The organism is Neorhizobium vignae, assembly GCF_000732195.1.
GTDB classification, from domain to species: domain Bacteria; phylum Pseudomonadota; class Alphaproteobacteria; order Rhizobiales; family Rhizobiaceae; genus Neorhizobium; species Neorhizobium vignae.
Map to the genome: position 1 here is coordinate 1 of NZ_JNNU01000028.1, position 55,758 is coordinate 55,758.

Sequence of the window (55,758 nt, forward strand, 5' to 3'; positions counted from 1 at the left end):
AAGCACCGCACTCGAAATGCGGCGTGCCTGCGAGGGCACCGTGGGTTCGAATCCCACCCTCTCCGCCACTATGAACCTGGGTTGCCAGGGTTACAGTCGTTTCAGCAGCTCTGTCTTTTTCGCCGCGAATTCGTCGTCTGAAAGTATTCCCTTCGAATGCAGGCCAGCAAGTCGTTCAATCTTGCTGATGATATCGTCTGGATCGAAGCCAGCCGGCGAGGAGCGAATATTTGAGCTCGGAGCCGCTATCGATGGAATACCGACGCTCGGGCTCTGGTCTGACGGGGTTTTCTGTTCTTCGTTCGGCGCCGGTGTGTCGTCAGCGGACGATACGATCTCCAGTTCCGATACGCGCACGAGCCCGTGCTGTGAGGTGAAGGTCAAAGACTGGTCGCCGCTCTGCTGCTGCGAAAAACCGCCGATGTTATGGTCTCTTGTATCGTAGACCGTGATCTGCCCGTTTACATCGATGGCCAGGCGGCGGCTGGCCGGGAAGAAGGCATAGCGAATGTTATTCTGCGCGCCCGTCGACGAGGGCTGGCCGAGATGTTGAGGCCACGAACTGCCATGCGAACTCGACTGGTAAAAGAAGCTGTTTCCGTCTCCCTGGCTCTGAGATTGATAGGGCCGATCTACCTTCGGGCCGGAGAGTTCCCCAGAGCGGATGTAAGCGGCGATCTCCGAGCAAAGCATGTCCACCCGGTGCTTCAACCCGTTGTTGAACATGTCACCGATCATGATCATGCCACCGCTTGACCATTGCCCCATGCCGCCAAGCTCGACGTGGTTGAACTGCGCCTGACTGGCATGCCCGGCGATCAAGGCCATCGCAAGATGCTCGACCACACCAGGGCTGAACCCGTGCCGCTGGGACAGGCTTTCGATAATACTCTGTTCCTGGATATCTCTCATAACAAGCTGCACTCGATTGGCCGGGCTTCATCTATGACATTTGCATGGCCTTGAGGATACCCATGGCGATCGTATCGCGACTGTCCGAAACCGTCGGGTGCATTGGCAGGCACAGGTGCGGTGGCGTTGCGCGGCCCCACGATACTAGCCTCCGGAAGCCATGCTTTTGCCGTGTCGGTGCGCGTGGGGCACCCGCGTGAACGATTGAGGCAGCGGAAGATCGATGGCGAACCTGATTCCGATGCCCGATTGGAGAAGCTGTCATCGGACAGAAGTTTCCCCTGCGTGCAAGACAGCCATTCGATCGGCGGCGCTGGCGAACGACGCGCCGCGGGAGCGGGTGAGCCCGATCAGGTCGGGAGTTCCCGCAAGTCTGCCCCGGCACCAATACCGATCTTTTTCCACGACCGTCTCGATGGGCATGGCATCCGTCTTGGCGATACCGTGAGCCGTCTCTCGCGAGACCATTGACGGAATGTTGATCTGGTGAAATTTTCCGCCCGTATTACAGCTGGAAGCGAATATGCCGGGCGAGGAACCTTTTGCGGGTGCCGGCATTCATCTTTTTCGGCCGGAAGACGAGGCGGGACATGCGATCAGTGAGGATGACCGAAGATCTGTGGCAGCACCTGCTTTCGCTTCGCGAAGGGTCATTGCGCCCGGTGGCGCTCTCCGCCGATGTCGATGGTTCCGGTCTCTCGCTCTATGGGCCGATCGCAATCCGCGGCGAGCCTCTGGTTCTAGCCCAGGTTGGCCAGTCTCTGGATGGCCGCGTCGCAACGCCGACCGGCGATGCCCAGGATGTGTCGGGCTGCGACGGCATTGCCCATCTGCACCGGTGCCGGGCGCTGGTGGACGCGGTAATCGTCGGGGTCGGGACGGTCGTTGCCGACAATCCCAGCCTTTCGGTTCGTGCCGTCAGCGGTAACAGCCCGGTGCGCGTCGTGGTGGATTGCAACGGCCGCATGCCGGAGCGGGCCAAGATGCTGCATGACGGGGGCACGCCGGTGCTCGTTCTGCAGGCCGACGACATTCCGCGCCGCAACCTCCGGCACACGATCATCAAGCTGCCGCGCCAGGCGGATGGGGGGCTCGCGCCGCGGGATATTCTTGAGGCGCTCGCCGAACGTGGCCTCACCACGGTGCTCGTCGAAGGAGGAGCCACCACCATTTCCCGCTTTGTCGATGCCCAGATGATCGACCGGCTGCATATCTCGATCGCGCCGATCATCATCGGTTCGGGTCCCGCCGGCATCCGCCTTTCGCCGATCGACCGCCTGTCGGAAGCCCGCCGCCCGGAGGTCCAGGTCTACAATATCGGCACGGACATCGTATTCGACTGCAATTTCCGCATTGAAGCGCAGCAGGCGGCCATCTCAGCAGGTTGCGAGGATGTCCTGATGGCCGACCTCGCATAGGCTGCCTTCGCGATCGACCATGTTCCGCCGGAAATCGGCCCAGTCGCGGATTTCGTTCTCGTCGAGCTGGCCGTATTCATAGACCGCGCGTACCACTCCGTCGAGGAACAGACGCTGCAGCTCGCGCTGCTCTGCAGCCATCGTCCATGGGCTTTCGGCGGTCCTCACCGTATAACCGCTCTCCCCCAGGCAATCGGCCAGCGTCTCCCAGGCCCGCGGTCCCAGCGAAAATCCAAAACCCTTGTCGCTCAGCTGATGGGCGTTGAAGCTTGCAAGCACGGCCTCGTCCAGCGGATGCGGCTTGGACCAGCGCATCCGGCCGTCATAGTTGAGCGCCGCGTAGAGACTGATACCTCTCTCCGCGACATGGGCGACGAAACGGCGAATGAACTGCTCCGAACAGAGGTCGAAGAGCGCAGACGCGGTCACGAGACTGACTTCGGCGAGCGGCAGCGCTTCGAGCTCGTTGAGATCCCCCTGAATGAGGTCGACAGCATCCCCATGCAAGCGGCGTGCTTCGTCCAGCAGCCGGTGGTCGTGGTCGAAAAGCCGAAAGTGAGCCGGCTTTCGAAGCCTGGAGGAGAGCACGCGGAAGGTCGAGCCGGTGCCGCAGCCGATATCGAGCACGGTTGGGGCCGAGAGGCTTTCGAGGGATTGTACAGCCGCTGCCAGCAAGTCCGCGTCACGTGCGAGAACATCCACGGGCTCGCGCAGCGCCAGCCAGTCCCTGTCGAAGCCGCTCATCGAACCGTTCCCAGAAAACCCGAGATGGTGACGGCGGTGTCCCGCCAGGAGGGAAGCGCGGCACCCGCGACCGCTGCGGCGTCGGCCATGGAAATGCGGGTTTCCGGCTCTTTCAGCAGACGTCGCAGAGCGGCCGCGAAAGCGTCCGGGTCGTCCGGTGGAACGAGAAAGCCGGCGCTTTCGGGCACGACGTCCGGCACGGCCCCCGCCGCACAGCCGACGATCGGCAATCCTTGCGCGAGCGCCTCGGCAAACACCATGCCATAACCTTCATAACGGCTCGCCAGCGCAAAGACGTCGGCCTTGGCGAATTCGGAGCGTGTGTCGTCGATCTGGCCGGCGAGTTCGATGCGGTTACCGAGCCCGGATTTGGCGATCTGGCGTTCGAGCTGCGCCGCAGTGCCGGGATCGAGCATCTTGCTGCCGACGATGCGGCAGGTCCATGGCAGACCGCGCAGCTTCTCGAGCGAGGAAATCAGTATGTCGTGGCCCTTGCGGTGGGTCAGCGTGCCGACGCTGAGGATCAGAGGCGGATCGCCGCCACCAGCAGCCAGCGGTGCCGGATCCATGCCCGGGATGGCGACCGTGATCTTTTCCGCAGGGACGGCGTAATTGGCGGCCAGTTCGGCAGCGGTGGAATGCGATGTAACAATAACACCGCGGGTGTGCGCCAGAGCCGCCTTCTCCCGGGCGGCCGCGGCGTCTTGCTGCTTGCCGTCGAGCCCCGTCTCCAGCGCCAGCGGGTGGTGCACGAGCGCCATGATTTTCAGGCGTTTCGCTTGGCGGCCCGCCCATTCGTCCATCGCGCCGAAGGCCAACCCGTCGATCAGGACGAGACTGTCATCGGCGAGCCCGGAAAGCCTCCCTTCGGCATCGTCGAGCTGCTTTGCATCCGGGTTCGGAAAACCGTCGCCGAGGGAGATCAGTTCGACATTCCAGCCGAGGTCGCGCAGGGCCGCGACGACACGGCGATCATAGCCGTAACCGCCCGTGCGGGTTTCGAGCTCGCCCGGATAGGCGAAGACAAGATCGCGGCTCACAGCTCGGCCTCGAACCAGCCGCGGGCGGTGTGCGATTCGTGCAGCATGACCCGCAGTTTGCGGATGCGGCCACCACCCCCGCCGAGCCGGCCGTTCCGGACGGCATCGGCGATGCGGTCGAATATGTGCTTGGCGAGGAATTCCGTCGTCGTCACCTTGCCGGCGAAAATCTCCAGCGTGTCGAGGTTCTGGTAGTTGAGCGGCGCCAGCACTTCCTTCAGTACGTCGGTCGCTAGCCCGATATCCACGGCAAGGCCGTTGTCGTCCAGATCGCCGGTGAAGAAGGCGGCATCGACCACGAAGGTTGCCCCATGCATGCCCTGGGCGGGGCCGAAGACCGGGCGGGCAAGACTATGCGCGATCATGATGTGATCGCGGACTTCGACGGCGAACATGCGGGATTTCCTTCAATACTTGATGCGATGACAGAGCGTGGCAGCCGAGCCGATGATCCCGGCATAATCGGCGGCGATGGTCTCGAACGGTGTTTCGCCCGAAATCAGGTGGTCGAGCCGGTCGTCGGCGAGAAGCTGGAGCGCCTTGCCCATGCGTCGCCTGGTGTCCCAGCGGGCCCGTCGTCCGGGCGGCAGGGAGGCTACCTGTGAACTGACGATGGAAAGACGCTTGGCATGAAAAGCTTGCCCAAGCGGGATCTCCACATGCTTTTCTCCATACCAGCTTGCTTCGATAATCCGGGCTTCGAAACCTGCATGATCGAGCGCCGTTGCCAGAGCCTCGGCCGAAGCGGAAGCATTGACCAGCACGTCGCAATCATGTGGCACATGACCGGCAGACGAAAATCGAAGACCGAGAGCCTCGGCAGTTCCGGCGCGCGCCGGCTCGATATCGGAAATCACCACTTCGGTGCCGATGATCCGTGAGGCTAGGTAGGCGACCAGAAGGCCAACGACGCCGGCGCCGAAAACGACCACGCGGTCGCCCGGCTGGATGCCTGCGTCCCAGGTGATATTGAGTGCGGTTTCCATATTGGCAGCCAGCACTGCGCGGCGCGGGGGTAAGCTGTCGACAAGTGGGTGGGTGGCGGAAACCGGCACGCGAAAACGGTCCTGATGGGGATGCAGGCAGAAGACCGCTTTGCCGACGAGCCCTTCAGGTCCTTCTTCGACCACGCCGACGGCGGCATAGCCGTATTTCACGGGGAAGGGGAATTGGCCGGCCTGGTGCGGGGCACGCATGCGCTCATATTCGCTTTCCGGCACCTGTCCGGCAAAAACGAGCGATTCGGTACCACGGCTGATGCCGCTATAGAGCGTTCGAACGACAACCTCGCCCTCGCAGGCCGTCGGCCGCTTCTCCTGCCGAAGCGCGCAACGGCCCGTCTCCTCGATCCAGAGTGCTCTTCCGTCCTTCTGCGTTGCCGCATTCGGAACTGTCTCACGCCTTGTCACGCCTCACACCTTTCACGCCTTAACAATCCAGACCTAGAGGCTTCGACGATGACGGCAAGGGAGCCGTCCGGCGAGAGGGGGATATGGCCATCACGTTTATTTGACGGCGGTTTTGCGGATCCGGCATTTGCTGCCCACCGTATTCTTCTCCATGTAGTGCCTGTGAGGAGAGTGTCATGATTATTTCATATCATCCCTTGGACGAGGAAGGCACGTCCAATGGCTGACTGGATGAATGCCGGGCCGCTGGATCGCCAGGCGGCACGCAGGGCTCACCGCTTGCTCTCCCTGGATGCCTATGCCGTAACCATGACCGTCGCCGCCGCGCTGGTTGCGGTCATGCATTTCCTTGGCGACTGGCTCGGCATCGATACGGCCGCGGCCTGCTGCGCCTTCATCATCTATGCGGCGATTTCCGCCGTAGCGCTCGGCAATCTGCGCGCGCATGGGCATGGGCGTTTCGGCGCGGCCAATATCGTGACGACAATCCGCGCCGCACTCACGTCGGTTCTAGGCGGGATGGTGCTGGCATCGCCGCAGTTCGGCGTGGGCTTCGATCAGGGCGCCCTGTGGATGCTCGGCTTCCTGGTCGCTTTCGCGATGGTCCTGGATGGTGTCGACGGCTTCCTCGCACGGCAGGCAGGCACGTCTTCCCGGTTCGGCGCGCGATTCGACATGGAGATCGACGCGCTGCTGATCCTCTTCCTGTCGCTCGCGGCAGTGCTGCTCGGCAAGGCGGGACTTTGGATCCTGCTGATCGGCCTGATGCGCTATGCCTATGTCGGGGCTCAGGCGGTCTTTCCGGCGCTGAGGGGCGAACTGCCGCATTCGATGCGCCGCAAGGCGATCTGCGTCGTTCAGGGCGTGGCGCTGTGCCTGATGTTGTTTCCGGTCGTTACCTCGCCGGTCTCCACCCTGCTTGCGGCTGCGGCCCTCGCTTTGCTCACCTATTCCTTCGCCGTCGATGTGATCTTCCTGGTGAGCGCGAGCAGGAGCCATCATGCCGCGGCCTGATTTTTCCGCTTCCCTGGGCCTGACACGCTCGCTGCTGATCTATTACGGCCAGCCCTGGCGGCGCTCTTCGCTGAAGCGTTTCTATGCAGGCCTCGTCCGCAAAGGCGATCTCGTATTCGATATCGGTGCGCATGCCGGCAGCCGCAGCCGGACGCTTCTGTCGCTTGGCACCAGGATCGTTGCGCTGGAGCCGCAGCCTTTGTTTGCCGATTTTATTGCCAGATCCTTCGCGGGCGAAGAGTTGACGCTGCTGCGCAAGGCGGTCGGCAAGGAGCCCGGCAGCGTCGATCTGCATATTTCCAGCCGCCATCCGACCGTGACCAGCATATCCTCGTCCTGGATCTCGAAAGTCGAAAAGACTTCCGGGTTCCGCAACGTCACCTGGGACCGTGTCGAGCGCGTGGAGATGACGACGCTCGATGTGCTGATCGGAGAATACGGCGTGCCGGCCTTCTGCAAGATCGACGTGGAGGGCGCCGAGGCGGATATCATCGCCGGGCTGCATCATCCCATCCCGCTGATCGCCTTCGAATATATTCCGGCGACGATGGAAATCGCCGAGGAAGCCATCGGCCATCTGCGGAAACTCGGCCCCTATCGCTTCAACCGGGTCGAGGGGGAGCGGCATCGGTTCGTCCATGACGAATGGATGACCGCCGATGCGATGCTGGCCGAGATTGCGGGCCTTGCCGGCCAGACGTCGTCCGGCGATATCTACGCGCGGCTGGAGGCCTGACGCCTCAACGGTTCCGTCTGCTGAAAAGCGCCGCCAAGATGAACACCAGGCCGGGTGCGGCGCCGACAAGCGCCAGAATGCCGTAGAGGATGCTGGCTGTGACGCCGTCGGACGCCGCATACCCGAAAAGCGGCCAGAGGCCTGCTGCCGCGGCCTCCCTGGCGCCCCAGCCGGCAATCGTGGCGGGGATCAGCATCATCAGCAGACAGAGCGGAATGGCAGTGACAGCCGCGAGTGCCGGTAAGGGTGCGCCGACGGCGGCCGAGGCAAGCATGAACATTGCGATATAGCTTGCGACGATGACGAGGCTGAACAGCGTCTGCACGATCCACGCCCGGTCCCGCAGGAAGACCTGCGCCAGCGCTGCCTTCAACGCCGTAAGCCGGGGCTTAACACGACGCGGCGGGAAGCGGAGCAGCAGCAGGAACGCGATGGCGAGGCCCGCGGCGGCGACCGCGAAACCGGAGAGAAGATGGCGCACGTCCTCCGGGATCGCTGCCCCGCCCAGAAGCGGCCAGAGCATCACGCCGAAGGTTGCTATGACGAAAAATATCCCCTGCCCGGCAACCCGCTCGAACAGCACGGCCTGCACCGGCACCTTCCCGCCGTCACCATGAGCCCGGTTGCGGACGGCGCGAACCGCATCGCCTGCCACTCCGCCCGGCAGAAGCTGGTTGACCAGCGTTCCGAGATAATAGTCGCCTATCGCTTTCCCGACGCCCAGGTGCTGGCCAAGCCGGGCTGCCGTGAACCGCCAGCGGAGCGCCGAGAGTACGATCTGCACCTGCACGAGGATGAGGCCGGCGGTTATATAGGTCGGATCGGCCGACGCCAGGCTTGCGGCAATCCGTTGCGGCTCGAAGCGCAGGATCACGGCAATGAGAAGTGCGAAGGCCGCAGATAAGCCTATAGGTTTCAGAAAACGCATAGGCCGAAGGGTTTGCAGGAACAGCGCATGAACGAATTTCGGCCTTTTCGCCAGAGTGACGCCGCCAGAATAGGGCATATCGCGCAGCGCAAGGCAAATGGATCGCCATTTCTGAGGATCACGATTGCGCTGGCGATCGTTGCGGCCATCCTGGCTGCTCCTTCCCATTTCACCGACGTCTCCGAGTTCAGATTTCCGCTGGAGATGGCGGCGGTTGCGTTGCTGGCTTCGGTGCTGGCAGGTCCAGGCTTTTCCCTCCTGCGGTGGGCGGTCACCGTGCTGCTGGCGGCAATGCTGTTCCTGAAACTCGCGGACATAGGCACCGGTATCGCCTTCCCGCGACCGTTCAATCCCTATCTCGATCTCAAGATCCTCACCGACGGATGGAATCTCCTAAGCGGTTCCGTCGGGATCAAGGAGGCGGTCGGGATCATCTGTGCGGGCCTTCTTGCATGGCTGGTTGTCGCCGCCGTCCTCTATTGGTCGTTGGGCGGTTTCCGGCGCCTTCCGCGGGGAGTTCGGCGCAAGTCCGCTCTCGTTTCCGGTGCGGTTCTGCTGATCGGCGTGGCGGCGCTTGCGGTCCAAAATGCCGATCGCCGCACCCTCGGCGTCCAGGCCGATGCCGCTTCCTATTTCGTCAATCGCGTCACCATGGTCAAGGAGTCGATTGCCGATCTCGCCCGGTTCGAGGACGAACTGAAGCAGGATCCGGTCACCGCCGGGCCGCATTTCTCGGCGCTTGCCGGCACCGACGTCGTGCTGATCTTCATCGAATCCTACGGCCGCAGCGTGATCGAAGATCCGCGTTATGCGGCGCGCATCGGCAGCCGGCTGACCTTGGTGGAGAAGGAGATCGAGGCCGCAGGCCTGCAGGCACGCAGCGGCTGGCTCACCTCACCGACCGTCGGCGGCATCAGCTGGCTGGCGCATGGCACGCTGCTCTCCGGTCTCTGGGTCAACAATCAGGGACGCTACGACCGGATGATTACCAGCGAGCGGACGACCCTCAACAACCTCTTCCGTAGCTCCGGCTGGCGTACAACGGCGGTCATGCCGGCGATCACGCTCGACTGGCCGGAAGCCGGTTATTTCGGCTACGACAGCATTCATGCCGCCGCGGGACTCGGATATCGCGGAAAGCCCTTCAATTGGGTGACGATGCCGGATCAGTTCACGCTCGAGGCGTTCGAGAGGTTGGAGCGGCAGGCCCGTGACAAGCCCGGCCACAAACCGGTCATGGCGGAAATGGCGCTGATCTCCAGCCATGCCCCCTGGACGCCTATCCCGTCGCTGGTCCCCTGGGATAAGGTCGGCGACGGTGCCGTCTTCAATGCGCAGGCGGAAAGCGGCGACCCGCCTTCGGTCGTCTGGGCCGATCCCAACCGCGTCCGGGCGCAATACCTCACCTCGATCGATTACACGCTCGAAACGCTCGGCTCCTATATGGCGCGTTACGGCAGGAACACGCTGTTCATCCTGCTCGGCGATCACCAGCCGGCGTCGATCGCTACCGGCGAAGGCGCCTCGCGCGACGTGCCGATGCATATCGTCACCGGCAATCCGAACCTCCTGAAGCGGCTTGATGGATGGCGCTGGCAGAAGGGGATGATCCCGCAGCCGTCCACCGCGGTCTACCGCATGGACGAATTCCGCCGGAAGCTGGTTGAGAGCTTCGATTGATCGACCGCACCCGGCCGAACTGTCTCATCAGGAATGGCTGCCGAGATAACTTTCCATCAGCGCCGGATTGACCGCCATTTCGCTTGCCGGGCCGGAAAGGCGGACTTCGCCCAGTTCGACCAGGTAACCCTCGTCGGCAATTTCGAGCGCGGCGCGGGCATTCTGTTCGACGAGCAGGATGGAGACGCCGGTCTTTCGCAATTCCGAGACGATGTTGAGGATGTCGATGACGATCTTCGGCGCGAGACCCAGGCTCGGTTCGTCGAGCAGCAACAGGCGCGGCCGGCTCATCAGGGCCCGGGCAAGCGCCAGCATCTGCCGTTCGCCGCCGGAAAGCGTGCCGGCAAGCTGCTTGCGCCGTTCGGCCAGGCGGGGGAAGCGTGTGTAGACGTCCTCGCGCGTCTCGGCGCGCTCCGTGGTGCTGCGCAGGAAGCCGCCGAGCTCGATATTGTCTTCGACCGACATGGTGGAGAACAGTTCGCGCTTTTCCGGCACGAGGCAGAGGCCGGTGGCGACGCGGCCTTCGACCGAGCGCGGCACTGGGGCACCGTCGTAGATGATCGTGCCGGAGGAGGGGACGATGCCCATGATGGCGTTGAGCAGCGTCGACTTGCCGGCGCCGTTCGCACCGATCACGGTGACGATGCTGCCGGGCTTCATGCTCATCGATATGCCGTGCAGCACCTCGGCTCGGCCGTAGGAGACGTGAAGGTCGGAGAGTTCGAGCAGGTTTCCGCTCATGCGACACCTCCCAGATATGCGGCGACGACCGCCGGATGTTTGCGCACGTCGGCCGGCTTGCCTTCGGCGATCAGGGTCCCGAAATCGAGCACCACGAGATGGTCGACGAGGCCCATGACGAAACCCATGTCATGTTCGACGAGGAGCACGCTGACGCCCTCCTCACGCAGCTTCTTCAAGAGGTTGGCGAGCTCCTGTTTTTCACCGTGACGCAGGCCCGCCGCGGGTTCGTCGAGCAGCAGCACGGCGGGATCGGCAGACAGGGCGCGGGCAATTTCGAGGATGCGGATCTGGCCGAGCGCCAGATCACCGGCCGGCCGGTCGCGATAGGCGCCGAGCCCGACGCGTTCGAGCTGGACGGCGGCTTCGGCAAGCAACGTCGCCTCCTGCCTGCGCTCCAGCCGCAGGAAACTCCTGAAGACGCCGGCCGAGCCGCGCAGATGCGCGCCGAGCGCGACATTTTCCAATACCGACATGTCCGGCAAGATCTTTGCGTGCTGGAAGGTGCGGGCGATACCGTGTTTGGCGACTTCGCGCGGGCTGTCGCCGGTCATCGGCTGGCCTTTGTAGGAAACCGATCCGCTTGTCAGCGAGGCAATGCCGGTGATGAGGTTGAAGGTCGTGCTCTTGCCGGCGCCGTTCGGACCGATCAGGCCGACGACCTGGCCAGCGCGCACTTCGAAACTGACATCGTTGACCGCGACCAGCCCGCCAAAGGCTTTTCGCGCCTTTTCCACCTTGATCAGCGACGAGCCGGCCGGCGCGAGCGTGCGTTTGGCAAGCTTGTCGTCGGAAGCGGGCAGAGGCCGCGCGGCGCGCTTCGGCAGGAGCTTCAATACGAATGGCCAGAGACCGTCCCGGGCGAGCTGCAGGGTCACCACCAGCAGGATGCCGAAAACCACCATTTCGAAGTTGGCGGTCGTGCCGACCAGATCCGGCAGGAAACGCTGCAGCAGTTCCTTCAGGATCAGCACGATGCTGGCACCGAAGATCGCCCCCCAGACATGGCCGGAGCCGCCGACCACGGCCATCAGCAGATATTCTATGCCCATGCTGAGCCCGAACGGCGTCGGGTTCACCGAGCGCTGCATATGGGCGTAGAGCCAGCCGGAAAGTGCGGCAACCACGCCGGCAAACACGAAGACGGTGAGCTTGGCGCGCACGATGTTGACGCCGAACGCTTCCGCCGCCTGGCCGCCGCCGCGCAGTGCCCGGATGCCACGACCGATCCGCGAGTCGAGCAGGTTTTTCGCGCCGAGGGCGACCGCAATCACGAAAAACCAGATGAGGTAATAGATCGCCCCGTCGCTCATGAAGCGATAGCCGGCGAATTCAACCGGCGGGATGCCGGAGATGCCGTCGTAACGGCCGAGGAGGTCGATCTTGCCGAACAGATAATAAAGCGCCAGGCCCCAGGCGATCGTGCCGAGCGGCAGGAAATGGCCGGAAAGGCGCACGGTGATGAGGCCGAGCGGCAGGGCGGTCGCCGCGCCGACGATCAGCGACAACGGCAGGGTCAGCCAGGGCGAAAAGCCGTAGTTCGTGCTCAGCACGGCCGTCGTATAGGCGCCGAAACCGCAGAAGGCGGCCTGGCCGAACGAGGTGAGACCGCCGACGCCGGTCAAGAGCACGAGGCCGATCGTCACCAGCGACGCGAGGCCGATATTGTTGAGGATCGTCAGCCAGAAGGGCGGCACCGGCAGGAGGGGAATGATCGCCAGGAAAACGATGCCGGCGAGGCCGGGAAGCAAGCGTTCGATCTTCATGGCTCACTCCTCCTCGTGGAAGCCGCCGCTCAGCGACAGCCAGATCAGAACGGGAATGATGAGCCCGAAGACGATGACTTCCTTGTAGCTGCTGGCGAAGAAGGAAGAGAAGGATTCGACCAGGCCGACGCCGATCGCGGCGATCGCGGTGATCGGGAAGCTCGCAAGCCCGCCGATGATCGCCGCCACGAAGCCCTTGAGTCCGATCAGGAAGCCGGTGTCGTAATAGATCGTGGTGATCGGGCCGATCAACACCCCGGAAACGGCCCCGATGGCGGCTGCCAGCGTGAAGGCGGTGACGCCGGTCAGATGGGTGCGGACGCCGACCAGCCGTGCGCCGAGCCGGTTGACGGCGGTCGCACGCAGCGCCTTGCCGAGCAGGGTTCGCTCGAAGAACATGTAGAGGCCGACGATGATCGCGATCGTCGCTCCGTAGATGCAGAGGCTCTGGGCGCTCACCATCAAGGCTCCGATCGTGTAGTTGTCGTCGGCGAGCGGTTCGGCGCGCAGGCCTTCCGCGCCGAAGAAGACGAGGCCAAGCCCCATCATGGCGAGATGCACGCCAACCGAGGCGATCAACAGGACAAGCACGGACGCATCTGCAAGCGGCCGGTAGGCGATCCGGTAGACGTAGACGCCCATGGGCGTGATGATCAGAATGGTGAGCAGGGCCTTCGCAACGGACGGAAGGTCGAGCGGCGCAAGCACGATGGTGATGCCGTAGATCACGCCGGGAAGCACCAGGTTGAGCGCGAGGCTGCGCACAAAGGTGCCGACATCGGTGCCGCGGCGCATGCTCCAGAGGTCGAACAGGAAGGCAACCGCGCCGAAACAGACGAGAAGCGAGGTGGTGGCGGGCACCTTCCCGCCGTCGAGAAGCGCTAGCGTCAGCGCGCCATAGGCGACGAATTCGCCCTGGGGGATGAAGATCACCCGCGTGACCGAAAAGAGCAGGACCAGCGCCAGGCCGAGGAGCGCATAGATCGCGCCATTGGTGACACCATCCTGGATCAGGAAGGTCGCAATCATCGCGTCCAAGGAATTTCCCCCGATAACAGAAAAGACGCTGCAAAAAGGCCCGGCGCGGACGCCGGACCTCGTTTATTCGGCGTATTACTTGGTGATCTCGAACTTGCCGTTCTTGGCTGTGAGCAGCACGACGGCTCGGTCGTCGAGGCCGAGATGATCATCGGCCTTGAAGTTGAAGACGCCCTGGCTTGCCGGGAACGGGCCGCCGGTCTCGATGGCGTCACGGAGAGCAGCGCGGAATTCCGGCGTGCCGGGCTTTGCCTTCTTGAGCGCGACCGGGATGGCCTTCTTGAGGATGGCCATGGCATCGTTGATATGCGGGCCGAACTGGGTGCGGGTGCCGGGGCCGAACTTCTTTTCGTAGGCCGTCACATAGGCCATGCCTTCCGCCTTGGTTTCTGCGGTATCGGGCAGGGCTTCCGGCGCCATGGCCGGGCCGGAGGCGAAGATCGTGTTGTCGGCAGCCTTGCCGGCGATGCGCAGGAAGTCGAAGGTCACGGCGCCATGGGTCTGGTAGATCTTGCCGGCGAAGCCACGTTCGCGCAGGCCGATCTGCGGCAGCGCGGCACCGGTACCGGAGGCGCCGACGAAGACGGCATCCGGACGCGCGGCCACGAGTTTCAGCACCTGGCCGGAAACGGAGGTGTCGGGACGGGCGTAACGCTCTTCGGCGATGACCTTCAAGCCGTATTGTTCACCGATCGCCTTGAATTGGCCCATCCACAGGTCGCCATAGCTATCGGAGAAGCCGATATAACCGACCGTCTTGACGCCATCGGCCTTCATCTTGGCAAACAGGTTCCTGGCGATCAGGCCGGCATCCTGCGGCATCACAAAGGTCCACTTGCCTTTGGAAATAGTCGGCGGAACCGGTGAGCAGGAGAGGTGCGGGGTACTGGTTTCACCGGCAACACCGGCAACAGCGATCGAAGCGGGCGTCAGCGCGGAACCGACGATGACATCGACCTTGTCGTCGTTGACGAAGCGGCGGGCATTGGTGGTGGCAACCGAGGGGTCGCCGGCATCATCGAGAACGATGACCTTGAGCTTTTCGCCGCCCACTTCGGTCGGCCACAATTCGACGGAGTTCTTCAGCGGAATACCGAGCGCCGCACCCGGGCCGGTCGACGATATGGTCACGCCGATCGTCACGTCAGCCAGTGCAGAGCTTGCAAACAAGGACAAGGACAGGACGGCAACAGGCGCCATTCCAGCAAAAAACCGGTTCTTCATAGGATCCTCCCAGGACAAAAGCGGGCGATCTCCTCCCGCCCTGTCATTTGTTTACATGGAGATTGTTTCTTTGTAAACAATTCTGATAACGGTTATGTAAAGCTTACGAAGGCCGGTTCGAATGCGGCCGGGGTCCCAAGCCTTACCCGGCATCGCCCCCCAGCAGCCGCGCCAAACCGGCTTTGCCGTTCAACTCCACCATCTCACGGGCCAATCTGGCGCGACGTTCGATCAGTTCGAGCATCTCCATGAATGCTGCGGTCTTTTCAGGCGGCAGATCACCGAACATGTGTTTTTCCAGGGCATCGATGTCGGCCACCATCTTTTCGTAGACGGCCGTTCCTGCTGCCGTCAGCTGGATCTGGGCCCATCGCGCATCGCGTGCGTCGGCGCGGCGGTCGATCAGGTCGCGATCGACGAGTTCGCGGATCGCGCGCGACACCATCGCCTTGTCGATGGTCGTGAGCTTGCCGATTTCCATCGGCGAGATCGATCGATAGGTGCCGATCGCGGACACGACACGCCAGATATTCAGCTTGAAACCGTTGGCCTCGCACAGCAGGCTGACGAGCTTCATCATTTCCGCATTGCTGCGCGCCAGACGGTAAGGCACGACCTCGGAGAGCTTTCGGGTGGACGCGCGCCGTTCTTCCGTCATCCGCTCAGGTCACCAGAGCCCGCTGTCTATATTCGGCTGTGTCCCACAGGCGGTTAGTCATGATGTCTTCGAGGATATCCACCGCGCCCAGTACCTCGCGCTCGCCGATATAGAGCGGTGTGAAGCCGAAGCGCATGGCGTTCGGAGCGCGGAAATCGCCGATCACGCCGCGCGCGATCAGGGCCTGCATGATCGCGTAACCCTCCTCGTGCAGGAAGGAGATCTGGCTGCCGCGCCTCGTCCCATCGCGAGGTGAACCGAGTTTCAGCATCGGGCAGCGCTTTTCGACTTCCGCGACGAACAGATCGCAGAGTTTTATCGACTGGTGGCGGAGGTCCGCCATGTCGACGCCTTCCCAGGCATCGAGCGCTGCGTCGAGCGCCGCAAGCCCGATGATCGGCGGCGTGCCGACCCGCATGCGGTCGATGCCGCCGCCCGGACGATAGCCGAGATCGAAGGCGAATGGCTGTTCGTGTCCCAGCCAGCCGGAGAGCGCCGGCCGCACCTTGTCCGCATGACGGGGCGCGACATAGATGAAGGCCGGAGCGCCGGGCCCTCCGTTCAGGTACTTGTAGGTGCAGCCGACCGCGAAATCCGCGTCCGCGCCGGAAAGATCGACAGGCAGGGCACCGGCCGTATGGGCGAGATCCCAGACGGTGATCGCGCCTGCGGCATGAGCCTTTTCGGTCAGCACCTTCATGTCGTGCAGCCGCCCGGTGCGATAATCCACCTCGGTCAGCATGACCACGGCGACGGTCTCGTCGATCGCAGCTTCAACCTCTTCCGGCTCGACGATCTTCAGCTCAAGACCTTTGCCGAGCGAGCCGATCAGGCCCTGCGCCATGTAGAGGTCGGATGGAAAATTGCCGCTGTCGGACAATACGACCTTGCGTTCCGGCACAAGTTCCAATGCGGAAGCGAGCGCCTGATAGACCTTGATCGACAGCGTATCGCCCATGACGACCGTGCCTTCCGCCGCCCCGATCAGCTTGGCCACCCGGTCGCCGATCCGGCGTGGCATCGTCATCCAGCCGGCCTTGTTCCAGCCCTTGATCAGCAGATCGCCCCATTCGTCGGTTATCAATTTGGCGACGCGCTCTTTCGCGGCGAGCGGCAGCGGTCCGAGCGAATTGCCGTCGAGATAGATCACGCCTTCCGGCAGATAGAAGAGCGAGCGGGTCTTTTCGAAATCCGTCACCGGAACACCTTGCTGTTCGAAACCAATCGTTTGAGGGGAGCTTAGCTCCGAAGCAACGCAGACTAGAAGCTGGCATCTCGCGCGCAAGGCAGATTTACGGCTTTCGCGATTATTTCCGGGGCGAATCCAGTCTTGCCGGTGATCGATCGCAGCCGTAACCTTGGTTATCCGATCTCCGATGGCAAAGATTATGGGTGCTTCATGAGTGGTCTCACCGATCTTTCCGTCCTGCTGGCCAGTCTGGAGCCGGTCCTTCTCGAAGGCGAATTCGTCTATGCGACCGTTCCGCCCGAAAGGCTGCAGGAATACCTGGACCTGAAACCAATCGGGTTGTTTTTCGAGAAGGAAGGTCTGACGCTGATCCTGCCGAAAGAGACTGCCGAAAAGGCCGACCTTGTTGCGAGCGCGCCGCTTCGCTGCATCACCATGATGGTGCATTCCTCGCTGGAAGCGGTCGGCATGACCGCGGCGATGGCGGCAGCGCTGACCAAAGAAGGCATAAGCGCCAATGTCGTCGCGGCCTATTACCACGACCACATCTTTGTGCCGGCGGCGGACGCGGAACGGGCGGTTTTTGCGCTTAGAGCGCTTTCAACCGCTGCCGGTTAGCCGCGGGCAATCGCGTGAAAAAAGGCGCCGCTGACCAGGCCTCGCCGGCCGCCTGTCGGACCGATCGGCTTGCCGCCGCCATCGGCGATCGTCGCAAAGGCGGCGTCGGTGCCCGGCGAGACCACGCTGGCATAGTGGAATTCATGGCCACGGATCGTATCGCCCCTTCGGCCGATCGGGCTGTCCTCAGAGAGTTCCGCCTGGCGGTAACCGAGGTTCATCTTGCGTTTGGCGAAACTGGTGCGGTGGGAGAGCAGCCCGGTCATGACGTGTGTCACGCCATCGGCGTCCTCCAGCGTTTCGCCGAGAACCATGTAGCCGCCGCACTCGCCGTGGACGGGTTTCGTTTCCGCAAATCGGGTAAGGCCGGACTTGAATTTTTCGGCGTTCGCAAGTTTTCCCGCGTGCAGTTCGGGGTATCCGCCCGGCAGCCAGCAGACGTCGCAGCCGGCCGGTGGTGCTTCATCGGCCAGTGGGGAGAAGGGAACAACCTCGGCACCGGCGGAACGCCATTCGCGCATCAAATGCGGATAGAGGAAGGTAAACGCGGCATCCTGCGCCAGGGCGATCCGCTGACCCGGCGGACGCAGTGATTTTTCCGTGGAGCCGCTGGGAATATTGAAGGGTTTTGCGGCGGCATAGATCGCATCGAGGTCGAGCGAGGCTTCCATGGCGTCGGCCAGTCGTTCGATATGTGCGTCCATTTCCGGATGTTCGCTCGCCTGGACGAGGCCGAGATGCCGTTCGGGCAGGATAAGCGAGGGGTCGCGCAGGACGGTGCCGACAACGGGAATTCCGGCCGCCTGGATGGCATCGCCACAAAGCTTCTTGTGCCTTTCACTGCCGGCACGATTGAGGACGCAGGCCGCGATTTTCACGGTCGGATCATAGTGAGCAAAGCCGTAGGCGATTGCGCCGGCGGTTTGGGACTGGCCGGAAACGTCCAGCACCAGCAGCACGGGCAGATGGAACAGCCGGGCGAGATCCGAGGCGGCGCCGGAACGGTTCTCTTCGCTGACGATGCCGTCGAACAGGCCCATGGCGCTTTCGATCAGAAGCAGTTCCGCATCTTCCGCCTGCCCGCGCGCCAGATGCCGGAGCAGGTCCGGCGCCATTGCCCAGCTGTCGAGGTTGAGGCCCGGCCGATGCGTCGCCGCCTCGTGGAAACCGGGATCAATATAGTCCGGCCCTGTCTTGATGCCGCGCACCTTAAGGCCACGGCGGGCAAAGGCGCGCAGCAAGCCGATCGTGACGCTGGTCTTGCCGGAGCCGGAGCGCGGCGCACCGATGATGAGCGCGCGGGCGGTCATGGCTTGCCACCTGTCAGCACGGCCTGCATCGAAACGATCCGGCCGATGACGATCAGAGCGGGAGCGGCGAATTTCTGTCGCTCGACTTCCGCCTCGACGGTTGCGAGCGTTGCGGTCAGCGAGCGTTCGTCCGGCGTGGTTGCCGCCATCAGCACCGCGACCGGCGTTTCCGGCGATAGCCCGCCTTCGATCAGCAGCCTGGCGATGGTGCCGATCGTGCTGACGCCCATGTAGACGACGATCGGCTCGCCGGTTTTCGCCAGCGCCTTCCAGTCCAGGTCGCCGGGACTGCCGGCCGCATGGCCGGTGGCAAGGGTGATCGCGCGGCTCACTCCCCGCATCGTCGCGGGAATGTTGGCGGAAGCGAGAGCCGCGAGCGCGGAAGTCATGCCCGGCAGGATGCGGAATGGAATGTTTTCTCGGGCAAGCGCTTCCGCCTCCTCGCCGCCGCGTCCGAACACGAAGGGGTCGCCGCCCTTCAGCCGCAGCACGCGCCTTCCCTTGCGGGAGAGTTCGATCAGCAGGCCGGTAATATCGTCCTGGGCGACGGAGGGTTTGCCGCCGCGCTTTCCGACGAAGATAAGCTCGGCGGTCGTCGCGAGCGACAGCACGCCGTCGGAGACCAGCGCGTCATGGACGATCACGTCGGCCTTGCGAAGCGCATCGGCTACTTCCAGCGTCAGGTAACGCGGATGGCCGGGGCCGGCGCCGGCGAGCCAGACATGGCCGGGCTCGAAGACGGGTGCTGCGACGATGGTTTCGATGCTTTCATTCATATGCGGACCTTTGACCGGTGACGCTCGGCCCCGGTCGGGCTATAGAAACGGCCATGGAAGTGGATGGCAAGAACCTTCGTCGTGGCTGGACCACGGGAACCTGTGCGGCGGCGGCGAGCAAGGCGGCCTGTCTTGCTCTCATGTCCGGAAAATTCCCCGAGATGATCGAGGTGACGTTGCCCGGAGGGCAGACGCCATCCTTCGCGCTTGCCGTCGAAGAGACGGGCGAGGGATTTGCGAGAGCCGGGATCGTCAAGGATGCCGGCGATGACCCCGACGTCACGCACGGCGCGCTGATCAAGAGCACCGTGCGGCGCGGCGCGGCCGGCAGCGGCATCATTTTCAAGGCCGGCGAAGGCGTCGGCACCGTCACCCGTGCCGGCCTGCCCTTGCCCGTCGGCGAACCCGCCATCAATCCGGTGCCGCGCAAGATGATCGCCCAGGCAATCGCCGAGGTCGCCGGCGGTGAGACCGATTTCGAGGTGGAGATTTCCGTCGCCGATGGCGCGAAGATCGCCGAGAAGACGCTGAACGGCCGGCTCGGAATTTTGGGCGGCATCTCGATCCTCGGCACGACGGGGATCGTCATTCCCTTTTCCTGCTCGGCCTGGATCCACTCCATCTGGCGCGGCATCGATGTCGCGCGCGCCGCCGGCCTCACCCATGTGGCGGGCGCCACCGGCAACACGTCGGAAAAGGCGGTGCAGGCGCATCATGGATTGCACGAGATCGCGCTGATCGACATGGGGGATTTCGTCGGCGGCATGCTGAAATATCTGCGCGACCATCCGGTGCCGAAGGTGACGATCGCCGGTGGCGTCGCCAAGATGACCAAGCTCGCGCAGGGCATGCTCGACGTCCATTCCAAGCGCGGACTCGCCGATCTCGAGGCCCTGGCGAAGCTGGCGGGTGAAGCCGGGGCGAGCGACGAGCTTGCGGCGCAGATTGCCGCTGCGAACACCGTGTCGCAGGCATTCGCGCTCGCTGGCGAAAACGGCCTGGCATTGGGCGACCGGATCGCGGCGCTCGCCTGGAAGACCGCCGCCAAGGCGCTCAAGGATCCGCAGATCGCGCTGGAAATCCTGGTCTACGATCGCGAGGGCCGGTTGGTCGGCCGGACCGCGTTTACGCCGTCCGATCATTCGGAATCCTTATCGCCGGCCTGAGGCCAGCCGGGCCGGAAGCGGCGCACGTAATCGGCATTGTAGAGCTGGCTCTCGACGAAATCGGCAGCGCCCAGGCCCTTGCCGACGAAGATCAGCGCCGTGCGTTCGGCGGGTTCCGCCGCCAGCTTCGCTTCGATATCGGCAAGCGTGCCGCGGATGATCCTTTCTTCCGGCCAGGAGGCGCGCACAACGATTGCGACGGGGCAATCGGCGCCATAACACGGCGTCAGTTCCGCGACGATACGGTCGAGCGCGTGGATGGCGAGGTGGATCGCCAGCGTCGCGCCGGTCGCGCCGAAGGCCGCCAGCGTCTCGCCGTCCGGCATTTTCGAAGCGCGGCCGGAAACCCGGGTGAGGATCAGGCTCTGCGCCACTTCCGGAATGGTCAGCTCTCGCCGCAGAGCTGCAGCGGCGGCGGCAAAGGAGGGCACGCCGGGGGTCAACGTGTAGTCGATGCCATGCTTTTCCAGCCGGCGGATCTGTTCGGCAACCGCGCTCCAGACGGAAAGATCGCCGGAATGCAGCCGCGCGACATCCTTGCCGGCCTTGTGCGCGGCAACGTATTCTGCCTCGATCTCGTCGAGCGACAAAGAGCCGGTATCGACGATCCGTGCGTCCTTCGGGCAATAGTCGAGCAGTTCCTTCGGCATGATCGAGCCGGCATAAAGGCAGACCGGCGAGCGGGCGAGAATATCGCGGCCGCGCACGGTGATGAGGTCGGCGGCGCCCGGTCCGGCGCCGATGAAATGCACGGTCATGAATGGTCCTTCGAACGTGCCAGCGCGCAGGTGGCGCCATCGGCGATCAGGCGCGCGACAATCAGTTCCGAAGCCTCGCCGGCCGCCACCAGTGCTGCGGCTTCGGAAAGGCTTGGCGTCGCGGTTTGCGCAAGGCTGTGTTTCGAAACGGTTTTAGTGCGGGTTTCCGCCTGCTTCAGCGCCGCCTCATCAAGAATCTGCAAGGGCAAGCCCAGCCGTTCGGCGAGCTCGATCATTCCCGGCTCATGCCGCTTGATTTCGCCGGTCGCCAGCATGGAGACGGATTCACGCGGAATATTCGCCTCGACGCAGGCAGCCGTCAGCGCCGAAAGCAACGCTTCCGCCGATGTCCCTTTGCGGCAGCCGAGACCTGCGGCAATCATGGCTTCACTCCGGGTTTCGTCCAGCTCCATTGGGTAACCGGCATGGCCGGCTTCCAGCCCGACATGCTACCGATCGGGGCTGCGCGCGAAACCTCCATGCGGATCAGCTCACCGCCGAGTTTCGCATGCGCTGCCAGAAGGAGCGCCTCCATTTCGAGCGTCACGGCATTGGCGACCATCCGCCCGCCGGGCTTCAGCACATCCAGGGCCGTGTCGAAAACGCCGGGCTCGCTGCCGCCGCCGCCGATGAAGATCGCGTCCGGCTGCGGCAGATTGGCCAGAGCCACCGGCGCCTCGCCTTCGACGATGCGCAGGCCTGGCACGCCGAATGCCAAGGCGTTCCGCCCGATCCGTGCTGCCCGATTGGCGTTGGCTTCGATCGCAATGGCTTTCAGGGAAGGATCGGCCAGCATCCATTCGATGCCGATCGAACCGGAGCCGGCGCCGATATCCCACAGCAGTTCGCCGCGGTGCGGAGCCAGCGCCGAGAGCGTCAGCGCCCGGATTTCACGCTTGGTGATCTGCCCGTCATGTTCGAACAGCGTATCGTCCAACCCGACAGCGCGCGGAAGGATAAAGGCTCCCGCTTCAGCCTTTACCTCGATGGCGACGACATTCAGCACATCGATATCCGGTAGCGCGAACTCATCTGCCTGCTGCGAACGGATACGTTCCGCCGCGCCGCCCAGAGATTCCAGGACGGTTATCCGAGAAGGCCCGAAGCCGGTGCGGGACAAAAGCTCTGCCAGCGCCGCCGGCCCGTTCTCATCGGATGTCAGCGCGATGATCCGCCGACCCGGATGAAGCGACGGCCGAATGAGTTCGAGTGGCCGACCGTGCAATGACACCGTTTCGATGTCCTGCAGCGGCCAGCCAAGCCTTGAGGCGGCCAGAGAAAAGGCCGAGGGGGCAGGATAGGCGGTATATTCTTCAGGCGCGACATGGCGGGACAGCGTGACGCCGACGCCGAAGAAGAAGGGGTCGCCGGAGGCCAGCACGCAGACCTTCTGACCACGCAGCGCCACGACATCGCGCATCGCCGCGTCAAACGGGGTCGGCCACGGCCGGGCTTCGCCGGAGATCACGGAGGCTGCCAGTTCCAGATGTCGCCTGCCGCCGAAGACCACGGAAGCAGAAGCGATTGCCGCGCGGGCATTTTCGCCGAGGCCCGCAATCCCATCCTCGCCGATGCCGACGATGGACAGCCAGCGGCTTTGGTTTAAAGGTTTCCGAGCTGATTCAGGAGGCATCGTGCAACGTTCCATCCTCATTCTCGGCGGCACGGCGGAAGCCCGCGCGCTGGCCGGAAAGCTCGCCGGCGATCCACGGTTTACCGTCGAGCTGTCGCTTGCCGGCCGCACCCGCGCGCCGGCCGAGCAGCCCGTGCCAGTGCGTGTCGGCGGTTTCGGCGGCGCCGAGGGGCTCGCCGCTTACCTCAGGCAAAAAGACGTCTCGATCCTGATCGACGCGACGCATCCCTATGCGGCGCAGATTTCCAGCAATGCGGCCAAAGCTGCCGAGGTTTCCGGCATTCCGCTGGTCGCCTTGCGACGATCGCCCTGGCTGCGGCAGCCCGGTGATCGCTGGATCGAAGTCGATAGTGTCTCCGATGCGGTCTACGCCCTGGGAGCGTTCCCGCGAAAAGCTTTCCTGACGCTCGGACGGCAGGAGCTTCTGCCCTTCGAAGCCGCGCCGCAGCACGCCTATCTGGTCCGCAGCGTCGATCCGGTCGAACCGCCGCTTTCCGTTCCGAACGCGGTTTATCTGACCGCGCGCGGTCCCTTCGGGCAGGCGGACGAGTCCCGGCTTCTGAAGGATCATGGCATAGAGGTGATCGTCGCCAAGAACAGCGGCGGACCGGCGAGCTACGGCAAGATCGCTGCTGCGCGCGATCTCGGTATCGACGTCGTCCTGATCCGTCGTCCGGACCTGCCGGATGTGCCGTCCGTCGAGACCGTCGAGGAGATGGTCACCTGGCTTGATCATGCGCCGGTGCCCCTGAAATACCGCGGGGAATAGACGATCGGCCGCTGATTCTCCCGCTCGATCACCCGCGTTTCCGCGGTGCCCACGATCACGCAGGTCGCCATATCTGCCATATCGCTTCTTGCCTCTGACAACGGCACGACACGGATATCCTCATCCGGCCGGCCGGCCGCTCTGCCGAAGATCACGGGCACGGTGCCGGGCAGATGGACGCGCAGAATGTTAAAGGTCTCGCCGAGTAGATGCGGACGCGCCTTGCTGATCGGATTGTAGAAAGCCATCACGAAACCGGCCGTCGCCGCGGCGATCAGGCGTTTCTCGATCACATCCCAGGGCTTCAGATTGTTCGAAAGCGAGATGGCGCAGAAATCATGACCAAGCGGTGCGCCGGCCTTGGCCGCGACGGCCAGCATGGCGGTAATACCGGGAACGACCGAAAAATCGATTTCGCGCCAAGTGGCCGGGCCTTCGTCGATCGCCTCGCAGACCGCGGCAGCCATGGCGAACACGCCGGGGTCGCCGCCCGAGACGACACAGACCTTGCCTCCGCCCGCCGCCATTTCGAGCGCGGCGCGGGCGCGGGCCAGTTCCTCCCGGTTATCGGATGCGTGGCGCCGCTGGTCGGGGCGCAGATTCAAACGGTCGATATACGGAAAGTAGCCGAAAAAATCCTCAGCCGCAGTCACTGCGGCGGCGGCTTCCGGTGTCATCTGGTCCGGATTGCCGGGGCCGAGGCCGACGACGGTCAACGAACCCATTGTCATGGCCGCGTCTTCCAGCCGGGCACGAGGACAATCGAGAAATAGGGAGCCGGACTCTCGTCGCGCTCTTCCAGACGCTGCGCTGCGCCGTTCGCCATCGTGCCGCGCTCGACATAGAGCGCCCCGGACAGTTTGCCGACGGAGGCTAGCGCCCGGCGGATTTTTGGCAGGTTGCGGCCGACTTTCATGATCACCGCCCCGTCGGTATTTCCAAGCCGCTCCGCGAGCTTCTCCTCGGACAAGGTTCCCGGCAGCACGCTCAAAATATCGTCACCCTGGACGAGCGGCATCCCGGTCATCGACCAGCAGCCGGACATGGCTGTGACGCCGGCGACGACTTCCGCCTGGTAGCGGTTGGCGAGCCGCACATGCAGGTGCATGTAGGATCCGTAGAACAGCGGGTCGCCCTCGCTCAGCACGGCGACATTCTTGCCGGCATCGAGGAGCGTGGCGATGTCGTCTGCGGAGCGATCGAAGAAATCGGCGATCGGGCCGCGATAATCGGCCTCGTCCTTATGTGTCTCGACCGTGACCGGATAAACCAGCGGCAGTTCGAGCGTGCCCGGACGGATATGAGCCTCGACGATGGCGCGGCCGTTGCCGCTCGAGCCTCTCTTGCAGAAGAAGGCGATTACATCCGCTTCGTGGATGGCGCGTACCGCCTTCAGCGTCAGCAGTTCGGGGTCGCCGGGTCCGGTGCCGACGCCCGTGAGCTTGCCCTTGAGGAGTGCGGCGTTCACAGTCCTGCCCTCGCCAGCGCGTTGACGCAGGCAGCCGTCATCGCCGAGCCGCCCATGCGGCCGCGAACGATCGCGTAGGGAATGCCGAGCGTCGCTTCCATCAGCGCTTCCTTGGATTCCGCCGCACCGACGAAACCGACCGGCATGCCGATAATCGCGGCAGGACGCGGCGCACCGGCATCCAGCATTTCGAGCAGGCGGAACAGCGCGGTCGGCGCATTGCCGATCGCGACGACTGCGCCTTCCATCTCGTCCCAAAGATCCAGCGCGGCAGCCGAGCGGGTGTTGCCGATGGTCTTTGCCAGCTCGATCGTGCGGCCGTCGCGCAGCGTGCAGATCACCTGGTTGTGGGCCGGCAGGCGAGCGCGGGTAATGCCATGCGCCACCATCTCGGCATCGCAATAGATCGGCTTGCCGGCATGAAGCGCGCCGCGCGCCTGGGCCACGAAATCCTTGGAAAACCGGAAATGCTGAGCCGCCTCGACCAGTCCGCAGGCATGGATCATGCGCACCGCGATATCGGCCTGCTCTGACGAGAAGGGCGAGAGGTCCGCTTCCTCGCGGATGATGGCGAAGGATTTTTCGTAGATCGCGTCGCCTTCGCGGATGTAATCGTAACTGTTCATGGTCGTCCTGACATAACGGCTGCAGCAAGTCGGCGCGGTCCCAGACGGGCAAGGCAGGCTGCGGAATTTTCGCCGGCCTGCCGTTCGTTACGGACGAGTTCGGCGATGCGGCGAAGGGAGTTGTTGGTATCGGCAAAAGCGACCGAGGCAAAGGGCTCGTCGGACGCTTTTCCCTGGGCGATGAGCGAAAGACCGGCGGCCGTGCCGCAGAGTGCAAGCGCCGACGGCTGCGGATGGGCGCAGCCCTTGCGGCAGCCGGTCACGTGCAGCTTGAACGAACCGTCGAGCAGATCGCCACACTCTTCCGCCGTTTTGGCGGCGAGTTCCTGCGTGGCGATGGCCGCAGAATTGCAGGCCGGGCTTCCGGAGCAGGCGGCAATGGCCGAACGAGGATCGCTCGGCGAGGTGACGAAGCCGTTGCTGCCGGCAAAAACGGTCAGCGCTTTGCAGGCGGTTTGAGGGCCGAAAAACAGGAGCGAATGATCGAAGGCCGGTTTCAGCGACTGTATTCCCAGCCGCTCGGCCTCGTCGCAAAGGGCGATCAGGTCCTCGGCGTTTGCCTGACCGAAGGCCGGGCCGATACCTGCTGCAAAAAGGTAATCGGAAACGTGGAAGGTGCCGAAAGGGGAGGTAGGGCGGGTAGCAGTGTCGTTCTTCGCCAGTTCGACCGCGAGGTCGCGGCCCCGCGCCCTGGTCCCCATCACTGCAAGCTTGCGAAGCAGTTCCAGCGTCGCGGAGATTGCATCTGTTTCACGTAAAACATTGAAAATGCGGCCGGTTGCTTCCGTACCGCCCAGAAGCAATGTCCAGCGCGTGCCTTCCCCGGTGGAAACGGCAACGAGCCGGATATCGGCCAGTAGCTCCGAAAGCCGGAGCTGTCCGCCACCGTCAACTATCACCGACATCTTTGGAGCGAGGCCGACAATCTCGCGCGCGCCCTGGCGGATCGCCTCGGCGATCGGCCGCGGGTCGGCGATCTCGGTTCGGTCGATCCCGGCCAAGGGCGGAGTTTCGACGGCAAGTCCCTCGCGAAGCGGCAGGTTCAGTGCGCGGACATCGGCGTCGAGAAGGGGAGCAGAGGCCTCGCCCAGTCCCCGGATCTGAAGGTTGCCGCGGGCGGAAATATCGAGAACGCCGTTGCCGTGGCGCCGTGCCAGCCGGCAGAGTTCTGTCAGTTGGACCGGGGTGATCGCGTCGGTCAGCGCCACGCGGGCGAGAAGCCCGTCGCCGGTCATCATCGGGGCTGACAGGGCGGGGCAGGCGCCGCGGCGCATGTCCAGCGTGCTTCGATCGAGGGAGAGTGCCGTCATGCGACCTTCTCCCGGGTGAGCATTTCGAGCTCGGCATCCACGGCGTTGCGGCGGGGATGCCAGAGGCCGCGGCGAAGCGCGGAGCGGAACCGCTCGGCCATGAAGCGCGCGCCTTCGGGGTTCTGGCTCTGCAGGAACTCGCGGACCTTGTCGTCGCCGAGATAGGCGTCGTAGGTCGCCTCGATCAGCGATTGCGGGATGGCATGGGTGGTCTCGGCAAAACCGATAAGCCGGTCGACCGTCTCCACCAGTTCGGCGGCGCCGCGCGGGCCGTGGCGCATCTGGCCGGCGATGAAGCGCGGGTTGACGGCGCGGGCGCGCACCACGCGGGTTACCGCTTCGGAGATCGAGCGGGCGCGGGGTTTTTGCGGATCGGTCGTGTCGAGCGCGATTACATCCGCCTTGCCGCCGAGTGCCGCGACGGCCGCTGCAAAGCCTCCGATGAAGGCGACATCGGCCGAGCCGTCCAGCAGGTCGCGGCCGGGATCGTCGCCGGTATGGACGAGAAGATCGGCGGTCCCGATGCGGTTTGCGAACTGGCCGGGCACATGGCTGGCGTCTCCTTCGGCACCGCCAAAGGCATGGCTCGTGGCATCGAGATAGAGGCGGCCGAGCTCCTCGCGTTCCACCCAGGCGCCATCCGCAAGCTTTTCCTCGATGCCGGACCCGTAGGTGCCCGGTGCCGAGCCGAAGATGCGGGGCGGTACGTGTCCGAGCTTGCCTGCCTCTTCTGCAAGAGGGTTGTCGCCCGGCGCTTCCTCGCGAGCGGCGATGGCTCGCATCGCGGCATCGAGCAGGGCGATGAGAGCCGGAAACATGTCGCGGAACAGGCCCGAAATCCTCAGCGTCACATCGACGCGCGGGCGGCCAAGCGCTGCGGGCGGCAGGACTTCGATGCCAGTGACACGGCCGGTTGCCATGTCCTGAACCGGCCTTGCGCCCATCAGTGCCAGAACTTGGGCGACTTCTTCGCCGCCGCTGCGCAGGGAGGCACTGCCCCAGAGATCGAAGACGAGGCTTTCCGGCCAGTCGCCATGGTCCTGCAGATAACGCCGCAGGATTTCGTCGGCGGCACGTTTGCCGAGTTCGAAGGCAGTCGGCGTCGGCAGGGTGCGCGGGTCGCTGGCGAAAAGGTTGCGGCCGGTCGGCATCACGTCGCGGCGGCCGCGGGCGGGGGCACCGGACGGGCCCGGGCGGATGTGGTTGCCGTCCAGGGCGTCCAGCAGGGCCTGGCGTTCGGTTTCGGCGCTGCGGATCCGCAATGGGTCGTCATCGCCGGGCGCAGCCTGCCCGAAGACATGCTGGCCGTCCTTGATCGAAAAGTCCTTGAGGTCGCAGAGAAAGGCGTCGATACGGGTCAGCGCCGTATCCGGATCGTCATTGTTCGAAACGCCGGCCTCGCCCGCCAGGCCGGTATCGCGGGCGGTCTCGACGATCAGCTTGGCCAGCCGGTCGCGGCGGCGGCGATCGAGCCCGTCGGCCTGCGCATATTCATCGACCAGCAGTTCCAGCTTCTTCTGTTCGTCGGAAAGACCGGCACCGGCCAGGACCGGCGGCAGGTGGCCGATGGTGACGGCGGCGATCCGTCGTTTGGCGACCGCGGCCTCGCCCGGATTGGAAACGATGAAGGGATAGATGACCGGCAGGCCGCCGGTGACGATCTCGGGGAAGCAGTCCTTCGACAAAGCCACGGTGTTGCCCGGCAGCCATTCGAGCGTCCCGTGCGCACCGACATGGACGATCGCATGCGCACCAAGCGTCTCGCGCATCCATTGGCCGAAGGCGATCAGTGCGTGGCGCGGGGGAAGGTCCGGGCTATGATAATCGGTGCGGCGGTCGGCATTGCGGCCGCGATCGGGCGCGAGCGCGACGGTGATATTGCCGAAGCTTGCGGCGCGGAAACGGAAAGCGCCGTCTTCCATGTCTTCATCGGTTTCCGGAGCACCCCAAGCCGCCTCCGCCACAGGCACGGAGCTGTAGGCTGCGAGCATATGGGTAGCGGATTTTGCAATCATGTGATCGAGAAGGTCACGCGGCGTCTCAGGGATATCCGAAACATTGTAGCCGGCTAATGATAACTCGCGCATCATCCCGAGTACGGTTTGCGGCACGTCCAGACCGACCGCATATCCGGTGCGCCCCGATGCGCTCGGGTAGTCCGGCATCAGGATCACGATCTTGCGTTCGGCGCGCGGCGCGGCTTTCAAGCGAAGGAAGGCGGCAAGGCGGTCGGCGACCTGCTCGATCCGGTCCGGTTCCGGCCGGTTGACGAGGTTGGCGGAGCTTTCTCCTGCCTTGAAGGAGATCGCGCCGGCTAGAATACGTCCGTCAAGCTCGGGCAGGACGACATGCATGGCGAGGTCGGCGGGGTTGAGGCCGCGCCGGTTCTCCGCCCAGCCCTCGCGGCGGGTGGTGGCGACGACGATCTGGAACACCGGTACGCCGCTGCGGTCGAAGATCGTTTCGCCGTTCTCGTCCGTGCCGCTGGCAAAGGCGGTGGTCGAAAGGATCGCCGCGGGCTTGAGATCCGAGATCGCCTGTTCGACGAAGGCGACGGCGTCGGCATCCTTCAGGCCGGAGACGAAGATCGGCAGGGGAGCGAAGCCACGTTTCACAAGCGCTTCGAACAGCGCGTCGATCGGTGCGGCATCATTGGCCAGCAGCATGGAGCGGTAGAACAGGATCGGCAGGCGTGCTGCATCCGGCGCAAGGCCGGCAAGAAGGTCATCGGCTTCGACGATACCCGTTCCCGGCTTGTAGTAGCCGGCCTTCGGCATCGGTGCTGCCTGGGGCAGAGATTCCGCTCTTCCCTCGGCCAGCGTGGTGAGCAGTTTCGCCAGAAGCCGCATATTGTCCGGCCCGCCTTCGCGGAAGCAGGCCAGTATGCCGGCGAGCTGGTTTTCCGAAACCGTCGAGGCCGCGGCGAGCCGTTCGTCGCGGATGCTGCATTCGCCGGGCAGCAGCGCCAGCGCGATCTTCCTGGAGCGCGCCAGCCGCGAAAGCTCCTCGACGCCGTAGGACCAGCGATCGTAACCGCCGAGAATGCGCACGAGGACAATTTTGGCATGGGCCGCCGTCTTCTCGATCCAGAGATCGACGGACATCGGATGCCGCAGGTCGGACAGGCTGGTGAGCTGGAGGCTCGGCAAATTCGGGCTCCAGGCGGCGGAAATGCCGTTCAGGTCGCTGCCGGAAAAGGACAGCACCACCACATCGGCCGGCGACTGGTTGAGGTCGACCGGTTCGATCAGGTCGTCGAGCGACGACGATGTGGTGGCGAGTATGTGCATCCTTCCCTCGGGCCTTCTTATGCGGCCAGCATCCTTTCGATCGCGGCGCGGTCGATGCCTTTTTCGCCGATCACGACAAGGCGGCTTGTCCGCGCTTCGCCGGGTGCCCAGGCGCGGTCGAAATAATGGTTCACGCGCGATCCTACCGCCTGAACCTGCAGGCGCATCGGCTTGTTCGCGACTTCCACGAAGCCTTTTATGCGCAGCACGTTTTCGGCCTCCGCCGTCGCAGAAATGCGGGTGGCGAGCTGTTCGGCGTCGGTGACTGCGGCCAGATCGACGACGAAACTGTCGAAATCGTCGTGATCGTGGTCCAGTTCGTCGTCGTGATGGGTCTTGCGGTTTTCGATATCGTCCTCGACGGCGAGGCCGAGACCGATCAGCACGGCCGGATCGATGGCGCCATTGGCCGCCGAGACGATTTTCACGGCACGGGGCAGATGGGCGGACACACGATCCCGGGCGACCGCGAGGCCGGCGGCATCCAGGAGGTCGCTCTTGGTGAGCACGATCATGTCGGCGCAGGCCACCTGGTCCTCGAACACTTCCTCGACCGGATCGTCATGGTCGATCGAGCCGTCCGCGTCGCGTTGGGCTTCCAGCGCCTCGTGATCGTCGGCAACACGACCCTCGGCGAGCGCCAGCCCGTCGACCACGGCGATCACGGCGTCAACTGTCACGCGCGCTTTCACATCCGGCCACTGGAAGGCCTGGACGAGGGGTTTCGGCAGCGCGAGGCCGGAGGTCTCGATGAGGATGTGGTCGACGCGAGGCTCGATGGCCAGGATACGGTCGATCGCCGGCACGAAATCGTCCGCCACGGTGCAGCAGATGCAGCCGTTGGCAAGCTCGATGATGTTGTCTTCCGGGCAGCTTTCGATGCCGCAGCCCTTCAGCACGTCGCCGTCGATGCCGACATCGCCGAATTCGTTGACGATGATCGCCAGCCGCTTGCCTTTCAGGTTTTCGATCAGGTTGCGGATCAGCGTGGTCTTGCCGGCGCCTAAGAACCCGGTAACGACGGTGCAGGGAACGCGGTCGAACGAAACGCTCATGATGGCATGTCCTCGTGATGATGGAATGGGGGAATACGGGCCGTCATGCCCTTGCCGCGCAGGCAGGTCGGGCGGCCGCGAAGGGGAAGGAAACCGCGCTCGTCCTCGGCCAGCATCATCGCGCCGGTAACGATGTCCTCGACATTGTCGAGCGAGAGATGGCCGAAGACATAGGACCAGCCGCTCTTGTGGTTGAAGGCGGCACTCGGGCTTTTTTCGCAATTGGCAAGGCAGGTGACGGGCTTGACCGCGAGCGGTTTGCCGCTTGCGGCTTCACGTAGCGCCGCGATCAGCGCGATGCCCGGCCGGATTTCGCTGTCGGACGCGTCACGGCAATTGGTGCAGACGAAAATCGTCACATCTGCCGGGCCGGCGGTTGCCGGATCATCTGGTCGGTGGTCACTCATCGGTCAGCCGCGTTCCCGCCGGGGTCGAAAAATCGGGGCGCGGAGCAGAAGGTCGAAATCCCTCTGCGGTGATCGAGAAACTTCCTCCGGAGCACCCCGCCCGGTGAAGCAAACATGTCGGACGGCAGGTCTCCTGGCTCGCGGGTCGTCACCATTTGCCTGCCTTCCCGGTTTCCCAGTGGCTTGACGGCCGAACGGCCGTTTTAGGCAATGGCTCGCCGCCTACAGTTGCGGGGGCAGCCGCGGCATTGATCCTGAAAAAGGGATCGCACCGCATTCTCTCTTAGCCCTCCCCGTTGCCGGAAAGGGACCATCTGGTTCCAAGTAAGCCCGGTCGCACACCCATGTCAATGCGTCGCAAAGGCGATTGCCGTGAGGCCGAATTCGTCTATAGTGACCGAGCCTATGGTGCCCGAGAGGGTTTAGAGGGAATACGGTGCGACGAATTCTGTCGTCAAACCCGTGGCTGCCCCCGCAACTGTAAGCGGAAAGTCTTCGCCCAAAACGGCCGTTTGGCCGTCAAGCCACTGGGAAATCCGGCCAACGGACTCCTGGGAAGGCGGGAGAAGGCGTCCGATCCGCGAGCCAGGAGACCTGCCAGAGGCGGCAAAGAACGTGAACGGCCCTCGGGTGGAGGGCGAAAGGACGAGACCATGGTAACGAATTCTGCGGCAGCTGCAGTCAGCCTCTCCGCTTCGAAGATCATCCCCCTCAGCATGACGGCCCTGCTCGGCCTGTTCATCGTCGGTTTTGTCGGCTTCTCGCATCTGGAAGTCGTCCACAATGCCGCGCATGACACGCGCCACTCGCTCGCGTTCCCCTGCCACTGAGGAGTTCTGCCAAATGTCGTTGTTTCGCAACATCGTCTTCACGGCGGTGATCGCCGGGCTTTTGTCCGGATTGCTGCTGACCGTGATGCAGAGCTTTTCCACCGTGCCGCTGATCCTGCAGGCGGAAGTGTTCGAAAATGCCGCGCCCGAGGCGGGCCACAGCCATGATGCTGCACCTGCCGCAAGTGCCACGGCATCCCCCGCCGAGCATCACCACGGCGAAGAAGCCTGGGCTCCCGCCGACGGTTTCGAGCGTTTCATCTATACTGCCGCCGCCGACATGCTGTCGGCCATCGGCTTCGCCCTTGTCCTCGTTGCTGCCTCGGAAGCGTTCGGGGGCTTCAAGGGTTGGCGCGGTGGCCTGATGTTCGGCATTGCCGGCTTCCTCGCCGTCATCCTCGCGCCCGGCCTCGGCTTGCCGCCGGAACTGCCCGGCATGCCGGCCGCGGAACTCGGTCCGCGCCAGATCTGGTGGGTCTCGACGGCCGTCTGCACGGCAATCGGTCTCGGCCTGCTCGCCTATACCCGCTCGGCCGTGTTCGCAGCGCTTGCCGTCGTGCTCCTGATCGCTCCGCACCTGGTCGGCGCGCCGCTGCCGCCAAGCCATGGAACGGCGGTCCCGATGGATCTCCATGCCCGCTTCGTCAACGCCGTCTATGCCACCAACCTGGTGTTCTGGGCCGTGCTGGGTGCGCTTGCCGGGATCATCCGCGAACGATTCCGGGCAGGCGAGGAAGTTTCTGCCGGATCTTCGGCGAAGCTTGCTTCCCGATGAAGGAGATCGACGAGGCGTCCGTCGAGCGTCACCGCGCCAAGATGGCGAACCGCAAGGCGGTGCAGGATGCGGAAGTGGCCGAGAAGACCCAGGAAAAGGGCCTTCTGATCGTCCATACCGGGCCCGGCAAGGGCAAATCCACAGCCGCCTTCGGCCTGGCGCTGCGCATGCTCGGCAACAACCGCCGGGTGGGCGTCGTGCAGTTCATCAAGGGCGCCTGGTCGACCGGGGAGCAGCCGGCGCTTGCCGTCTTCGGTGACCGCGTCGTCTGGCACACGATGGGCGAGGGTTTTACCTGGGAAACCCAGGACCTGAAGCGCGACGTCGCCGCGGCTGAAAAGGCCTGGGAAAAGGCGCTGGAGCTGATGGCGGACGAGACGATCGGGCTCGTCATCCTCGACGAACTCAACATCGCGCTTCGTTATGATTACCTCGATCTCGACAAGATCGTCGCCGCGCTACAGGCACGGCGGCCGGATCTGCATGTGGTCGTCACCGGCCGCAACGCCAAGCCGGCGCTGATCGAGGCCGCCGACATGGTGACCGAGATGTCGTTGGTCAAACACCACTTCAAGGCGGGCGTGAAGGCCCAGGCCGGCATCGAGTTTTAAGCGATGGCCGGGATCAAGCCAGCTCGGGCGCTGATGTTTCAGGGAACGGGCTCGGATGTGGGCAAGTCGCTGGTCGTGGCCGGACTTGCCCGCGCCTTTACGCTGCGCGGCCTGAAGATCATGCCGTTCAAGCCGCAGAACATGTCGAACAATGCGGCGGTCACCGCGGATGGCGGCGAGATCGGCCGGGCGCAGGCGCTGCAGGCGCGGGCCGCGGGGGTGCCGCTCAGCGTCCATATGAACCCGGTGCTCTTGAAGCCACAGAGCGAGGTCGGCGCGCAGGTGGTAGTTCAGGGCAAGGTCGAAGGCAATGCCAAGGCCGCCGAGTATCAGATCCTGAAACGGACACTGATGCCGCGGGTTCTGGAAAGTTTCGATATCCTCCGCGACCAGGCCGATCTCGTCCTGGTCGAAGGCGCCGGCAGTGCGTCGGAAATCAATCTTCGCCATAACGACATCGCCAATATGGGGTTTGCCCGGGCCGCCGACGTGCCGGTGGTGCTGATCGGCGATATCGACCGCGGCGGGGTGATCGCCAGCCTTGCCGGCACAAAGCTGGTGCTCGATCCCGAGGATGCGGCGATGATCCGGGGCTTCATCGTCAACCGGTTTCGCGGCGATCCGGCATTGTTTGCCGAGGGCATGCGGATGATCGAAGAATTTACCGGCTGGCAGTCGATCGGGCTGCTGCCGCATTTTTCCGATGCGGCCCGGCTGCCGGCGGAAGATGCGCTGGGCCTCAATGCGCCTTCGGTACGGAAGGCGGGTGCGAAGATCAGGATCGCAGTGCCGATCCTGCCGCATATCTCCAATTTCGACGATCTCGATCCGCTGGAAGCGGAGCCGGATATCGATCTGATCCGGGTCCGGCGGGGGCAGGTCATCCCCGGCGATTGCGATCTCGTGCTGCTCACCGGTTCGAAGGCGACGATATCCGACCTGGCTGCGCTGAAGGAGGCCGGTTTCGACGTGGATATCGCCGCGCATGTCCGCCGCGGCGGGCGGGTGCTCGGTCTCTGCGGCGGATACCAGATGCTCGGCAAGACGATTTCCGATCCGGAAGGGACGGAAGGGCCGCCCGGCTCGATCGACGGGCTTGGCCTGCTGGATGTCGAGACGGTTCTTGCGGGCGATAAACGGCTGGAAGCCGTTGCGGGCGCGAGTTTCGACGGAATCTCCCTGTCCGGATATGAAATGCATATCGGGAGAACCACCGGTGCCGATTGCGTGCGACCGTTCTCCGTGATCGGCGGTAATTCGGAAGGTGCGATATCGGCGGATGGCCGGGTCTGGGGCACCTATCTGCATGGACTGTTCTCGGACGACCGGCAGCGGTCGGCATGGCTGACGCGGCTCGGCGGCTCGGAATCAGGCCTGGATTACGAGGCCGGCGTCGATGCGGTGCTTGACCGGCTGGCCGGCCACATGGAAAAGCACCTTGATCTCGATGGACTGCTCAAACTTGCCAGATGATCAGCGCCAGGAGGCCGAAAAGGCCGATCAGCAGGGCGTCGGCGACGCGGGCAAGCTTCAGCGCGCGGCGGATGTCGTCGTAGTTGAGTTCGGAACGGCCGCCCTCGCCCATGAACCGGGCCTCGATCATCTGTCCGCCATAGCTGCGCGGTCCGGCGAGCGCAATGCCGAGCGCGCCGGCCATCGCCGCTTCCGGCCAGCCGGCATTCGGCGAGCGGTGATGGCGGGCATCCCGCCTGATGGCCCGGATCGCGTTGCCCGGCGAGGCGTGATCGATGAAGCCCGCTGCGACCACGAAAAGAAGGGCGCTCAGGCGCGAGGCGGGCAGGTTTATGAGGTCGTCGAAACGCGCGGCCGCCCAGCCGAAGGCTTCGTATCGCGGCACCTTGTGGCCGATCATGCTGTCGGCGGTATTGGCCGCCTTGTAGCCGACGCCACCCGCAAGACCGCCGATCCCCATCCAGAAGGCCGGCGCCACGACGCCGTCCGAAAAATTCTCGGCGAGGCTCTCGATCGCCGCGCGGCAGACGGCCGCTTCGTCGAGCTTTTCCGGATCGCGCCCGACGATTTTCGAGACCGCTTTCCGTCCGGCGTCCAGGCCTCCGTCCCGCAGCGCCGTCGCGACGGCCTCGACATGGGTTTCAAGGCTCTTCTGCGCCGGCAGGCTCGCAGCGATCACGACCAGCAGGATCGGCCCGAGGGGGATCATTCTCAGGTCGTATTCGATCACCAGGCCGAGCAGGATGGTGATGCCGAGAAGTGCCAGAAGCGCGTAAACGCCCTTTCGCTTGCGCGTGGAGAAGTCGTCGCTTTCGCGGTTCAGATCGCGGTCGAGCCGGGATATCAGTGCGCCGATCCAGGTGACCGGATGACCGATGCGCCGGAACAGCCAGTCCGGATAACCCACGATGCGCTCCACGATCAGGGCGAAAAATGCGAGAAGGAACATGAAGTTGGCAGACCCTGAGATTGGCGAAGAAATTGGCGATCCGATACAGCACGGCGGCAATCTTTCCCGCGCCCGGGCGCTGTTTCCACATGCGCCGGAACCTTGGGTCGATCTTTCCACCGGTATCAGCCCGCATTCCTATCCGCATTCGCCCCTGCCCGACAATGCTTTCACGCGACTGCCTGACGTCGCATCGGCGGAAAGGCTGAAGGCCCTTGCCGCTGCTGCCTACGGTGCCTCCTCGCCGGCACATGTCGCGGCGGGGCCGGGAACGCAGATACTATTGCCGATGGTCGCCGATCTGATCGCGCGGAAAGGCCAGGCTGCGGTTCTTTCGCCGACCTATGCGGAGCATGCCCGCGCGGCGCGGTTGGCTGGCTTTGAGGTCAGCGAAACCGCCGAGCTGGATCGGCTGACGGAAGTGGACCTCGCCGTCATCGTCAATCCCAACAACCCGACCGGCCGTATCGTCCCCCGTGCGGATCTTCTGGCGCTTGCCGCAATCATGCGTGCAAAGGGCGGGCTGCTGGTCGTGGACGAGGCCTTCATGGACGTTTCGGAAGCGTCAAGCGTCGCCGACGCGGTCGATGCCGGCGGACTGGTGGTACTGCGGTCCTTCGGCAAGTTCTACGGCATGGCCGGCCTGCGGCTCGGCTTTGTGATATCGCACCCGCAAACGATCGCGCGGATCCAGAACCGGCTCGGCCCCTGGGCGGTGTCCGGCCCGGCATTGCACGTGGCAAATGAGGCGCTCGGCGATACCGCATGGCAGAATGCGATGCGGCTGAAGCTGAAAGAGGAAGCGGCGCGGCTGGATGCTCTGCTCGGCGCTGCCGGAATACCTGTTGTAGGCGGAACATCGCTCTTCCGCTTCATCCGCGATCCGCGGGCGCAGGTGATTTTCCGGCACCTCGGGGAGCAGGGCATTCTTGTGCGCCGGTTCGAGGAACGACCCGATGATCTGAGGATCGGCCTTCCCAGCGAGAGCGACTGGCCACGGCTCGAAGGAGCCTTGAAAACTATTTAGCCGGCGAAGTGAATTTGTCGCGCCACGCGATCTGGGCGTTTGCAACGGGCAGGGCCGTCGCCTCGTAGACGCCACGGGCTACGGCTCGGGCGGTCACCAGCGTCGCCAGATGGCAGATTTCCATGAAATCCGACGGGTCGTTTAACGGTTTAGCGCCAGTCGCCGCCGAGAAGATCGTGTCGCCATCAAACGGCAGGTGCGCCGGCAGGATCGCCCGGGCGAGGCCGTCATGGGCGAGGATGGAAAGCCGGTGCGCCTGCGCCTTGGTCAGCACGGCATCGGTGACGATGACGCCTATGGTCGTTGAGGTCACGTTGCGGCCCTTGAGGCGCATGCGATTGTCGAAAGTGGGAGGCAGTCCAAGACCGCCGAATTCCTTCTTTTCCTCAAAGGGAGCCGCCCAGAAATGTGGGCCTTCGCCGATTGTCGCCGAGCCCAGCGCATTGGCGGCTACGAGCGCCGCAACCCAATGACCGGAAGATGACTTGGCGCTTGCCGAGCCGATGCCGCCCTTGAACGTCGCGGTCGTGGCGCCCGTGCCGGCTCCGATGGTTCCGAGGGTGAATGGAGTCTTGGCGGCGGCCTTGAACGCCTCGTAGCCCATTTCGCGATAGGGCGAATGCAGGCCCCAGTCCTTGTCGCCGCCGTTCAGCAGGTCCATCAGGATCGCCTGCGGCACGATCGGCACGCGGACGCTGCCGACCTGGAAGCCGCGGCCGATCTCGCGCAGGCCCGACTGCACGCCGCCGGCCGCATCCAGCCCGAAGGCAGAGCCGCCGGACAGAACGAAGGCATCGACAGTCTGTACAGTCATGGAAGGATCGAGCAGGGCGGTATCCCGCCCGCCCGGCGCACCGCCGAGCACGGAGCCGGAGGCGATCGCCGGTTCGTCGAAGACAATCGCGGTGACGCCCGACCCTAGGGCAAGATCGGTGGCGTGGCCGACGGCCACGCCTTCGATATCCGTCAACAGATTCAGCCTATTCGCCATCGGTTATTCGATGTCGAATTTGACGCCCTGCGCGAGCGGCAGGGTACGGCCGTAGTTCAGGGTGTTGGTGGCGCGGCGCATATAGACGCGCCAAGCGTCGGAGCCGGATTCGCGGCCGCCGCCGGTTTCCTTCTCGCCGCCGAACGCGCCGCCGATTTCGGCGCCCGAGGGGCCGATATTGACGTTGGCGATGCCGCAATCCGAACCGCGGGCGGAGACGAAGGTTTCGGCCTCGCGCATGTCATTGGTGAAGATCGAGGAGGAAAGGCCCTGCGGCACGTCATTGTGCAGGTGGAGCGCCTCGTCGAAGCTCGAATATTTCATCACGTAGAGGATCGGGGCGAAAGTCTCATCCTTGACCGGACCGGTCTGGGCCGGCATCTCGACGATCGCCGGGCGGACATAATAGGCGTCTGCCGCCTCGTCCTGGTGAACACGTTCGCCGCCGGTCACCTTGCCGCCTTCGGCCTTGGCGGCTTCCAGCGCATCTCGCATCTTGTCGTAGGCGGCCTTGTCGATCAGCGGGCCGACGAGATTGCCGTTTTCGAGCGGGCTGCCGATCGTCACGGACTGGTAGGCCTTGGCGAGACGGGGCACCAGCGTTTCGTAGACGCTGTCATGCACGAACAGACGGCGCAACGAGGTGCAGCGCTGGCCGGCCGTGCCCATGGCGGCGAAGGCGACGCCGCGGAGCGTCAGGTCGAGATCGGCGGTCGGGGCGACGATCGCAGCATTGTTGCCGCCGAGTTCCAGCAGCGAGCGGGCGAAGCGCGATGCAAGCCGCGGGCCGACGGCCCGGCCCATCGCGGTGGAGCCGGTTGCGGAAACCAGCGGGATCTTGTCGTGATCGACGAGGACTTCACCGATGTCGCGGCCGCCGATCAGAAGGGTCGAGAGGTTCTTTGGTGCCTTTCCGCCGTCGGCGACGAAACGGGCGAGCGCCTTTTCGAAGATCGCCTGGGTGGCGAGCGCGGTCAGCGGCGTCTTTTCGGACGGCTTCCAGACGGTGGAATTGCCGCAGACGATGGCGAGCGCCGCATTCCAGGACCAGACGGCGACCGGGAAGTTGAAGGCGGAAATGATGCCGATCGCGCCGAGCGGATGCCAGGTTTCCATCATCCGGTGCTCGGAGCGTTCGGTGGCGATGGTCAGGCCGTAGAGCTGGCGGGAAAGGCCGACCGCGAAATCGCAGATGTCGATCATTTCCTGCACTTCGCCGAGGCCTTCGGAGGTGACCTTGCCGACTTCGATCGAAACCAGCCGGCCGAGCGCCGTCTTGGCTGCGCGCAGTTCCTCGCCGAGCAGGCGGATCAGTTCGCCGCGCTTCGGGGCCGGCACCAGACGCCATTCGAGGAAGGCTGCGTGGGCAGCATCGATCGCCTTTGCGGCGCCTGCGGCGGTTTCTTCCGGCAGCTTGCCGATCTCTTTGCCGGTGATCGGCGAACGGACGGCGAGCGTGCCGCCGGTATAACTTTCGGCCTTTACGCCGAGACCGCCCAGAATGTTTTTCACTTCAGCGGCGAGATCGAGAGTGGCGAGCGTCATGTCAGTCTCCGGATGTGTAATTTTCGTCAATCTACAAGTCGGTGGCGGTTTCGCAATCAGAACCGCTCGCCGGCGAAATGGGCGACCTGTGCGCCCGTTTCGTAATAAGCTTCCTTGATGGCGCGGAAGCCGGGTTCCTGAACCTCGGTCAGCGGCAGCGGGAGGTCGGCTTCCGAAACCTCGCCGAGGATATGGCGTGCCAGCAGCTTGCCGAACGTCGTGCCCGGGGCGATGCCGCGGCCATTGTAACCGGAAAAACCGAGGACGTTGCGGCGGAATTTATGGAAACGCGGCAGAGCATTGTCGGTCATGCCGATCTGGCCATACCATTCGGCCTCGAATTCCACATCTCCGAGCTGCGGAAAGAGCCGTTTCAGCGAGCGCCGCGCCCAGCTCTTGTGGATACCCGTTCCGGTGCCGCGCAGTGCGCCGACCGAACCGAAAACGAGCCGGCCGGCCTGGTCCATGCGGAAGGAGGAGAGGATGTCCTTGGTGTCCCAGCAGCCTTCTCGACCGGGCAGGATCGAGCGGCGCAGGTTGTCGCCGAGGGGCGTGGTGGCAAGGTTGAAATAGGGCAGATAGACCTGTTCGCGGCGCACCTGCTCCCAAGGGCCGGTGCTATAGGCGTCGGTCGCGACGATGATCCAATCGGCGGTCACTTCGCCGGAGGCCGTCCTGACGACCTTCCGGCCGTTGACGTCATCCGTGCCGGTCACCGCGCTGCCGGTATGGAGCTTGGCGCCGGCCTTCACCGCCGCATGGGCAAGACCACGCGCATAGGCAAGCGGCTGCAACGTGCCGGCGCGCATGTCGAGCAGCGATCCGGCATAGGCACTGGAACCAACACGCCTTTCCGTCTCGGCGGCATCGAGCAAGGTCACCGGCGCGCCGCGCTTCTGCCATTGGCGAGCGCGCTCCACCAGTTCCTTCAGCCCTTCCGGACCAACGGCGCAATGCAGCGTGCCGCTCTTTTCCAGTTCGCAGGCGATGGCGTGTTTCTCGATCAGTTCGCGGACCAGGGCAGGGCCGCTGCCGAGCAGGTCGAGCAGGCGTTCGCCGTAGATGGGACCGAGTTCCTTGGGGAAATCGTCGGGCATCACCCACATGCCGGCATTGATGAGGCCGACATTGCGGCCGGCGCCGCCGAAACCGATCTCCGCGGCTTCGAGCAGTACGACATCCGTTCCGGCCTCTGCGAGATGCAGGGCCGCCGAAAGGCCCGTGTAGCCGCCGCCGACGATCACCACGTCGGCCGATATAGCCTCCTCCAGCCGGGTGGTGAGCGGCGGGGCGGGGGCGGTCTTTTCCCAGAGGCCGTGAGAGCGGGGATCGTTCAGCATGATGATTGTCCGGGAGCGTTGATCGCCAACTCTTTACAGGGAGCCGTTATCGATGAATATCGACATGTTCTCAACAGATCATTCGCTGGAGGAATGACATGCTGCCGCCCCGGCGCTTTCTCCCGTCATTCTCGTTGCTCTCCGCCTTCGAGGCGGCTGCCCGCACCGGCAGCGTCACGGCGGCGGCAAACGAGCTCGGCCTGACACAGAGCGCCGTCAGCCGTCAGATTTCGGCGCTGGAGAAACAGCTCGGCGTGGCGCTGTTTCTGCGCGAGCGCCAGACGATCCGGCTGACGCTTGCCGGCGACGGTTATGCCCGCGAGGTGCGGGAGGCGCTCAGGCGCATTTCGCATGCTTCGCTCAATCTCAGGGCCAATCCCTCCGGCGGCACGCTGAACCTTGCCATCCTGCCGTTTTTCGGCACGCGCTGGCTGACGCCGCGGATCGGGCGTTTTCTCGATGCGCATCCGGGCATGGTCGTGAACCTGATCACACGGCTCGAACCGTTCGATTTCCGGTTCGACACGCTGGATGCCGCCATTCATTTCGGTGCGGCTCGCTGGCCGGGTGCGGCGCTTACCTTCCTGATGGATGAAGAAGTGCTGCCCGCATGCAGTCCGGAGTTCAGGACGCGGCACAATCTTCAAACTCCGGCCGACGTGCTGCAGGCGCCGCTTCTGCATCTCAATACGCGGCCGGACGCCTGGGAATTGTGGTTCTCGAAGAACCGCATCCCGTTCGATGCCTTGCATGGGATGCTGTTCGACCAGTTCATCACCATGGTCGAGGCGGCAACCGCCGGCCTCGGTGCCGCGCTGCTGCCGCGGTTCCTGATCGGCCGGGAACTCGAGCAGGGTCTGCTGGTGCCGGCTGTGGACGCCGAGAGGATGGAGACCGGCCAATATCATCTCGCCTATCCGCCTGACCGGGCCACCTACCCGCCGCTTGCCGCCTTCCGGGACTGGATCATCCGGGAAATCCACACGCAAGAGATTCGCCAGGATACGCTTGCGAACGGCGGCCGCATCGGCCAATAGTCGGGCATGTCCATCATGATCGCGAAGGCGATCCGACCGACGGGAAGACGTCCATGAAACCTATTTTCGTCCAGCTCCGCTGCAAGCCCGGCAAGACCTACGAGGTTGCCGACGCCATCTACAAGACCGAGCTCGCCTCCGAACTCTATTCGACCAGCGGCGATTGGGATCTGTTGTTGAAGGTCTATATCAAGGACAACGACGAGATCGGCCGTTTCGTGAACGAGAAGATCGCTTCCATCCCGGGCATCGAGCGCTCGCTGACGACGATGACTTTTACCGCGTTCTAGGCCCAATAAAAAAGCCGCCCATTGGGCGGCTTTTGGAACTGAACTTAAAAAATATCAGACATGCGCCGCCGAGGCGCTGTTGCGCGAGCGAACCAGCTCGCGGATGGCCAGACGCACCTCGTCGGCAGAGCCGAAACGTTGCTCGTCCAGATCGATGACATGGAATTTCACGGCGATGAACTTCAGCCGGTCCGCGTCAGGAATGACAATGCCGACGGGCTCGCCGCCGAATTCGATTACTTGCTTCTGCATGGCAGACTCCCGCTTTGGCTGCTTGCGACGCAGCTCTGGCGAATGAAAATTTTCAGGAACGATTGAACTGAAGCGTTACATTCGACAGCACGGAAGGGAGCGGCGATCCGTGCCATTCATTTTGAACGCGACCTCACCAAAGGTGGCGACGCGGACGAATTTAAACATGTCACTCTCCCTTCATGGTGTTGCGCGAAAATCAGCCAGACTCAGCAGGCCGAACGGAAATCATCTGTAGGCGAATCCCACAAAATGATCAACGAAAATCAATCTACCTAGAATTTTTTTCCGACTGATGACAGGAAGAAGGCCGAATTGTGAAATTTCATTCGCGATTCTTGGCCGCCGCCCGTCAGCCCAGAGATAGGTGGCTTTTCCACCCAAGCAAGGATCGACGGTGGAAAATTTCCGGCAAGGACCGGATCGGCCAGCTCAAATTTCCGAGAGCAGGGTCTCGATCCGATCGACAAGCCCGTCCGCGCTTTGGCGGCTGAAGCACAGTGGCGGACGCAGGACGAGGCGTCTGGGAGCACCGATATCCGCGACAATGCCGGGTCGCAGCCGTTTGCCGAGGTCCGCCGCTTCTTCGGCGAGATCGATGACGAGCAGCAGCCCGCTCCCCGATACGGCGGAGATTGCGGGAAAACGTTCGGCCAGGCTTTCAAGCCGTATCTTCAGATGGCTGCCGATCTCGCGCGTATTTTCGCGCATTTTTTCCTCCCGGACGACGTCGAGCGCAGCGATAGCGGAGGCTGCCCCGACGGGGCAGATCGCCGGCGGGTGCAGGTCCGTGGGGAGGTTTGCGGCGATCTCGGGCCGTGTCATGAGAAACGACGGAGCGCCGCCGTCCGGCCCGTCCACAAATACGATGTCCGGCGCGAGCCCGCGGTGCGAAAAGCCCCAGGTGTGGTGTCCGAGGCGGCCATAACCGGTTCCGGTTTCGTCGACGATCAGCAGACCGGCCTTCTGACGAAGTTCCGTCAGGGGCTCGTCCAGATTCGCGGGCTCGCCATAACCCTGCGCCAGCACTGCAGCGACATCATCGAGATCGTGGATCATGTCGGTTGCCGTTCCAACGGACGGGACGGCGAAGAAGTCCGGATCCCGTCGATCCATCCGCAGCCCCGGCAGCCCGATGATGCCACGCTTGGTGGTATGGCTGCGGGCAAGCCTGAAGGCGAGGTCCAGCGCCGCCGCGCGGCCAGAGACAAAAAAGACATGGCTCAGCCCCTCGGGCGCAAGCTCGGTCAGTTGCGCGCGCAGAGCCTCCTCCGCCTCAGATGGGTGGCCTGCGGCGCGGTTGAGGAGGATGGTCTGCCGGTAGGTCGCGGCAGCAAGGCGCGGATGCCCGTAGCCGATCAGCGGCGCCCGGCCGCCAAGATCGAGCGCGCTGCGGCCCGTCGCATCGAAGAGGTATTCCTTCCAGCCGCGGACGGGCTGGTCGGGATATCCCGGAGCCGGGGTATTCGCGTCGATACCGAGCAGCGCCGACGGCGAAGGGCACAATCTAGACCATGTGCCCACGTCGGTCGGCTTGCAGAAGAGGGGCGGCACCAGATCCGGATCGAGGCAGAACCTGAGGCGCAGGCCGCCGACGGAATTTTCGGCCCCCGCGATGACGCCAAGCGGGTCGCCCGCGGCGAGTTCTGTCTCTTCGGCCAGCACGCATTCCAGGCCTTCGACATGCAGGGTCAGGTCGCGGCCGACAAGGACGAGGCGGGGTCCGGCGGTTTTCAGCGTACCCGCAAAAGGCGCCACCGCCGGCATCCGGGCGGGTATGCAGGCATCGATGTGAAGCGCGAAACTTTCCGGTTCCTGCTGCGGGTCGGTGCTGCTTTTGGAAAGCCGGTATTCGCCGTAACGGGTGCTGGCGCGGCCGGTTTCCCGGGCAATATGGGCAAGCAGCTTCCAGTCGTTGTCGGCGTCCGTCCAGTTTCCGCCGTAAAGAAGCGGACTGGTGACACTCAAGTCCACCAGCCGGAAAGTGTCCGGGTCGATATCGGGCAGGAGGCGGCCGATCTCCGGCAGCGGTTTTTCCATGCCCGTCGCATCAAGGATGGCCGCAAACACCTGTGCCGGCGAAATGGTCGTTGCGGTGTTCAGTACGGCGCGGCGTTTCTCTGCGTCTTCCCTGGCCTGCGGGTCGTCGGGTGACCCGGTCTGACGGCTTTCGGCTTCGGCGGCGAGAATGCCGGTGCGGGCGACGACCAGCGGCCACAGCGCCTCGAGTTCGTTCAGGGTGAACGGATGGATGTCATGATAGGCGCGGATCGCCGGCAGCAGCGCGAAAGGATCGCCGTCGCGGTCGGCGAGCAGATAGGCGCAGGTATTGGCGAAACCGGCGACCAGCCAGCCGTTGGAAATGCCGGTGAAATCAGTCACGCCGGTCGGCAGCCATGCGCCGTCCGTATCCTCGCCGACGACGGTTTCGCCGTTGATGTTCTGGTGCGCCGCCGCGATCCGCAGGCTTGGGCCGAGCGGCTGGATGCGCCGGAGCGCCGTCACCATCGCCTTGGCGATCACGTCTCGGATTTCCTGGTCGGCGACGGCGGACAGAAGCGTGACCGTCTGCGGGCCGGCCTTGCGCAGGTCCCCTTCCGGCTCGCGCTGCAGGATCGGATGTTCAAAATCCAACAGACTCTTTGCAAGTGCTGCAGAGATCGCCCCGAAGGCCGCCACGGCCTGGTCCGGCAGCCTCTCGCCACTCGGCGGGGCCGTGCCGTCGAGAAAGGTGAGGAGCCGGATGCGCCGGTCTTCGCCGCCGAGCGGCAGGACGAGCGTGTCGCCTCCATCCCTGGTCACCACCGGTTCGGGAACCCGCGGCCCGTCCGGGCTGCGCAGGATATGGCGCATCAGGGCGTGTTCAGCCTCGATCTCCTCGATAGGCCCTTCGGCGGGCGCCACCTTGAGCAGGTAGCGCATGTGGCCGTTGTCGATCAGGAAATAAGGGTTTTGCCGGCCCTCGATCGGGAAGATCTGCCCGGAAAGCCCGTAATGGTCGCGTAGAACGTCCTCGATCGCTTCGATCGGAAGGTCATTTGCGGGAGGCTCGATCAGTTCTGGCAGTACGTCGGACATGAACCTCTCCGGAAGGGCGCTTCCGAAGAGGATAGAGCGTTAAAAGCTCGCGTCCATAGGCCTTTCTACCGACTTTGGATGAGCCTCAGCCCATGCGCTCCGAAGCGTAGGAGCCCGGGCTCGGCGGGAAGACGACGGTGCGGTTGCCGTTGATGAAGGTGCGGTGATGGATATGGGCGTGGATGGCGCGCGCCAGGACCTGGCTTTCGACGTCGCGGCCAAGCGAAACATAGTCATCGGCCGACTGCGCATGGGTGATGCGCACCGTATCCTGCTCGATGATCGGACCTTCGTCGAGATCGGCGGTGACGTAATGGGCCGTGGCACCGATCAGCTTCACGCCCCGCGTATAGGCCTGCTTGTAGGGATTGGCACCCTTGAACGACGGAAGGAAGGAGTGGTGGATGTTGATGATCTTGCCGGACATCTTCTTGCAGAGATTGTCGGACAGGACCTGCATGTAGCGGGCCAGCACGATGAGTTCGGTGCCGCTCTGTTCGACCAGATCGAGAAGCTGGGCTTCGGCCTGAGGCTTGTTTTCCTTGGTCACCTTGATGTGGTGGAAAGGAATGTCATTGTTGACGACCAGTTTCTGGTAGTCGAAATGGTTGGAGACGACGCCGACGATGTTGATCGGCAGGGCGCCGATCTTCCAGCGGTAGAGCAGGTCGTTCAGGCAATGGCCGAAACGCGACACCATCAGCAGCACCTTCATGCGCTCTTCGGTGTCGAAGATCTCCCAATCCATCTCGAACCGCTCGGCAATCGGCTTGAAGCCTTCGAGCAGTGCCGGACGTTCCGCTCCTTCTTCGGAGAGGAAGCTGACGCGCATGAAGAACTTGCCCGTGTCGAGGTCATCGAACTGGGATGAGTCGATGATGTTGCAACCCTTTTCGGCCAGAAAGCCGGAAATCGCGGCGACAATGCCGCGCGTCGTCTTGCAGGATACGGTCAGGACATAGTTGTTCATGCAAATTCTCCCTCCTCTGCCATCGGTCGGCCACTCCGTGTATACATAAATTTGGCGCCGGACAATATCCGGCCCCATACAGGACAGGAAAATGCCCGGCGAGGCCCAGGCTTGGTTCTGGAATGTGTACAGCCCGTCTTGTTTGTCTGTCCAGATGAGCTTCTTACCTGCCGACCTTAAAGCCGGCCACCCAAAATTCCGTTCCCTTTGCGGCGTCGGCGCGCGCATCACCGCCGCGGGAGCGCTTCGGGCAACGATTCGCATTTGCTAAAGGTTATGGTGGCAGGTTGCGGCTTCGCACTGGAGGAAGACTTGAAGCAGAGGTCTCGAAAAATCGACCGCGGCGTCTCGCGTTTGCTGGGCGTTCTGGTGTCCCTGGCGGTAGCGGCCGGAGCGGCCGAGGCAAAGACCGCCTGCCTGCGCGGCGTCAACCTGGCCGGCGCCGAGTTCGGCAGTCTCGGGGACGAATACGGCAAGGGCTATATCTATCCCGCCCGGGAAACGATCGATTATTTCGCCGGCAAGGGCTTCAACACGGTGCGCCTGCCTTTTCTCTGGGAAAGGCTCCAGCCGCAGCTCTACAAGGGGCTCGATTCCGCCGAGCTCGAGCGGCTGCTCGATACGGTCCGGCTGATCCGTGCGGGCGGCATGGCGGTCATTCTCGATCCGCATAATTACGGGCGGTTTCGCGGCCAGCCGATAGGCTCCGAAACCGTGCCGCAGAGCGCATTCGCGGATTTCTGGCGTCGGCTCGCCGCCGCAGCAGCCGGCATCGACGGGATCGCCTTCGGCCTGATGAACGAACCCTATGGCATTTCGGCCGAAGACTGGCTTTCCGCCGCCAACAGCGCGATCGGCGCGATCCGCCAGACGGGAGCCGCCAATCTCGTGCTCGTACCGGGCACCGCCTGGACGGGTGCCCATAGCTGGCTTGCCGGCGATTACGGCACCCCGAACGCGGCGGCTATGCTCGCGATTTCCGACCCGCAGGACAACTATGCCTATGAGGTCCATCAATACCTGGACACGGATTTCTCCGGGAAAAACACCGAGTGCTCGCGGGCAGCCGACGCCGTGAAGGCGATCGGCGATGTGGCCGGCTGGCTTCGGGAACACGGACAGCGCGGATATCTGGGAGAACTCGCAGTCCCGGCCACTCCGGACTGCCTGCCGGCGCTTGCCGAGATGGTCCGAACGGTCGAGCAGGGCGCCGATGTCTGGCTCGGCTGGTCCTATTGGGCCGGCGGCGAATGGTGGCCGGAAAACGAACCGCTCAACATCCAGCCGACCAAAGGCGGCGACCGACCGCAGATGCAGGTTCTCTCCCGCGTCTTTTCGGAACAATCCGGCTGCGATCGGTAAAATTGCGCCGGATGGTTTAAGCGCCTGGAAGCAAGGCCGGACGTATTGCTGGTGCAGTGATCAAAAAACCTGCCGGCACGACCATGATGGACGCTCGACATAAATCCCCGGCCGCCGGGGAAACCCCGCCCCTGCCTCAACGCTCGGCTTCGCAACCGCTGACGTTCGGCGGCACTGTCGGGCTTTTCACGCCATCGTCCGCGGGAATCGCGCCGTCCGGCGTGGCGGTGCTGTTTGCCAGCCCCTGGGGACTGGAGGAAATGTGCACGCGCAAGTTCTGGCGCATCATTTCGGAAAGGCTTGCCGATCGCGGCATCGCCAGCCTGCGGTTCGATTATCCCGGTACCGGCGATGCGCTTGACGACCTCGATTTCGAGGGCGGGCTTTCCGTCTGGTCCGACAGCCTCGTTTCCGCGGCCACGCATCTCAAGGCGCTTTCCGGTTGCGAGCGGATCGTCCTCGTTTCCCAAGGCCTGGGGGCGGTCGTCGCGACCAAAGCCGCCGACAGGCTCGAAGATCTGGCCGGCATTGCCTATATGGCTCCGGTCGTTTCCGGTCGCCTGCATATTCGCGAGCTTGCGGTCTGGTCCAGGGTGGTGGATGAAAATCTGGGCCTTGCCGACGGGCAGCGCGACAAGGCCGGCGTGTCCATCGCCTCGCACACCATGCCCGGCCAGATCGCCGACGAGGTTCGCAAGGTCAATCTGCTGATGATCGATCGGCAGGCCGCGCCACGCGTTCTGGTCGTCGGGCGGGCCGACCGGCCGGCCGACACGCAATTCGCCGCGCGGCTCCGGGCGCTCGGGTCGGATGTGACCGAGCAGGCTTTCGAAGGTTACGACCAGCTGGTCTCCAATCCCGCGATTGCGAGACTGCCGCTCCCGGTGGCGGACAAGCTGGCGGACTGGATCGTTGCGTTACCCGGTGAGGCACCCTCCGCGGCACACCGCACGCCGGTGCAGGCGGAGCCGCTCGTCGGTGACGGTTTCACGGAAATCCCGGTTCGTTTCGGCCTCGACGATCGGCTGTTCGGGGTCCTCTGCGAGCCGATTCACGGCCGTGCGGGCGCCACGGTGCTTTTCCTGACATCGGCCTACGACAGGCATGCCGGCTGGGGGCGCTCGACGGTGGCGCTGGCCCGGTCGCTCGCCCGCTCCGGCATTCCTTCGCTGCGTTTCGATACCGCCAATGCAGGAGATAGCCCGCCGGTGCCGGGCCGGCCGGAGCAGGTTCTCTATCATTCCACCCAAATTGCCGATGTATCGGAGGCGATCGACTTTCTTCAAAGCCGCCGCCTGACGCCGGTCGTTACCGCAGGCCGCTGCAGCGGTGCCTATCTCGGCTTTCAGGCTTCGGTCGCCGAACCCCGCATCGCCGGCAATGTATCCGTCAATCCCGCCGTGTTTCGCTGGTCGCCTGGCCGGTCGGTGGAGGATGCGATCGTCAACGGCACGCGCAGCCTGCAGGACTATCGCAGGCGGGCCCTGCGAGCCGAAACGTTCAAGCGCATCATCCGAGGTGAGGTCGATACCATTGTCGCGGCCCGCAATATCGCGAAGGGGCTCGGCAACCGAGCTAAGCACAAGATCCTGCATGCCTTTCGTGGTTTCCTGCCGGAGGGCCGGGCGATCTACGGCGCTTTCCGCACCCTCCACCAGCGCGGCACCTCCGTTTCGCTGATCTATAGCGAAAATGATCTCGGCCTCGAACAATACGACTTCTATTTCGGCCATGACGGGTCCGGATTGAGCCGGTTCCCCAATGTATCGGCGGAGATCATTCCGGATGCCGACCACAATCTGACGCCGGAGCATGCCCGCGCTGCCTATCTCAAGGCTCTCAGGCAAATGGCTTTCCGTTTTCCGCTGGAAGAGCTCGCCTATTCAAAAACGCAGGATGCGGTCGCTGCCGAGTGAACGGATCGTGCCGCCGGGTCTGCCGGCGGCGTCCGGGAGTGCGGCAAGGCGGATGCGCCTGATTGCCCCCGGCGCCAGGTGAAAGCCATTGTCCGAGGGACGATAGCCGGCGCATTCGATGCTGACCGATTGCGCAAAGATGTCCGTCGAAAGCTCCAGCCAGAACGCTCCGTCGCCCTCTGCGACCGAAACCGCAATCTCGGCATCGTGGAAAGCGCGGGCGCGTCCGAGCGGGAAATGGAAAGCCTCTGCGACAATCTCCCCCGTTTGCGCATGTTTCAGCCGCGCAACCGTCACGTCGTGAGAGGGTGGGCCGAAACGGTAGGCGTAGTTGGTGTCGAAGAAGGCGCCGAACAGATCGGTCGAGGCGATGCTTTCGCTGCTGCGAGAAGCAAGCGTCAGGTCTCGGCGGCCGGATACGACGGGCATCCTGCCGTCCCGCAGGCAGGCGAGTTCGAGAACCACCGGCAGGTCGGCGGGCGTTTCATTGAGAAGGTGGATATCGAGCCCGTTGGTGCCCTCGTCGGCAAATATGGCCTGGACCGGCCGGAAGGCCCGCTTCAGCGCGAACCAGGCAGGTTTCGGCGTGCGGTCGACGCCGACCACGCCCCAGCCGGGACCGTGCATGACATCCTGGAAGGTAAAGGCCAGCGCGCCGTTGCAGGTCGATCCGGGCCGGCGCCATTCGGCGAAAGCGGTTTCCATCACCTCTCCGGTCACCGCCCGGGAGAGGGCGAGATACCGTTCTGGCTGCTGCGCCCGCAGCATCTGCGGATCGGCATCGTAAAGCGTGCCGAGGTAATGATCGCGAACGTCCTCGAAATCCCAGTCCACGCCGGCATCACGGGGGATTCCGGACTTGCCGCCGGCCAGCGTTTCCGAGTCGGAGAGGTTTGAGAAAGCCAGGCATTCGGCTGCAAAGCGGATATTCGCCCGCCGCGCATCCTCGAGCGGCCGCTTGTAGGCGCCGACACCGTAATAATGGGCGACGCCGGCATTCGGGTAGAAAGGCAAGGCGCCGCCGGAAGGCGAGTTCGCCACATAAGGCAGGTCCGGCCGGCAATCGGCTGCCAAGGCAGGAAGGATCTCCTCGCAGAGCAGACCTTTCCAGATCCGTTCCGGCAGGCCCAGCATGGCGCCTTGCTGATAGATTTCGCTGCCGCCGCAAAGGACCGCAAGCGACGGCGAGGCCTGCGTCGCCGCCAGGAACTGCCCGACTTCCGTTTTCACGTGAATCACGAAATCCGGATCGCCGGCAGGATAGTCGAAATTGGCGAACATCAGGTCCTGCCAGACCAGCAGGCCGAGTTCGTCGCACAGCGCAAAGAATTCCGGGCTTTCATAGGTGACGATGCCCGGAATGCGGATCATGTTCATGCCCGCGTCTTTCGCGAGCCTGAGCCAGGGCTCATAGCCGGCGCGATCGCCCGGCAGGTTGACGATATCGGCGGAGGTCCAGACGGCGCCGCGGCAGAATATCTTCTCGCCGTTGACGATGACGGCGAAATCGTTGTCGTCCGTGCCGCGATCGATCTCCAGGCTGCGGAAGCCGGTCCGGGCGAGCGGGAATTCTTCGCCGTCGATCTGGAGTATCACGTCGTAAAGCGCCGGGGCGCCATGGGTATGCGGCCACCAGGGTTCTATACCCGGCAGGTGAAGCTCGGCGGAATATCGGCCGCCGTCATTTGTAAAATGTGTCTCCCTGCCATTGCAGACGAGTCGGAGATCGTGGGACGATCCGTCAAAGGCAAGGCTGACCTTGAGAAGGCCTGCTCCGCTTTTATCAAGCTCGGCGGAGACGGCGAGCTCCCTCTTCTCCCCAGCGGGGAGAGGGTGTCCCGCAGGGCCGGACGAGGGGGCCGAAGCCAAGCGGTTATCGGCGATGCGCAGCACCGAAACCGGCCGCCAGGGGCCCACCGCATGAACCTCCGGACACCACCCCGGCATGAAGCCAAGTGCGGTCGTGCGGATCAGGCGGAGACCCTGGCGGTTCATCAGCCGAGGACGCCAGCGGGCACGAGGTCCGGTCTTTTCCAGATGCGGTTTCAAGGCTCGAAAGCAGATCGACAGTGTTTCGCTGCCCGTCAGTTCCACCGCGACATCGTGGCTTTCGAACATGCTTGTCGAGGACAGGATCAGCGTCTCGCCGAGAAACACATCGGCGACAGTCGCAAGCCCGGCAAACCGCAGGATCGCCGGCCCGGGCGCTTCACCGGCAAGCCGGCAGCGATACCAGGCATCCTTGTCGATCAGCGGCTCGGGTTTGTTACGGTCGAAGCGGCCGGCGGCTTCCAGGGCCGCGGCGACCGTGCCGGGCACCATGGCCGGGAGACATTCCAGATCCGGAGGAAGATCGGACGGCAGAGAGCAGGCGCCCGGCTCCGTCAACGCCAAGGACCAGCCATCGGTAAGAAGGCTGGTCTTTGATCCGATCGGGATAAGAAGGCTCACGCGGCCTCGCGGGCGTGGCTCAGCGTTGATGCCAGGTCCCCCATCAGCAGGTCCCATGCGTCGGCGGCCGGATCGAGCGCTGTTGCGAGCGGCTCGAACTTCTTGCGGGTAATGGCGCGGGCAAGCTGGAACTGGGTGGATTTCGCCACTTCCGAAATCCTCAGTGCCTGCTGTTCAGGCTGAGCGAACGCCTTGTGGTTCAGCCAGGCGAGATGGCTCGCCAGCAGCTCGAAATTGGCGCCAATCTGCCGCAGCGTGTTGAACGCATATTTGTGAAAGAAGCCGAAGTCCCTCTCGGCGATCCGCTCCACCTGCGCCGGGAAGACTTTCCCGAACGCACGGATCGGATTGTCCTCCGGCCGCCGCGGAAAATGATGCCTGAGCAGCTTCCAGGCGGTTTCCCGAATTTCCCTCGCGTCCGGATAGGCGGCGGGGAACTTGGCGAATTCGGTATAGGGCAGGAAGGGCAGCGCCTCGGGTCCGGCGTTCAACTGGAACAGGCCATCGAAATCTTCGCTGGAAAGGGTGAAGAAGCCGCCATTGTGGAAATAGTCGAGCTCGCGGCGTTCGAGGTCCAGCCGGTTGATCGCGACCGTCGTCTTGCCGTGTTCCTGGCGATAGGCGACGCCGCGCGTATCAGGCAGATAGAAGCTGTCGAGTTCGAGCAGCGTCAGCCGGCCGCGGCGGATCTGCTCCGCAACATGCCATTCCGGCCGGTCGAAGATCGCCAGTTCCGTCACGCGGATGCCGAACAGGGTTTCGAGGTCTTCGAGCGGCACCTTGAAGAAGGTGAACTGGTCGCCCTCGAAATCCTGGGTCAGGGTGAAACCGAGCATGGCTTCCGGCGGCAGGCCTTGTGCCGAAAGCACCTCGATCCACAGATCGACGTAACAATTCGTCTCCGGCCACATGCGCTCGGCCGAATGCAGCGCATGCGTCCTGTAGTTGGCCGGATCGAGCGCCGGAAATACCGCCGTCATTGGATCAGCCCCAGAGCGTGGCGCGGACGGAGCCCGGCCACTCGTTTACGTCCAGACCGTGGGTGTGGAAAAGCGCAAGCGCGATGCGTTCGAGGCCGAAACCGACGCAGGCCGTGTGAGCAACGCTGCCATCTTCCAGGTTGAGGCCCCATTTCAGGCCGAAACTGTCCTGATGATAGTTGAAGCTCATGCAGGCGGTGGGCTTGGCGACGGAGGTGATCGGGATCAGGAGCTCGAACTTCAGGTTCTGGTCGCGCTGGTTGTTGACCAGCATCTTGCCGGCGCGGCCGAAGAACGGGTCGTTGGCGATGTCGATCGTCACATCGAGGCCGACCGACTTCATCATCTCGACGCCGCGATCCATCCACAGCTGGCGGAAATCGGTGACGTGGCTCTCGGTGCCCATGCAGACATATTCGCGCATGCGGAACAGCTGCTGGCGGGCCGGATCCTTGGAGGGCTCGTGGCGGAAGCAGTAGCTCTGCAGGTCGAAGAGACCGCCGCCGGCGGGCAGGTTGCCGCGGCGCGCAACGGTCGGGTAGAGCGGATAGCAGGCGGCCGGCGTCAGCACGATGTCGGTCGCTTCCTGGCCCTTGGTCCAGTCCTCCTCGCCGACCTCCATGCATTTCAGGAGGCTCATGTGGTCAAGTTCGTTGCCGCAGAACGAGTGGACCGTCCCGGCAAGCTGCGGAAAGCTCTTCATGTAGCCACTGGTCTCGAAAAAGGCACGGTTCATGCCGGGCGGGAAACGCATGGCCTCTGCACCGTCGGCGCCTCCGACCTTGTCGATCAGGCGTTCGAAGGCGGCGATGACGTCTTCGAACTGGCCGCTGCGGCCATACAGTCCGTCGACGCCCGTCTCGATCAGCAGGCCCGCATCGAACAGTCGGTCGAGAAAGGAAACTTGCATATCCATGGCTTTACCTCATTCTTTTCAATGGTTTACATATGAAATGATCGGGGCGTCAGCCGAGCAGGCTGGTGTCCGGTTTCTGGACGAGCAGCATGGTCGACGTATTGCCGAGGATGCGGTCGTTGGAAATCATCAACTGGGCGGAATGCGCGTCGCGCAGATGCCGGCCGAGGCTGTAGGGCGTGCCGTTCTTGTAGCCCATGATGCCGCAGATGATCATCGCCTGGTTGATGATGGTCAGGATCGTTTCGGAGGAAGCGAGCTTGACGTTGTTCATGGCGATCGAAAACGCCATGGACGACAACTGGTCGTGATCGGCCTTGGCATCCGCGTAGATCCTGAGGCCGGAGAGGATGCCGGCCTTGAGGAGCTGCAGCAGGTTCGAGGCTTCGGCGAGCCTCAGCGCGCCGGGCGGCTGGGTGCCACCCGCCTTGCGGGCAGCGGCGCGCACGAAGGCCTGGGCGCGCAATACCGCATCGGCCGCGATCCCGTACCACATCGCGCTCCAGAGGAGATGCGAGGTGGCGAGCATCGATTGCGCCGCGATCTCGGCGAACGGCTTCGGAAAGATCTGCATGGACGGCGCTTCACCCCTGAAGAGGAAACCGTCCGAGCAGGTGCCGCGCATGCCGAGCGTATCCCAGTCGACGGTCTTCTGCAGGGTATACTGGCCTTGCTTGAAGACGGTCATGACCTGGTCGGTCGGTGCGGCCTTCTCGTTGGAGCGCGAGGTGACCATGATCGCATCGGCGTGGGCGCCGTAGGAAATCACCGTCGCGTCCTTCGTCAGGCGGCAGGTATCGCCATCGACCTCGATGGCGCAGATGGAGTTGCGCATATTGCCGCCGATGCCGCCCTCGGTCGTCGCGGAAGCGACGAGAAGCTGGCGGCCGGCAAGCTCGCGCATGAAGTCCCTATGCCATTCGCTGTCGCCACCGTGCTCGACGAGGCTCGAAACCTTGATCTGGTGCATGGCGAAAACCATGGCGCTCGCGGCGCAGGCCTGTCCCAGGATGGAGCAGACCTCGGCGATCTCCGCGATCGAAGCGCCCTCGCCGCCGAACGCGGTGGGGATCTGGATGCCGATCAGGCGCTCGGCCTTCATGGCATCGACCGCCTCGCGCGGGAAGCGGCCGTCATGGTCGACGCGGTCGGCAAATTCGGCCGCTACGGTTGCCACGCGCTGAGCGCGGGCGCTCAGGCTCATGTCGGCGGCAAAGGCGGGGAGGCTCATCTCAAGCGGCCTCGCGCGCTTTCAGGATATGCGAAACCGTCTGCTCGACCG

The 55,758-nt window shown here is 63.9% G+C and carries 52 protein-coding genes and 2 riboswitches (1 of these 54 only partly in view); of the genes, 16 read left to right on the forward strand and 36 right to left on the reverse strand.

The annotated features are described in order from the left end of the window. Positions 1-90: 90 nt before the first annotated feature. Positions 91-912, reverse strand: coding sequence for an SHOCT domain-containing protein (locus GQ59_RS27545; RefSeq protein WP_037087497.1), 822 nt, complete (start codon positions 910-912; stop codon positions 91-93). Between the two features lie 590 nt (positions 913-1,502). On the opposite strand from GQ59_RS27545, the gene GQ59_RS27555 reads away from it, so the two are divergent. Further along, entirely contained in the window at positions 1,503-2,330 is an 828-nt protein-coding gene (locus tag GQ59_RS27555; RefSeq protein ID WP_037087590.1) for a RibD family protein, read from the forward strand. On the opposite strand, the gene GQ59_RS27560 is transcribed toward GQ59_RS27555, so the two are convergent. Genes GQ59_RS27560 through GQ59_RS27575 form a run of 4 tightly spaced genes read right to left on the reverse strand, consistent with a single transcriptional unit; the run spans position 2,289 to position 5,523 of the window. After that, a complete protein-coding gene (locus GQ59_RS27560) occupies positions 2,289-3,074 on the reverse strand; it encodes a class I SAM-dependent methyltransferase (RefSeq protein ID WP_037087502.1) in 786 nt (261 codons plus the stop codon). The genes GQ59_RS27555 and GQ59_RS27560 overlap by 42 nt on opposite strands. Further along, positions 3,071-4,114 (reverse strand): glycosyltransferase family 4 protein, encoded by a 1,044-nt coding sequence (locus tag GQ59_RS27565; RefSeq protein WP_037087503.1) that lies wholly within the window; start codon positions 4,112-4,114, stop codon positions 3,071-3,073. The genes GQ59_RS27560 and GQ59_RS27565 overlap by 4 nt, the downstream gene beginning before the upstream one ends. Continuing rightward, complete coding sequence (locus GQ59_RS27570) at positions 4,111-4,509, reverse strand: 6-pyruvoyl trahydropterin synthase family protein (protein ID WP_037087505.1); 399 nt, start codon at positions 4,507-4,509, stop codon at positions 4,111-4,113. The genes GQ59_RS27565 and GQ59_RS27570 overlap by 4 nt, the downstream gene beginning before the upstream one ends. 12 nt (positions 4,510-4,521) lie before the next feature. Next, positions 4,522-5,523, reverse strand: coding sequence for a zinc-dependent alcohol dehydrogenase (locus tag GQ59_RS27575; RefSeq protein WP_084683314.1), 1,002 nt, complete (start codon positions 5,521-5,523; stop codon positions 4,522-4,524). A 219-nt stretch (positions 5,524-5,742) separates the two neighbouring features. Here GQ59_RS27575 and GQ59_RS27580 point away from each other — a divergent pair, with 219 nt between their 5' ends. Both GQ59_RS27580 and GQ59_RS27585 read left to right on the forward strand, forming a co-directional pair. After that, positions 5,743-6,537 carry a CDP-alcohol phosphatidyltransferase family protein gene (locus tag GQ59_RS27580; RefSeq protein ID WP_037087507.1) on the forward strand — a complete coding sequence of 265 codons (795 nt, stop codon included), beginning with the start codon at positions 5,743-5,745 and terminating at the stop codon, positions 6,535-6,537. Further along, a complete protein-coding gene (locus tag GQ59_RS27585) occupies positions 6,524-7,273 on the forward strand; it encodes an FkbM family methyltransferase (protein WP_037087509.1) in 750 nt (249 codons plus the stop codon). The genes GQ59_RS27580 and GQ59_RS27585 overlap by 14 nt, the downstream gene beginning before the upstream one ends. A gap of 4 nt (positions 7,274-7,277) precedes the next feature. Here the strand turns inward: GQ59_RS27585 and GQ59_RS27590 are convergent, their stop codons facing one another. Beyond that, the gene (locus GQ59_RS27590) at positions 7,278-8,201 is read right to left on the reverse strand and encodes a lysylphosphatidylglycerol synthase transmembrane domain-containing protein (protein ID WP_037087512.1); all 924 of its coding nucleotides are present in this window, start codon (positions 8,199-8,201) and stop codon (positions 7,278-7,280) included. 27 nt (positions 8,202-8,228) lie between these two features. Between GQ59_RS27590 and GQ59_RS27595 the strand changes: the two genes are divergently transcribed. Beyond that, positions 8,229-9,881, forward strand: coding sequence for a sulfatase-like hydrolase/transferase (locus tag GQ59_RS27595; RefSeq protein ID WP_037087514.1), 1,653 nt, complete (start codon positions 8,229-8,231; stop codon positions 9,879-9,881). 27 nt (positions 9,882-9,908) lie between these two features. Here the strand turns inward: GQ59_RS27595 and GQ59_RS27600 are convergent, their stop codons facing one another. The 6 genes from GQ59_RS27600 to kynU form a co-directional block, all read right to left on the reverse strand. Beyond that, a complete protein-coding gene (locus tag GQ59_RS27600) occupies positions 9,909-10,622 on the reverse strand; it encodes an ABC transporter ATP-binding protein (protein WP_037087517.1) in 714 nt (237 codons plus the stop codon). After that, positions 10,619-12,388, reverse strand: a complete 1,770-nt coding sequence (locus tag GQ59_RS27605) for a branched-chain amino acid ABC transporter ATP-binding protein/permease (RefSeq protein WP_051904233.1) — start codon at positions 12,386-12,388, stop codon at positions 10,619-10,621. The genes GQ59_RS27600 and GQ59_RS27605 overlap by 4 nt, the downstream gene beginning before the upstream one ends. Positions 12,389-12,391: 3 nt before the next feature. Continuing rightward, on the reverse strand, positions 12,392-13,426 hold the full coding sequence (locus GQ59_RS27610) for a branched-chain amino acid ABC transporter permease (RefSeq protein ID WP_037087519.1): 1,035 nt from the start codon (positions 13,424-13,426) through the stop codon (positions 12,392-12,394). Positions 13,427-13,501: 75 nt separating this feature from the next. Continuing rightward, entirely contained in the window at positions 13,502-14,650 is a 1,149-nt protein-coding gene (locus GQ59_RS27615) for an ABC transporter substrate-binding protein (protein WP_037087521.1), read from the reverse strand. Positions 14,651-14,792: 142 nt separating this feature from the next. Then, positions 14,793-15,230 (reverse strand): MarR family winged helix-turn-helix transcriptional regulator, encoded by a 438-nt coding sequence (locus GQ59_RS27620; RefSeq protein ID WP_162183325.1) that lies wholly within the window; start codon positions 15,228-15,230, stop codon positions 14,793-14,795. An 82-nt stretch (positions 15,231-15,312) separates the two neighbouring features. After that, on the reverse strand, positions 15,313-16,506 hold the full coding sequence (gene kynU / locus GQ59_RS27625) for a kynureninase (protein WP_037087524.1): 1,194 nt from the start codon (positions 16,504-16,506) through the stop codon (positions 15,313-15,315). A 201-nt stretch (positions 16,507-16,707) separates the two neighbouring features. Here kynU and GQ59_RS27630 point away from each other — a divergent pair, with 201 nt between their 5' ends. Then, positions 16,708-17,115 (forward strand): ACT domain-containing protein, encoded by a 408-nt coding sequence (locus tag GQ59_RS27630; RefSeq protein WP_037087597.1) that lies wholly within the window; start codon positions 16,708-16,710, stop codon positions 17,113-17,115. Here GQ59_RS27630 and GQ59_RS27635 read toward each other — a convergent pair. Further along, positions 17,112-18,425 carry a cobyrinic acid a,c-diamide synthase CobB gene (locus tag GQ59_RS27635; RefSeq protein WP_037087526.1) on the reverse strand — a complete coding sequence of 438 codons (1,314 nt, stop codon included), beginning with the start codon at positions 18,423-18,425 and terminating at the stop codon, positions 17,112-17,114. The two genes, GQ59_RS27630 and GQ59_RS27635, sit on opposite strands and share 4 nt — an antisense overlap. Further along, positions 18,422-19,201 (reverse strand): uroporphyrinogen-III C-methyltransferase, encoded by a 780-nt coding sequence (gene cobA / locus GQ59_RS27640; protein WP_037087528.1) that lies wholly within the window; start codon positions 19,199-19,201, stop codon positions 18,422-18,424. The genes GQ59_RS27635 and cobA overlap by 4 nt, the downstream gene beginning before the upstream one ends. Positions 19,202-19,254: 53 nt before the next feature. Here cobA and GQ59_RS27645 point away from each other — a divergent pair, with 53 nt between their 5' ends. Then, entirely contained in the window at positions 19,255-20,367 is a 1,113-nt protein-coding gene (locus GQ59_RS27645; RefSeq protein WP_037087531.1) for a cobalt-precorrin-5B (C(1))-methyltransferase, read from the forward strand. On the opposite strand, the gene cobM is transcribed toward GQ59_RS27645, so the two are convergent. From cobM to GQ59_RS27660, 3 genes are read right to left on the reverse strand one after another with little or no spacing between them, the layout of a single operon-like run. Further along, the gene (gene cobM / locus GQ59_RS27650; RefSeq protein WP_037087534.1) at positions 20,340-21,125 is read right to left on the reverse strand and encodes a precorrin-4 C(11)-methyltransferase; all 786 of its coding nucleotides are present in this window, start codon (positions 21,123-21,125) and stop codon (positions 20,340-20,342) included. The two genes, GQ59_RS27645 and cobM, sit on opposite strands and share 28 nt — an antisense overlap. Further along, a complete protein-coding gene (locus GQ59_RS27655) occupies positions 21,122-21,508 on the reverse strand; it encodes a cobalamin biosynthesis protein (RefSeq protein WP_037087536.1) in 387 nt (128 codons plus the stop codon). Before GQ59_RS27655 ends, cobM begins: the two co-directional genes overlap by 4 nt. Beyond that, the gene (locus GQ59_RS27660; protein WP_037087538.1) at positions 21,505-22,758 is read right to left on the reverse strand and encodes a bifunctional cobalt-precorrin-7 (C(5))-methyltransferase/cobalt-precorrin-6B (C(15))-methyltransferase; all 1,254 of its coding nucleotides are present in this window, start codon (positions 22,756-22,758) and stop codon (positions 21,505-21,507) included. Before GQ59_RS27660 ends, GQ59_RS27655 begins: the two co-directional genes overlap by 4 nt. 1 nt (position 22,759) lies before the next feature. Here GQ59_RS27660 and GQ59_RS27665 point away from each other — a divergent pair, with 1 nt between their 5' ends. After that, complete coding sequence (locus GQ59_RS27665; protein WP_037087540.1) at positions 22,760-23,527, forward strand: cobalt-precorrin-6A reductase; 768 nt, start codon at positions 22,760-22,762, stop codon at positions 23,525-23,527. Here the strand turns inward: GQ59_RS27665 and GQ59_RS27670 are convergent. Genes GQ59_RS27670 through GQ59_RS27700 form a run of 7 tightly spaced genes read right to left on the reverse strand, consistent with a single transcriptional unit; the run spans position 23,491 to position 31,683 of the window. Continuing rightward, a complete protein-coding gene (locus tag GQ59_RS27670) occupies positions 23,491-24,258 on the reverse strand; it encodes a precorrin-3B C(17)-methyltransferase (RefSeq protein ID WP_037087543.1) in 768 nt (255 codons plus the stop codon). The genes GQ59_RS27665 and GQ59_RS27670 overlap by 37 nt on opposite strands. After that, positions 24,255-24,995: a precorrin-2 C(20)-methyltransferase gene (locus tag GQ59_RS27675; RefSeq protein ID WP_037087544.1), complete on the reverse strand. Its 741-nt coding sequence runs from the start codon at positions 24,993-24,995 to the stop codon at positions 24,255-24,257. Before GQ59_RS27675 ends, GQ59_RS27670 begins: the two co-directional genes overlap by 4 nt. Continuing rightward, positions 24,992-25,621, reverse strand: coding sequence for a precorrin-8X methylmutase (locus GQ59_RS27680; RefSeq protein ID WP_037087545.1), 630 nt, complete (start codon positions 25,619-25,621; stop codon positions 24,992-24,994). Before GQ59_RS27680 ends, GQ59_RS27675 begins: the two co-directional genes overlap by 4 nt. Further along, positions 25,618-26,931: a precorrin-3B synthase gene (gene cobG, locus GQ59_RS27685; protein WP_051904236.1), complete on the reverse strand. Its 1,314-nt coding sequence runs from the start codon at positions 26,929-26,931 to the stop codon at positions 25,618-25,620. Before cobG ends, GQ59_RS27680 begins: the two co-directional genes overlap by 4 nt. Beyond that, entirely contained in the window at positions 26,928-30,221 is a 3,294-nt protein-coding gene (cobN, locus tag GQ59_RS27690) for a cobaltochelatase subunit CobN (protein ID WP_037087547.1), read from the reverse strand. The genes cobG and cobN overlap by 4 nt, the downstream gene beginning before the upstream one ends. Positions 30,222-30,238: 17 nt before the next feature. Then, positions 30,239-31,276 (reverse strand): cobalamin biosynthesis protein CobW, encoded by a 1,038-nt coding sequence (cobW, locus tag GQ59_RS27695; RefSeq protein WP_037087549.1) that lies wholly within the window; start codon positions 31,274-31,276, stop codon positions 30,239-30,241. After that, entirely contained in the window at positions 31,273-31,683 is a 411-nt protein-coding gene (locus GQ59_RS27700) for a DUF1636 family protein (RefSeq protein ID WP_037087552.1), read from the reverse strand. The genes cobW and GQ59_RS27700 overlap by 4 nt, the downstream gene beginning before the upstream one ends. A 106-nt stretch (positions 31,684-31,789) precedes the next feature. Further along, a riboswitch (cobalamin riboswitch) is annotated at positions 31,790-32,013 on the reverse strand. A gap of 59 nt (positions 32,014-32,072) precedes the next feature. Further along, a riboswitch (cobalamin riboswitch) is annotated at positions 32,073-32,299 on the forward strand. A 37-nt stretch (positions 32,300-32,336) separates the two neighbouring features. On the opposite strand from GQ59_RS27700, the gene GQ59_RS27705 reads away from it, so the two are divergent. The 4 genes from GQ59_RS27705 to GQ59_RS27720 are packed head-to-tail and all read left to right on the forward strand — an operon-like array spanning position 32,337 to position 35,372. Next, positions 32,337-32,513 (forward strand): CbtB domain-containing protein, encoded by a 177-nt coding sequence (locus tag GQ59_RS27705; RefSeq protein WP_037087553.1) that lies wholly within the window; start codon positions 32,337-32,339, stop codon positions 32,511-32,513. 13 nt (positions 32,514-32,526) lie between these two features. Then, positions 32,527-33,288 carry a CbtA family protein gene (locus tag GQ59_RS27710; protein WP_037087555.1) on the forward strand — a complete coding sequence of 254 codons (762 nt, stop codon included), beginning with the start codon at positions 32,527-32,529 and terminating at the stop codon, positions 33,286-33,288. Continuing rightward, positions 33,285-33,899, forward strand: coding sequence for a cob(I)yrinic acid a,c-diamide adenosyltransferase (cobO, locus tag GQ59_RS27715; protein ID WP_037087557.1), 615 nt, complete (start codon positions 33,285-33,287; stop codon positions 33,897-33,899). The genes GQ59_RS27710 and cobO overlap by 4 nt, the downstream gene beginning before the upstream one ends. Before the next feature lie 3 nt (positions 33,900-33,902). Further along, positions 33,903-35,372, forward strand: coding sequence for a cobyric acid synthase (locus tag GQ59_RS27720; protein ID WP_037087559.1), 1,470 nt, complete (start codon positions 33,903-33,905; stop codon positions 35,370-35,372). Here the strand turns inward: GQ59_RS27720 and cbiB are convergent. Next, entirely contained in the window at positions 35,356-36,321 is a 966-nt protein-coding gene (gene cbiB, locus GQ59_RS27725) for an adenosylcobinamide-phosphate synthase CbiB (RefSeq protein ID WP_037087560.1), read from the reverse strand. The two genes, GQ59_RS27720 and cbiB, sit on opposite strands and share 17 nt — an antisense overlap. Between cbiB and cobD the strand changes: the two genes are divergently transcribed. Next, positions 36,320-37,348, forward strand: a complete 1,029-nt coding sequence (gene cobD / locus GQ59_RS27730; RefSeq protein WP_051904237.1) for a threonine-phosphate decarboxylase CobD — start codon at positions 36,320-36,322, stop codon at positions 37,346-37,348. The two genes, cbiB and cobD, sit on opposite strands and share 2 nt — an antisense overlap. Here cobD and GQ59_RS27735 read toward each other — a convergent pair. From GQ59_RS27735 to GQ59_RS27745, 3 genes are read right to left on the reverse strand one after another with little or no spacing between them, the layout of a single operon-like run. Next, a complete protein-coding gene (locus GQ59_RS27735; RefSeq protein ID WP_037087562.1) occupies positions 37,341-38,339 on the reverse strand; it encodes a P1 family peptidase in 999 nt (332 codons plus the stop codon). The two genes, cobD and GQ59_RS27735, sit on opposite strands and share 8 nt — an antisense overlap. A gap of 3 nt (positions 38,340-38,342) precedes the next feature. Next, positions 38,343-39,884, reverse strand: a complete 1,542-nt coding sequence (gene amaB, locus GQ59_RS27740) for an L-piperidine-6-carboxylate dehydrogenase (protein ID WP_037087564.1) — start codon at positions 39,882-39,884, stop codon at positions 38,343-38,345. A 56-nt stretch (positions 39,885-39,940) separates the two neighbouring features. Then, positions 39,941-41,224 carry an NAD(P)/FAD-dependent oxidoreductase gene (locus GQ59_RS27745; RefSeq protein ID WP_037087566.1) on the reverse strand — a complete coding sequence of 428 codons (1,284 nt, stop codon included), beginning with the start codon at positions 41,222-41,224 and terminating at the stop codon, positions 39,941-39,943. 98 nt (positions 41,225-41,322) lie between these two features. Here GQ59_RS27745 and GQ59_RS27750 point away from each other — a divergent pair, with 98 nt between their 5' ends. Then, entirely contained in the window at positions 41,323-42,261 is a 939-nt protein-coding gene (locus GQ59_RS27750) for a LysR family transcriptional regulator (protein ID WP_037087567.1), read from the forward strand. A gap of 53 nt (positions 42,262-42,314) precedes the next feature. Continuing rightward, positions 42,315-42,551 (forward strand): Lrp/AsnC ligand binding domain-containing protein, encoded by a 237-nt coding sequence (locus GQ59_RS27755; RefSeq protein ID WP_007765628.1) that lies wholly within the window; start codon positions 42,315-42,317, stop codon positions 42,549-42,551. A gap of 54 nt (positions 42,552-42,605) precedes the next feature. Here the strand turns inward: GQ59_RS27755 and GQ59_RS27760 are convergent, their stop codons facing one another. From GQ59_RS27760 to purU, 3 genes are all read right to left on the reverse strand, one after another. Continuing rightward, the gene (locus tag GQ59_RS27760; protein WP_007765631.1) at positions 42,606-42,803 is read right to left on the reverse strand and encodes a hypothetical protein; all 198 of its coding nucleotides are present in this window, start codon (positions 42,801-42,803) and stop codon (positions 42,606-42,608) included. A gap of 432 nt (positions 42,804-43,235) precedes the next feature. Beyond that, positions 43,236-45,881, reverse strand: coding sequence for an aminotransferase class III-fold pyridoxal phosphate-dependent enzyme (locus tag GQ59_RS27765; protein ID WP_037087569.1), 2,646 nt, complete (start codon positions 45,879-45,881; stop codon positions 43,236-43,238). Positions 45,882-45,966: 85 nt separating this feature from the next. Beyond that, positions 45,967-46,851, reverse strand: coding sequence for a formyltetrahydrofolate deformylase (purU, locus tag GQ59_RS27770; RefSeq protein WP_037087570.1), 885 nt, complete (start codon positions 46,849-46,851; stop codon positions 45,967-45,969). Positions 46,852-47,163: 312 nt separating this feature from the next. Between purU and GQ59_RS27775 the strand changes: the two genes are divergently transcribed. After that, positions 47,164-48,213: a glycoside hydrolase family 5 protein gene (locus GQ59_RS27775; RefSeq protein ID WP_037087602.1), complete on the forward strand. Its 1,050-nt coding sequence runs from the start codon at positions 47,164-47,166 to the stop codon at positions 48,211-48,213. Between the two features lie 56 nt (positions 48,214-48,269). Continuing rightward, on the forward strand, positions 48,270-50,129 hold the full coding sequence (locus GQ59_RS27780; RefSeq protein ID WP_244448081.1) for an alpha/beta hydrolase: 1,860 nt from the start codon (positions 48,270-48,272) through the stop codon (positions 50,127-50,129). Here the strand turns inward: GQ59_RS27780 and GQ59_RS27785 are convergent. The 5 genes in view from GQ59_RS27785 to GQ59_RS27805 are tightly spaced (at most 49 nt apart) and all read right to left on the reverse strand, a layout consistent with a single transcriptional unit that may run on beyond the window. Next, entirely contained in the window at positions 50,097-52,637 is a 2,541-nt protein-coding gene (locus GQ59_RS27785) for a glycoside hydrolase family 2 protein (RefSeq protein WP_432762615.1), read from the reverse strand. The genes GQ59_RS27780 and GQ59_RS27785 overlap by 33 nt on opposite strands. Continuing rightward, a complete protein-coding gene (locus GQ59_RS27790; protein WP_037087571.1) occupies positions 52,577-53,560 on the reverse strand; it encodes a DUF1839 family protein in 984 nt (327 codons plus the stop codon). Before GQ59_RS27790 ends, GQ59_RS27785 begins: the two co-directional genes overlap by 61 nt. A gap of 4 nt (positions 53,561-53,564) precedes the next feature. Then, a complete protein-coding gene (locus GQ59_RS27795) occupies positions 53,565-54,476 on the reverse strand; it encodes an amino acid--[acyl-carrier-protein] ligase (RefSeq protein WP_037087572.1) in 912 nt (303 codons plus the stop codon). 49 nt (positions 54,477-54,525) lie between these two features. Continuing rightward, positions 54,526-55,707, reverse strand: coding sequence for an acyl-CoA dehydrogenase family protein (locus GQ59_RS27800; protein WP_037087573.1), 1,182 nt, complete (start codon positions 55,705-55,707; stop codon positions 54,526-54,528). Position 55,708: 1 nt separating this feature from the next. Beyond that, positions 55,709-55,758, reverse strand: partial view of an acyl carrier protein gene (locus tag GQ59_RS27805; RefSeq protein ID WP_037087609.1) — the 3' portion only. 202 nt of this gene lie beyond the right edge of the window; the window shows 50 of its 252 coding nt (coding positions 203-252); its start codon lies off the right edge, out of view; its stop codon occupies positions 55,709-55,711.

Bases quoted from the DNA above. Each gene is read 5' to 3' on its own strand.
- GQ59_RS27545 (WP_037087497.1), bottom strand. From the start codon at position 912: ATGAGAGATATCCAGGAACAGAGTATTATCGAAAGCCTGTCCCAGCGG.
- GQ59_RS27555 (WP_037087590.1), top strand. From the start codon at position 1,503: ATGCGATCAGTGAGGATGACCGAAGATCTGTGGCAGCACCTGCTTTCG.
- GQ59_RS27560 (WP_037087502.1), bottom strand. From the start codon at position 3,074: ATGAGCGGCTTCGACAGGGACTGGCTGGCGCTGCGCGAGCCCGTGGAT.
- GQ59_RS27570 (WP_037087505.1), bottom strand. From the start codon at position 4,509: ATGTTCGCCGTCGAAGTCCGCGATCACATCATGATCGCGCATAGTCTT.
- GQ59_RS27580 (WP_037087507.1), top strand. From the start codon at position 5,743: ATGGCTGACTGGATGAATGCCGGGCCGCTGGATCGCCAGGCGGCACGC.
- GQ59_RS27585 (WP_037087509.1), top strand. From the start codon at position 6,524: ATGCCGCGGCCTGATTTTTCCGCTTCCCTGGGCCTGACACGCTCGCTG.
- GQ59_RS27590 (WP_037087512.1), bottom strand. From the start codon at position 8,201: ATGCGTTTTCTGAAACCTATAGGCTTATCTGCGGCCTTCGCACTTCTC.
- GQ59_RS27595 (WP_037087514.1), top strand. From the start codon at position 8,229: ATGAACGAATTTCGGCCTTTTCGCCAGAGTGACGCCGCCAGAATAGGG.
- GQ59_RS27600 (WP_037087517.1), bottom strand. From the start codon at position 10,622: ATGAGCGGAAACCTGCTCGAACTCTCCGACCTTCACGTCTCCTACGGC.
- GQ59_RS27605 (WP_051904233.1), bottom strand. From the start codon at position 12,388: ATGAAGATCGAACGCTTGCTTCCCGGCCTCGCCGGCATCGTTTTCCTG.
- GQ59_RS27615 (WP_037087521.1), bottom strand. From the start codon at position 14,650: ATGAAGAACCGGTTTTTTGCTGGAATGGCGCCTGTTGCCGTCCTGTCC.
- GQ59_RS27620 (WP_162183325.1), bottom strand. From the start codon at position 15,230: ATGATGAAGCTCGTCAGCCTGCTGTGCGAGGCCAACGGTTTCAAGCTG.
- GQ59_RS27630 (WP_037087597.1), top strand. From the start codon at position 16,708: ATGAGTGGTCTCACCGATCTTTCCGTCCTGCTGGCCAGTCTGGAGCCG.
- GQ59_RS27635 (WP_037087526.1), bottom strand. From the start codon at position 18,425: ATGACCGCCCGCGCGCTCATCATCGGTGCGCCGCGCTCCGGCTCCGGC.
- cobA (WP_037087528.1), bottom strand. From the start codon at position 19,201: ATGAATGAAAGCATCGAAACCATCGTCGCAGCACCCGTCTTCGAGCCC.
- GQ59_RS27645 (WP_037087531.1), top strand. From the start codon at position 19,255: ATGGAAGTGGATGGCAAGAACCTTCGTCGTGGCTGGACCACGGGAACC.
- cobM (WP_037087534.1), bottom strand. From the start codon at position 21,125: ATGACCGTGCATTTCATCGGCGCCGGACCGGGCGCCGCCGACCTCATC.
- GQ59_RS27655 (WP_037087536.1), bottom strand. From the start codon at position 21,508: ATGATTGCCGCAGGTCTCGGCTGCCGCAAAGGGACATCGGCGGAAGCG.
- GQ59_RS27660 (WP_037087538.1), bottom strand. From the start codon at position 22,758: ATGCCTCCTGAATCAGCTCGGAAACCTTTAAACCAAAGCCGCTGGCTG.
- GQ59_RS27670 (WP_037087543.1), bottom strand. From the start codon at position 24,258: ATGACAATGGGTTCGTTGACCGTCGTCGGCCTCGGCCCCGGCAATCCG.
- GQ59_RS27680 (WP_037087545.1), bottom strand. From the start codon at position 25,621: ATGAACAGTTACGATTACATCCGCGAAGGCGACGCGATCTACGAAAAA.
- cobG (WP_051904236.1), bottom strand. From the start codon at position 26,931: ATGACGGCACTCTCCCTCGATCGAAGCACGCTGGACATGCGCCGCGGC.
- cobN (WP_037087547.1), bottom strand. From the start codon at position 30,221: ATGCACATACTCGCCACCACATCGTCGTCGCTCGACGACCTGATCGAA.
- cobW (WP_037087549.1), bottom strand. From the start codon at position 31,276: ATGAGCGTTTCGTTCGACCGCGTTCCCTGCACCGTCGTTACCGGGTTC.
- GQ59_RS27700 (WP_037087552.1), bottom strand. From the start codon at position 31,683: ATGAGTGACCACCGACCAGATGATCCGGCAACCGCCGGCCCGGCAGAT.
- GQ59_RS27705 (WP_037087553.1), top strand. From the start codon at position 32,337: ATGGTAACGAATTCTGCGGCAGCTGCAGTCAGCCTCTCCGCTTCGAAG.
- GQ59_RS27710 (WP_037087555.1), top strand. From the start codon at position 32,527: ATGTCGTTGTTTCGCAACATCGTCTTCACGGCGGTGATCGCCGGGCTT.
- cobO (WP_037087557.1), top strand. From the start codon at position 33,285: ATGAAGGAGATCGACGAGGCGTCCGTCGAGCGTCACCGCGCCAAGATG.
- GQ59_RS27720 (WP_037087559.1), top strand. From the start codon at position 33,903: ATGGCCGGGATCAAGCCAGCTCGGGCGCTGATGTTTCAGGGAACGGGC.
- cobD (WP_051904237.1), top strand. From the start codon at position 36,320: ATGAAGTTGGCAGACCCTGAGATTGGCGAAGAAATTGGCGATCCGATA.
- cbiB (WP_037087560.1), bottom strand. From the start codon at position 36,321: ATGTTCCTTCTCGCATTTTTCGCCCTGATCGTGGAGCGCATCGTGGGT.
- GQ59_RS27735 (WP_037087562.1), bottom strand. From the start codon at position 38,339: ATGGCGAATAGGCTGAATCTGTTGACGGATATCGAAGGCGTGGCCGTC.
- amaB (WP_037087564.1), bottom strand. From the start codon at position 39,884: ATGACGCTCGCCACTCTCGATCTCGCCGCTGAAGTGAAAAACATTCTG.
- GQ59_RS27745 (WP_037087566.1), bottom strand. From the start codon at position 41,224: ATGCTGAACGATCCCCGCTCTCACGGCCTCTGGGAAAAGACCGCCCCC.
- GQ59_RS27750 (WP_037087567.1), top strand. From the start codon at position 41,323: ATGCTGCCGCCCCGGCGCTTTCTCCCGTCATTCTCGTTGCTCTCCGCC.
- GQ59_RS27755 (WP_007765628.1), top strand. From the start codon at position 42,315: ATGAAACCTATTTTCGTCCAGCTCCGCTGCAAGCCCGGCAAGACCTAC.
- GQ59_RS27760 (WP_007765631.1), bottom strand. From the start codon at position 42,803: ATGCAGAAGCAAGTAATCGAATTCGGCGGCGAGCCCGTCGGCATTGTC.
- GQ59_RS27765 (WP_037087569.1), bottom strand. From the start codon at position 45,881: ATGTCCGACGTACTGCCAGAACTGATCGAGCCTCCCGCAAATGACCTT.
- purU (WP_037087570.1), bottom strand. From the start codon at position 46,851: ATGAACAACTATGTCCTGACCGTATCCTGCAAGACGACGCGCGGCATT.
- GQ59_RS27785 (WP_432762615.1), bottom strand. From the start codon at position 52,637: ATGGGACCTGCTGATGGGGGACCTGGCATCAACGCTGAGCCACGCCCG.
- GQ59_RS27790 (WP_037087571.1), bottom strand. From the start codon at position 53,560: ATGACGGCGGTATTTCCGGCGCTCGATCCGGCCAACTACAGGACGCAT.
- GQ59_RS27795 (WP_037087572.1), bottom strand. From the start codon at position 54,476: ATGGATATGCAAGTTTCCTTTCTCGACCGACTGTTCGATGCGGGCCTG.
- GQ59_RS27800 (WP_037087573.1), bottom strand. From the start codon at position 55,707: ATGAGCCTCCCCGCCTTTGCCGCCGACATGAGCCTGAGCGCCCGCGCT.